This window comes from Pseudomonas sp. ZL2, from assembly GCF_054788455.1.
This window is the reverse complement of record NZ_JBGOGX010000057.1, coordinates 1-52621: the sequence shown is the minus strand read 5'-3', so window position 1 is coordinate 52621 and position 52621 is coordinate 1. Positions and strand designations below refer to the sequence as shown.

General features: G+C 60.4%; 65 protein-coding genes and 2 tRNA genes (1 of these 67 cut by a window edge). 31 read left to right on the top strand and 36 right to left on the bottom strand.

The genetic code is table 11. The features are described from left to right. The 5 genes from gorA to ABM562_RS26055 all read right to left on the bottom strand — a co-directional run. On the bottom strand, positions 1-996 hold the 5' portion of the coding sequence (gorA, locus tag ABM562_RS26075; RefSeq protein WP_460423833.1) for a glutathione-disulfide reductase. 360 nt of this gene lie to the left of the window's left edge; 996 of the gene's 1356 nt are visible here — the first part of the coding sequence; it begins with the start codon at positions 994-996; its stop codon lies off the left edge, out of view. Positions 997-1085: 89 nt separating this feature from the next. Continuing rightward, positions 1086-1925, bottom strand: a complete 840-nt coding sequence (gene galU, locus ABM562_RS26070) for a UTP--glucose-1-phosphate uridylyltransferase GalU (RefSeq protein ID WP_107023102.1) — start codon at positions 1923-1925, stop codon at positions 1086-1088. A 191-nt stretch (positions 1926-2116) separates the two neighbouring features. After that, positions 2117-3022: a c-type cytochrome gene (locus ABM562_RS26065; RefSeq protein WP_115086985.1), complete on the bottom strand. Its 906-nt coding sequence runs from the start codon at positions 3020-3022 to the stop codon at positions 2117-2119. Next, positions 3019-3669, bottom strand: a complete 651-nt coding sequence (locus ABM562_RS26060) for a c-type cytochrome (protein ID WP_115086986.1) — start codon at positions 3667-3669, stop codon at positions 3019-3021. The genes ABM562_RS26065 and ABM562_RS26060 overlap by 4 nt, the downstream gene beginning before the upstream one ends. 132 nt (positions 3670-3801) lie before the next feature. Beyond that, the gene (locus tag ABM562_RS26055) at positions 3802-4152 is read right to left on the bottom strand and encodes a hypothetical protein (protein WP_254284858.1); all 351 of its coding nucleotides are present in this window, start codon (positions 4150-4152) and stop codon (positions 3802-3804) included. A gap of 158 nt (positions 4153-4310) precedes the next feature. Here ABM562_RS26055 and ABM562_RS26050 point away from each other — a divergent pair, with 158 nt between their 5' ends. The 8 genes from ABM562_RS26050 to csrA all read left to right on the top strand — a co-directional run bounded on the left by ABM562_RS26050 (position 4311) and on the right by csrA (position 10037). Then, positions 4311-4613, top strand: coding sequence for a DUF1883 domain-containing protein (locus ABM562_RS26050; RefSeq protein ID WP_115086988.1), 303 nt, complete (start codon positions 4311-4313; stop codon positions 4611-4613). 4 nt (positions 4614-4617) lie between these two features. After that, complete coding sequence (locus tag ABM562_RS26045) at positions 4618-4788, top strand: hypothetical protein (protein WP_166675690.1); 171 nt, start codon at positions 4618-4620, stop codon at positions 4786-4788. Positions 4789-4816: 28 nt separating this feature from the next. Next, entirely contained in the window at positions 4817-5890 is a 1074-nt protein-coding gene (locus tag ABM562_RS26040) for an NAD(P)H-dependent flavin oxidoreductase (RefSeq protein ID WP_460423829.1), read from the top strand. 81 nt (positions 5891-5971) lie between these two features. Beyond that, positions 5972-6730, top strand: a complete 759-nt coding sequence (modA, locus tag ABM562_RS26035; RefSeq protein WP_233674585.1) for a molybdate ABC transporter substrate-binding protein — start codon at positions 5972-5974, stop codon at positions 6728-6730. Next, the gene (modB, locus tag ABM562_RS26030; RefSeq protein WP_115086991.1) at positions 6730-7410 is read left to right on the top strand and encodes a molybdate ABC transporter permease subunit; all 681 of its coding nucleotides are present in this window, start codon (positions 6730-6732) and stop codon (positions 7408-7410) included. The genes modA and modB overlap by 1 nt, the downstream gene beginning before the upstream one ends. A gap of 2 nt (positions 7411-7412) precedes the next feature. Next, positions 7413-8501 carry a molybdenum ABC transporter ATP-binding protein gene (gene modC / locus ABM562_RS26025; RefSeq protein ID WP_460423827.1) on the top strand — a complete coding sequence of 363 codons (1089 nt, stop codon included), beginning with the start codon at positions 7413-7415 and terminating at the stop codon, positions 8499-8501. 42 nt (positions 8502-8543) lie between these two features. Then, the gene (locus ABM562_RS26020; RefSeq protein WP_460423825.1) at positions 8544-9557 is read left to right on the top strand and encodes a DNA topoisomerase IB; all 1014 of its coding nucleotides are present in this window, start codon (positions 8544-8546) and stop codon (positions 9555-9557) included. Between the two features lie 282 nt (positions 9558-9839). Next, positions 9840-10037: a carbon storage regulator CsrA gene (csrA, locus tag ABM562_RS26015; protein ID WP_010223936.1), complete on the top strand. Its 198-nt coding sequence runs from the start codon at positions 9840-9842 to the stop codon at positions 10035-10037. 78 nt (positions 10038-10115) lie between these two features. On the opposite strand, the gene ABM562_RS26010 is transcribed toward csrA, so the two are convergent. From ABM562_RS26010 to ABM562_RS26000, 3 genes are read right to left on the bottom strand one after another with little or no spacing between them, the layout of a single operon-like run. Continuing rightward, on the bottom strand, positions 10116-10487 hold the full coding sequence (locus ABM562_RS26010) for a response regulator (RefSeq protein ID WP_115086994.1): 372 nt from the start codon (positions 10485-10487) through the stop codon (positions 10116-10118). Between the two features lie 19 nt (positions 10488-10506). Continuing rightward, positions 10507-11952 carry an ATPase domain-containing protein gene (locus tag ABM562_RS26005; RefSeq protein ID WP_233674602.1) on the bottom strand — a complete coding sequence of 482 codons (1446 nt, stop codon included), beginning with the start codon at positions 11950-11952 and terminating at the stop codon, positions 10507-10509. Between the two features lies 1 nt (position 11953). Beyond that, positions 11954-13120, bottom strand: a complete 1167-nt coding sequence (locus ABM562_RS26000; protein WP_115086995.1) for a two-component system sensor histidine kinase NtrB — start codon at positions 13118-13120, stop codon at positions 11954-11956. A gap of 230 nt (positions 13121-13350) precedes the next feature. Here ABM562_RS26000 and ABM562_RS25995 point away from each other — a divergent pair, with 230 nt between their 5' ends. The 3 genes from ABM562_RS25995 (at position 13351) to ABM562_RS25985 (ending at position 14358) form a co-directional block, all read left to right on the top strand. After that, positions 13351-13545 carry a hypothetical protein gene (locus tag ABM562_RS25995; RefSeq protein ID WP_134062821.1) on the top strand — a complete coding sequence of 65 codons (195 nt, stop codon included), beginning with the start codon at positions 13351-13353 and terminating at the stop codon, positions 13543-13545. A gap of 170 nt (positions 13546-13715) precedes the next feature. Beyond that, positions 13716-13800: transfer RNA gene (locus tag ABM562_RS25990), tRNA-Leu, on the top strand. A gap of 144 nt (positions 13801-13944) precedes the next feature. Continuing rightward, the gene (locus ABM562_RS25985) at positions 13945-14358 is read left to right on the top strand and encodes a DoxX family protein (protein WP_115086997.1); all 414 of its coding nucleotides are present in this window, start codon (positions 13945-13947) and stop codon (positions 14356-14358) included. 39 nt (positions 14359-14397) lie between these two features. On the opposite strand, the gene ABM562_RS25980 is transcribed toward ABM562_RS25985, so the two are convergent. Together ABM562_RS25980 and ABM562_RS25975 are read right to left on the bottom strand one after the other, a co-directional pair. Then, complete coding sequence (locus ABM562_RS25980; RefSeq protein ID WP_115086998.1) at positions 14398-14601, bottom strand: hypothetical protein; 204 nt, start codon at positions 14599-14601, stop codon at positions 14398-14400. A 70-nt stretch (positions 14602-14671) separates the two neighbouring features. Further along, positions 14672-15121: an anti-virulence regulator CigR family protein gene (locus ABM562_RS25975; RefSeq protein WP_346617496.1), complete on the bottom strand. Its 450-nt coding sequence runs from the start codon at positions 15119-15121 to the stop codon at positions 14672-14674. Between the two features lie 108 nt (positions 15122-15229). Here ABM562_RS25975 and ABM562_RS25970 point away from each other — a divergent pair, with 108 nt between their 5' ends. Both ABM562_RS25970 and ABM562_RS25965 read left to right on the top strand, forming a co-directional pair. Continuing rightward, positions 15230-15472 carry a hypothetical protein gene (locus ABM562_RS25970; RefSeq protein ID WP_115087000.1) on the top strand — a complete coding sequence of 81 codons (243 nt, stop codon included), beginning with the start codon at positions 15230-15232 and terminating at the stop codon, positions 15470-15472. Between the two features lie 74 nt (positions 15473-15546). Continuing rightward, the gene (locus ABM562_RS25965; RefSeq protein ID WP_115087001.1) at positions 15547-16212 is read left to right on the top strand and encodes an SOS response-associated peptidase family protein; all 666 of its coding nucleotides are present in this window, start codon (positions 15547-15549) and stop codon (positions 16210-16212) included. Here ABM562_RS25965 and ABM562_RS25960 read toward each other — a convergent pair. The 9 genes from ABM562_RS25960 to ABM562_RS25920 form a co-directional block, all read right to left on the bottom strand. After that, a complete protein-coding gene (locus ABM562_RS25960) occupies positions 16176-16508 on the bottom strand; it encodes a hypothetical protein (RefSeq protein ID WP_115087002.1) in 333 nt (110 codons plus the stop codon). The two genes, ABM562_RS25965 and ABM562_RS25960, sit on opposite strands and share 37 nt — an antisense overlap. A 126-nt stretch (positions 16509-16634) precedes the next feature. Beyond that, positions 16635-16922 (bottom strand): hypothetical protein, encoded by a 288-nt coding sequence (locus ABM562_RS25955; protein ID WP_460423821.1) that lies wholly within the window; start codon positions 16920-16922, stop codon positions 16635-16637. A 358-nt stretch (positions 16923-17280) separates the two neighbouring features. After that, positions 17281-18864 (bottom strand): sensor domain-containing diguanylate cyclase, encoded by a 1584-nt coding sequence (locus ABM562_RS25950; protein WP_346617497.1) that lies wholly within the window; start codon positions 18862-18864, stop codon positions 17281-17283. A 179-nt stretch (positions 18865-19043) separates the two neighbouring features. Beyond that, positions 19044-19256: a YceK/YidQ family lipoprotein gene (locus tag ABM562_RS25945; RefSeq protein WP_115087006.1), complete on the bottom strand. Its 213-nt coding sequence runs from the start codon at positions 19254-19256 to the stop codon at positions 19044-19046. Positions 19257-19339: 83 nt separating this feature from the next. Continuing rightward, a complete protein-coding gene (locus ABM562_RS25940; RefSeq protein WP_115087007.1) occupies positions 19340-19696 on the bottom strand; it encodes an I78 family peptidase inhibitor in 357 nt (118 codons plus the stop codon). Positions 19697-19759: 63 nt separating this feature from the next. After that, positions 19760-20203: a GNAT family N-acetyltransferase gene (locus tag ABM562_RS25935; protein ID WP_134062827.1), complete on the bottom strand. Its 444-nt coding sequence runs from the start codon at positions 20201-20203 to the stop codon at positions 19760-19762. A gap of 35 nt (positions 20204-20238) precedes the next feature. Beyond that, a complete protein-coding gene (locus ABM562_RS25930) occupies positions 20239-20433 on the bottom strand; it encodes a hypothetical protein (protein WP_115087131.1) in 195 nt (64 codons plus the stop codon). A gap of 158 nt (positions 20434-20591) precedes the next feature. Next, complete coding sequence (locus ABM562_RS25925; protein WP_233674588.1) at positions 20592-20996, bottom strand: hypothetical protein; 405 nt, start codon at positions 20994-20996, stop codon at positions 20592-20594. A 55-nt stretch (positions 20997-21051) separates the two neighbouring features. Further along, entirely contained in the window at positions 21052-21408 is a 357-nt protein-coding gene (locus ABM562_RS25920) for a hypothetical protein (protein WP_115087010.1), read from the bottom strand. A 246-nt stretch (positions 21409-21654) separates the two neighbouring features. Here ABM562_RS25920 and ABM562_RS25915 point away from each other — a divergent pair, with 246 nt between their 5' ends. Then, positions 21655-21987 carry a YceK/YidQ family lipoprotein gene (locus ABM562_RS25915; RefSeq protein ID WP_115087011.1) on the top strand — a complete coding sequence of 111 codons (333 nt, stop codon included), beginning with the start codon at positions 21655-21657 and terminating at the stop codon, positions 21985-21987. 221 nt (positions 21988-22208) lie between these two features. Here ABM562_RS25915 and ABM562_RS25910 read toward each other — a convergent pair whose 3' ends face one another. The 3 genes from ABM562_RS25910 to ABM562_RS25900 form a co-directional block, all read right to left on the bottom strand. Next, positions 22209-23288 carry a 3-oxoacyl-[acyl-carrier-protein] synthase III C-terminal domain-containing protein gene (locus ABM562_RS25910; protein ID WP_233674589.1) on the bottom strand — a complete coding sequence of 360 codons (1080 nt, stop codon included), beginning with the start codon at positions 23286-23288 and terminating at the stop codon, positions 22209-22211. Between the two features lie 634 nt (positions 23289-23922). Further along, the gene (locus ABM562_RS25905) at positions 23923-24588 is read right to left on the bottom strand and encodes a TIGR02466 family protein (RefSeq protein WP_460423817.1); all 666 of its coding nucleotides are present in this window, start codon (positions 24586-24588) and stop codon (positions 23923-23925) included. Positions 24589-24761: 173 nt separating this feature from the next. Next, positions 24762-25076, bottom strand: coding sequence for a DUF2388 domain-containing protein (locus ABM562_RS25900; protein WP_115087132.1), 315 nt, complete (start codon positions 25074-25076; stop codon positions 24762-24764). 578 nt (positions 25077-25654) lie between these two features. On the opposite strand from ABM562_RS25900, the gene ABM562_RS25895 reads away from it, so the two are divergent. After that, complete coding sequence (locus tag ABM562_RS25895) at positions 25655-26065, top strand: NUDIX hydrolase (RefSeq protein WP_258577959.1); 411 nt, start codon at positions 25655-25657, stop codon at positions 26063-26065. Between the two features lie 29 nt (positions 26066-26094). Here the strand turns inward: ABM562_RS25895 and ABM562_RS25890 are convergent, their stop codons facing one another. Continuing rightward, positions 26095-26883, bottom strand: coding sequence for an APH(3') family aminoglycoside O-phosphotransferase (locus ABM562_RS25890; protein WP_460423815.1), 789 nt, complete (start codon positions 26881-26883; stop codon positions 26095-26097). 140 nt (positions 26884-27023) lie between these two features. Next, positions 27024-27194, bottom strand: a complete 171-nt coding sequence (locus tag ABM562_RS25885; protein WP_258577961.1) for a hypothetical protein — start codon at positions 27192-27194, stop codon at positions 27024-27026. Between the two features lie 149 nt (positions 27195-27343). Between ABM562_RS25885 and ABM562_RS25880 the strand changes: the two genes are divergently transcribed. Then, positions 27344-27697 carry a hypothetical protein gene (locus tag ABM562_RS25880; RefSeq protein ID WP_134062835.1) on the top strand — a complete coding sequence of 118 codons (354 nt, stop codon included), beginning with the start codon at positions 27344-27346 and terminating at the stop codon, positions 27695-27697. A 250-nt stretch (positions 27698-27947) separates the two neighbouring features. Here ABM562_RS25880 and ABM562_RS25875 read toward each other — a convergent pair whose 3' ends face one another. Beyond that, the gene (locus ABM562_RS25875; protein ID WP_460421615.1) at positions 27948-28604 is read right to left on the bottom strand and encodes a Bax inhibitor-1 family protein; all 657 of its coding nucleotides are present in this window, start codon (positions 28602-28604) and stop codon (positions 27948-27950) included. A gap of 503 nt (positions 28605-29107) precedes the next feature. Here ABM562_RS25875 and ABM562_RS25870 point away from each other — a divergent pair. Beyond that, complete coding sequence (locus tag ABM562_RS25870) at positions 29108-29494, top strand: hypothetical protein (RefSeq protein ID WP_460423813.1); 387 nt, start codon at positions 29108-29110, stop codon at positions 29492-29494. Between the two features lie 15 nt (positions 29495-29509). Further along, on the top strand, positions 29510-30433 hold the full coding sequence (locus ABM562_RS25865; protein WP_460423811.1) for a DNA cytosine methyltransferase: 924 nt from the start codon (positions 29510-29512) through the stop codon (positions 30431-30433). A 21-nt stretch (positions 30434-30454) separates the two neighbouring features. Here ABM562_RS25865 and ABM562_RS25860 read toward each other — a convergent pair whose 3' ends face one another. Continuing rightward, positions 30455-30745 carry a hypothetical protein gene (locus tag ABM562_RS25860; RefSeq protein WP_346617502.1) on the bottom strand — a complete coding sequence of 97 codons (291 nt, stop codon included), beginning with the start codon at positions 30743-30745 and terminating at the stop codon, positions 30455-30457. Between the two features lie 52 nt (positions 30746-30797). On the opposite strand from ABM562_RS25860, the gene ABM562_RS25855 reads away from it, so the two are divergent. Further along, positions 30798-31364 carry a hypothetical protein gene (locus tag ABM562_RS25855; protein WP_346617503.1) on the top strand — a complete coding sequence of 189 codons (567 nt, stop codon included), beginning with the start codon at positions 30798-30800 and terminating at the stop codon, positions 31362-31364. A gap of 108 nt (positions 31365-31472) precedes the next feature. Here ABM562_RS25855 and ABM562_RS25850 read toward each other — a convergent pair whose 3' ends face one another. Beyond that, positions 31473-31859 (bottom strand): VOC family protein, encoded by a 387-nt coding sequence (locus ABM562_RS25850; protein ID WP_428985038.1) that lies wholly within the window; start codon positions 31857-31859, stop codon positions 31473-31475. 126 nt (positions 31860-31985) lie between these two features. Here ABM562_RS25850 and ABM562_RS25845 point away from each other — a divergent pair, with 126 nt between their 5' ends. Both ABM562_RS25845 and ABM562_RS25840 read left to right on the top strand, forming a co-directional pair. Further along, positions 31986-32567 carry a hypothetical protein gene (locus ABM562_RS25845; protein WP_460423809.1) on the top strand — a complete coding sequence of 194 codons (582 nt, stop codon included), beginning with the start codon at positions 31986-31988 and terminating at the stop codon, positions 32565-32567. Further along, positions 32546-32671: a hypothetical protein gene (locus ABM562_RS25840; RefSeq protein ID WP_460423808.1), complete on the top strand. Its 126-nt coding sequence runs from the start codon at positions 32546-32548 to the stop codon at positions 32669-32671. The genes ABM562_RS25845 and ABM562_RS25840 overlap by 22 nt, the downstream gene beginning before the upstream one ends. Before the next feature lie 125 nt (positions 32672-32796). On the opposite strand, the gene ABM562_RS25835 is transcribed toward ABM562_RS25840, so the two are convergent. After that, entirely contained in the window at positions 32797-32988 is a 192-nt protein-coding gene (locus ABM562_RS25835; RefSeq protein WP_134062076.1) for a hypothetical protein, read from the bottom strand. Between the two features lie 107 nt (positions 32989-33095). Between ABM562_RS25835 and ABM562_RS25830 the strand changes: the two genes are divergently transcribed. Next, on the top strand, positions 33096-33476 hold the full coding sequence (locus ABM562_RS25830) for a hypothetical protein (RefSeq protein WP_460423806.1): 381 nt from the start codon (positions 33096-33098) through the stop codon (positions 33474-33476). Next, positions 33455-33886 (top strand): site-specific integrase, encoded by a 432-nt coding sequence (locus ABM562_RS25825; protein ID WP_460423804.1) that lies wholly within the window; start codon positions 33455-33457, stop codon positions 33884-33886. Before ABM562_RS25830 ends, ABM562_RS25825 begins: the two co-directional genes overlap by 22 nt. A gap of 99 nt (positions 33887-33985) precedes the next feature. Here the strand turns inward: ABM562_RS25825 and ABM562_RS25820 are convergent. Then, a tRNA-Cys gene (locus tag ABM562_RS25820) sits at positions 33986-34059 on the bottom strand. A 310-nt stretch (positions 34060-34369) separates the two neighbouring features. On the opposite strand from ABM562_RS25820, the gene alkB reads away from it, so the two are divergent. From alkB to ABM562_RS25800, 4 genes are all read left to right on the top strand, one after another. Further along, the gene (alkB, locus tag ABM562_RS25815; protein ID WP_460423803.1) at positions 34370-35026 is read left to right on the top strand and encodes a DNA oxidative demethylase AlkB; all 657 of its coding nucleotides are present in this window, start codon (positions 34370-34372) and stop codon (positions 35024-35026) included. A gap of 89 nt (positions 35027-35115) precedes the next feature. Continuing rightward, complete coding sequence (locus tag ABM562_RS25810) at positions 35116-36072, top strand: alpha/beta hydrolase (protein ID WP_460423801.1); 957 nt, start codon at positions 35116-35118, stop codon at positions 36070-36072. A gap of 79 nt (positions 36073-36151) precedes the next feature. Then, positions 36152-37429 (top strand): bifunctional O-acetylhomoserine aminocarboxypropyltransferase/cysteine synthase, encoded by a 1278-nt coding sequence (locus ABM562_RS25805; RefSeq protein ID WP_115087016.1) that lies wholly within the window; start codon positions 36152-36154, stop codon positions 37427-37429. Further along, the gene (locus tag ABM562_RS25800) at positions 37426-38043 is read left to right on the top strand and encodes a class I SAM-dependent methyltransferase (protein ID WP_115087017.1); all 618 of its coding nucleotides are present in this window, start codon (positions 37426-37428) and stop codon (positions 38041-38043) included. Before ABM562_RS25805 ends, ABM562_RS25800 begins: the two co-directional genes overlap by 4 nt. Here ABM562_RS25800 and ABM562_RS25795 read toward each other — a convergent pair. After that, positions 38033-39883, bottom strand: a complete 1851-nt coding sequence (locus tag ABM562_RS25795) for a polyurethane esterase (RefSeq protein WP_460423799.1) — start codon at positions 39881-39883, stop codon at positions 38033-38035. The genes ABM562_RS25800 and ABM562_RS25795 overlap by 11 nt on opposite strands. Before the next feature lie 251 nt (positions 39884-40134). On the opposite strand from ABM562_RS25795, the gene ABM562_RS25790 reads away from it, so the two are divergent. Continuing rightward, positions 40135-42075: a DNA topoisomerase III gene (locus ABM562_RS25790; protein WP_460423798.1), complete on the top strand. Its 1941-nt coding sequence runs from the start codon at positions 40135-40137 to the stop codon at positions 42073-42075. Positions 42076-42183: 108 nt separating this feature from the next. On the opposite strand, the gene ABM562_RS25785 is transcribed toward ABM562_RS25790, so the two are convergent. After that, positions 42184-43008 carry a class I SAM-dependent methyltransferase gene (locus ABM562_RS25785; protein WP_115087020.1) on the bottom strand — a complete coding sequence of 275 codons (825 nt, stop codon included), beginning with the start codon at positions 43006-43008 and terminating at the stop codon, positions 42184-42186. 98 nt (positions 43009-43106) lie between these two features. Between ABM562_RS25785 and ABM562_RS25780 the strand changes: the two genes are divergently transcribed. Both ABM562_RS25780 and ABM562_RS25775 read left to right on the top strand, forming a co-directional pair. Further along, complete coding sequence (locus ABM562_RS25780) at positions 43107-43499, top strand: VOC family protein (protein WP_460423796.1); 393 nt, start codon at positions 43107-43109, stop codon at positions 43497-43499. Positions 43500-43514: 15 nt separating this feature from the next. Next, positions 43515-43892 (top strand): GFA family protein, encoded by a 378-nt coding sequence (locus ABM562_RS25775; protein WP_115087022.1) that lies wholly within the window; start codon positions 43515-43517, stop codon positions 43890-43892. Positions 43893-43904: 12 nt separating this feature from the next. Here ABM562_RS25775 and ABM562_RS25770 read toward each other — a convergent pair whose 3' ends face one another. The 5 genes from ABM562_RS25770 to ABM562_RS25750 all read right to left on the bottom strand — a co-directional run bounded on the left by ABM562_RS25770 (position 43905) and on the right by ABM562_RS25750 (position 50964). Further along, on the bottom strand, positions 43905-45998 hold the full coding sequence (locus ABM562_RS25770) for a TonB-dependent siderophore receptor (RefSeq protein ID WP_460423794.1): 2094 nt from the start codon (positions 45996-45998) through the stop codon (positions 43905-43907). Positions 45999-46104: 106 nt separating this feature from the next. Then, a complete protein-coding gene (locus ABM562_RS25765) occupies positions 46105-47052 on the bottom strand; it encodes a p-hydroxyphenylacetate 3-hydroxylase reductase component (protein WP_115087023.1) in 948 nt (315 codons plus the stop codon). 58 nt (positions 47053-47110) lie between these two features. Continuing rightward, a complete protein-coding gene (locus ABM562_RS25760) occupies positions 47111-48280 on the bottom strand; it encodes a p-hydroxyphenylacetate 3-hydroxylase oxygenase component (protein ID WP_115087024.1) in 1170 nt (389 codons plus the stop codon). A gap of 242 nt (positions 48281-48522) precedes the next feature. Continuing rightward, the gene (locus ABM562_RS25755) at positions 48523-49935 is read right to left on the bottom strand and encodes a DOPA decarboxylase (RefSeq protein ID WP_115087025.1); all 1413 of its coding nucleotides are present in this window, start codon (positions 49933-49935) and stop codon (positions 48523-48525) included. Positions 49936-50019: 84 nt separating this feature from the next. Next, positions 50020-50964 carry a LysR family transcriptional regulator gene (locus ABM562_RS25750; protein WP_115087026.1) on the bottom strand — a complete coding sequence of 315 codons (945 nt, stop codon included), beginning with the start codon at positions 50962-50964 and terminating at the stop codon, positions 50020-50022. A gap of 159 nt (positions 50965-51123) precedes the next feature. On the opposite strand from ABM562_RS25750, the gene ABM562_RS25745 reads away from it, so the two are divergent. Next, positions 51124-52611 carry an aldehyde dehydrogenase family protein gene (locus ABM562_RS25745; protein WP_115087027.1) on the top strand — a complete coding sequence of 496 codons (1488 nt, stop codon included), beginning with the start codon at positions 51124-51126 and terminating at the stop codon, positions 52609-52611. Positions 52612-52621 lie beyond the last annotated feature (10 nt).

Here is a 52621-nt window from a genome sequence, read left to right as displayed (position 1 = left end):
CGGGCGGTACTGCTCAGGCTTGAACAGGCGCCGGGCCACTGCCATGCCTTCGGCCAGGGCCACCGGGGTCAGCTGCACGCGTCCGATCACGTCGCCAATGGCCAGGATCGACGGCGCGGTGGTCTGGTACAGGTCATCGACACGGATAAATCCACGAGGGTCGAGCTCGACGCCAGTGTTTTCCAGGCCCAGGTTGTCGAGCATCGGCCGCCGGCCGGTGGCGTAGAACACGCAATCGGCAACCAGCTCGCGACCGTCCTTGAGCGTGGCCTTGAGGCTGCCGTCATCCTGGCGCTCGATGCGCTGGATGTCGCTGTTGAACTGCAGGTCCATGCCGCGTTTTTCCAGCTCCTCCTTGAGGTGATCGCGCACCCCGCCGTCGAAGCCGCGCAGGAACAGGTCGCCGCGGTACAGCAGCGAGGTCTTGGCGCCCAGGCCCTGGAAGATCCCGGCAAACTCCACGGCGATATAACCGCCGCCGACCACCAGCACGCGCTTGGGCAGATCCTTGAGGTAGAACGCCTCGTTGGAGCTGATCGCCAGCTCCTTGCCCTGAATGTCCGGGATCTGCGGCCAGCCGCCAGTGGCAATGAGGATGTGCTCGGCGCTGTAGCGCTGGCCATCGACTTCCACCTCATGGGCCCCCGTCAGTTTGGCGTGGCCTTCGAGCAGGGTCACACCGCTGTTGACCAGCAGGTTGCGGTAGATACCGTTGAGCCGCTCGATCTCGCGGTTCTTGTTGGCGATCAGCTGGCCCCAGTCGAACTGGGCATCTTCCAGCGACCAGCCAAAGCCTGCGGCCTGCTCGAAGTCGTCGGCAAAGTGCGCGCCGTAGACCAGCAGTTTTTTCGGCACGCAGCCAACGTTGACACAGGTACCGCCCAGGTAGCGGCTTTCGGCAACCGCCACTTTTGCACCGAAGCCTGCGGCAAAGCGCGCAGCGCGCACACCGCCAGACCCGGCACCAATCACGAACAGATCAAAATCGTAGGTCATCTCGATGCTCTCAAGCTGCAAGTCTCAAGCTACAAGCTACAAGAAAAAGCCACCCGAAGGTGGCTTTATCAAACCGCTAGCTACCAGGCTCAGTACGCTTTGCCGGTCTTGTAGAAGTTCTCGAAGCAGAAGTTGGTCGCTTCGATGTAACCTTCGGCGCCACCGCAGTCGAAACGCTTGCCTTTGAACTTGTAGGCAATGACACAGCCATCCTGGGCCTGTTTCATCAGGGCGTCGGTGATCTGGATTTCACCGCCCTTGCCCGGCTCGGTTTCTTCGATCAGTTTGAAAATGTCCGGGGTCATGATGTAGCGGCCGATGATCGCCAGGTTCGACGGGGCATCTTCAGGCTTTGGCTTCTCGACCATGTTGCGTACACGGTACAGGTCGTCGCCGATCAGGTCACCGGCGATCACACCGTATTTGCTGGTTTCCTGCGGGTCGACTTCCATGATGGCAACAATGGTGCAGCGGTACTGTTTGTACAGCTTGACCATCTGCTTGAGCACGCCGTCACCTTCGAGGTGGACGCACAGGTCGTCCGCCAGCACCACGGCGAACGGCTCGTCGCCGATCAGCGGGCGACCGGTAAGGATCGCGTGGCCCAGGCCTTTCATTTCGGTCTGACGGGTGTAGGAGAACGAGCACTCGTCGAGCAGACGACGGATGCCGACCAGGTATTTTTCCTTGTCGGTGCCCTTGATCTGATTTTCCAGCTCGTAGCTGATGTCGAAGTGGTCTTCCAGGGCGCGCTTGCCGCGACCGGTGACGATGGAAATCTCGTTCAATCCAGCTTCCAGCGCTTCTTCAACGCCGTACTGGATCAGTGGCTTGTTCACCACCGGCAGCATTTCCTTGGGCATGGCTTTGGTAGCAGGCAGGAAGCGAGTGCCGTAACCGGCTGCCGGGAACAAGCATTTCTTGATCATATACGTCCTTAACAAGGGCTTTGCGTACGAAATTCGGCGCAGTCTAATCAGGCGGCGGTCACCTTACAATGCCCCACCACCGGGCGGCCAATGCCATCATAGAGAAATCCTGGGGTGGATAGTTCCCCCGGATCATAAATATTGCGCCGGTGGCTGACCACCGGCACGTAAATCCGGGGGCATCGAGGTCCTTACAGGCCCTGCCCGACCAGTACCCCGTCTACCTTCTGGCCATAGAGGTTGACGCCATCATTGGCGTGGAACTTCAGCCGGGTTTTCTCGATCGAGCCGTCTACCAGACGCGGATCCTGCGGCCGCTCGTGGCGGTTGATGTAAGCGGCCACGTCCCAGGCCTGCTGGTCGCTCAGGCTGCCGGGCTTGCCCAGGGGCATATTGTGCTTGATGAAAGATGCGGCCGTATTGATCCGGTGCATGCCGGCGCCCCAGTTGTAGGAGTCCTTGCCCCACAACGGCGGCATCACGTAGTCCTTGGCCACTTTCTGCCCTTCGCCATTGGCGCCGTGGCAAATGGAGCACTGGGCCTGGTACACCTGCTCACCCCGTTTGAAGTCATAGCCTTCGGCCGATTGCGGTACGTCCGGGTAGCCGCGGCCAGCGCTCTCGACACCAATCGGCGCCTTGCTTGCCAGCCAGTAGGCATATACCGACAAGGCAGTCATCTGCGGGCTGTCAGCCGCCGGTGGCTTGCCGTTCATACTGAACTGAAAGCAGCCCTGGATACGCTCGGCGAAGGTGTTGACCTTGTCGTTTTTCTTGCGATAGGCCGGATACATGGGATACGCGCCCCACAGCGGCGCCGAGTTGCCCAGGCGACCCTGGTCGAGGTGACAGTTGCTGCAGTTAAGGCCGTTACCGACGTATTCGGGCATCAACCTGCGCGTGTCGACGAACAAGGCATGGCCATCGCGGACCATCTTGCCGTAGGCATTGTCGGGCAGTTCGCTTTCCGCTGGCGGGGTGAAGCCTGGCGCGGCAGCAGGCGCGGACTTGAGCTGCGACTGGTCTTCCATGGCAATGGGTGCAGCATGGACGTTGCCCAGGCTCAGGGCCAGGGCGGCGAGGATCATCGGCTTCATGGCTTGACCTCCGGGCTGACAGGGTTGGCGAAGTAATTGGCCACGGCCTTAATCTCGTCATCGGTCATGGCCTTGGCCACACCGACCATCAGCTGGTTGGGGTCGTTGCTGCGGCTGCCGTCGCGCCAGGCGTTGAGCTGGGCAACCAGATAGCTGGCAGGTTGATGCGCCAATGGCGGGAAATGTTCGCCGACACCTGCACCACCGGGGCCGTGGCACTGCACGCAACCGGGGATTTTGCGGTTCCAGTCGCCATACAACGCCAGCTTCTGTACCGGATCTGCGGCCATTTGCTGGCGATGGCTGGCGCTGGCCGGTTCACTGGGCATGGCGGCCAGGGTGGCGGTGACCGCCTGGATTTCTTCAGCACTCAAGGCCTTGGCCAGCGGCTCCATGATCGGATGCTTGCGGCTGCCGGACTGAAAGTCATGCAACTGCTTGCTCAGGTAGGCTGCCGGCAGGCCGGCCAAGCGTGGAAAGCCGGCTGCGGCGATGCCCTTGGCATCCGGGCCATGGCAACCCAGGCAGGCCATGGCGGCAGGGTTCTGGCCACCCTGGGCAAATACTTTCTGGCCGTCGGCGGCGTGGACGGCAGGCAGTGAAAACAGCAGCAGGCTGCTGATCAGGATTCGATCCAGTGGGATCATCACGGACTCCATTTTCTTGTTATAAGCTTAGGCTTAATAGATATAAGCCTATGGATAGTAGGCCTATACGCCGTGAGCTACAACGCAGAAAGATGGCGAGATGCCAGCTGAATCGGTTAGTTGCTGAAGAAATTACCCGGAGATGCAGCGCGTCGCCGCGGTCTTCACATCACCCAGGCGCAGCGGGAAATTATTCAACCGCTCATACAGCTTGATGCTGCTGCCGCTGCCACGCTTGTCGATATCCACCAGCGCGGCCGGGCCGGCACCCACCTTTTGCGGCACGACCAGGCGCAAACCGTCGTGGCGCTCTTCCACGGCCAGCTGCCCGCGCGTCTCACTCAACTGCTGCTGCACGCAGTCGGCATATTCCTGGGGTTTCTTGCCAGAAATCACATTGAGGGTTTCCGGGCTGCGCTCCAGCTCCGACACACTTACACAGCCCCCCAGCGTTACTGCCAACGCTGCTACGACCCACTTCATCAAGCACACCTCCACCACGGAAAAAGAATATGACCACGCGCAGACCATTTCGCTCCCTTGATTGGCAGTTTTATCCTGGGCCTGGCATGAAGGCCGACAGTGTAACCGACATCATGGTATCGTTTTGATTTGCTGACAGATCCAATGCGGAGTGCAACATGAAATTCGTACACCAGCGCGAGCACCTCAACGAAGATGACATCGTGGTCATCCATTGCTCCCAGCGCTGCAATATCCGCCTGATGAACGACGCCAACTTCCGCAGCTTCAAGAACGGCGGCCGCCACACCTATCATGGCGGCGCCTTCGTCGACTTCCCGGCCAAGATCACCGTGCCCAGCACCGGCTTCTGGAACATCACTATCGACACCGTGGGCCCGCGTGCATTATCGGCAGTCACCAAGCCAACCTTCACCCACACGGTGAAGATCATCCGTCGTTCGTCGTCGAAACTGAGATAAGCCCATGAGCCAGACCACCAAGTTCGTGATCAAGTACAAGATCGATGGCGAGCAACGTTTCGACTTCGCCCAGTTGACCAGCGATGCTCCCGAGCAAGTGCAGGCAGCGCTGCAACAGCTCCACGGCGAAGACGCCAAGAAGATCACTGATATCAAGGTGAGCAAAGCGCTGTAAAACCACCTCAGCACAAGGAACCCCAGGCATGAGCCAATGGCCGGACACCCGCCTCCTCGATCTGTTCGGCATCGAACTGCCGATCCTTCAGGCGCCCATGGCCGGCTCCACCGGTTCGGCCATGGCCATTGCCGTGAGCAACGCCGGCGGCCTGGGTTCACTGCCTTGTGCCACCCTGAGCCTGGAACAGATCCGCGCCGAGCTTCAAGCCTTTCGCGAGGCAAGCAACGGCCCGCTCAACGTCAACTTCTTCTGCCATCAGCCGCCCGAGCCAGACCCGGCCCGCGACGCAGCCTGGAAGCTGGCGCTCAAACCGTACTATGAAGAGCTGGGTGCCGATTTCGAGGCACCGACGCCGGTCTCCAATCGTGCGCCCTTCGACGACGCCACCTGCCAGTTGCTCGAGCAATTCAAGCCGGCGGTGGTCAGCTTCCACTTTGGCCTGCCCGAAGCCAGCCTGCTCAAGCGGGTCAAGGCCACTGGCGCCAAGGTGCTGTCCAGCGCCACTACGGTGGATGAAGCCCTGTGGCTGGAAGATCACGGCTGCGACGCAATCATTGCCATGGGCTATGAAGCCGGCGGCCATCGCGCGATGTTCCTCAGCAGCGACCTCAATACCCAGGTCGGTACGCTGGCGCTGGTGCCGCAGATTGTCGATGCGGTGAACGTGCCGGTGATTGCCGCCGGCGGCATTGGCGACCATCGCGGCATCGTTGCCGCCCTGGCCCTGGGCGCTTCGGCGGTGCAACTGGGCACCGCCTACCTGTTCTGCCCGGAAGCCAAGGTCTCGGCGGCCCATCGCCAGGCCCTGCACAGCGCCAAGGAAAGCGACACGGCCGTCACCAACCTGTTTACCGGGCGCCCGGCACGCGGTATCCGCACGCGAATCATGCGCGAACTGGGGCCCATGAGTGACCTTGCGCCCCGCTTCCCCCTGGCTGGTGGTGCGCTGATGCCGCTGCGGGCGATCAGCGAGCCGAAAGGCAACAGCGATTTCAGCAACCTCTGGTCGGGCCAGGCGCTACGCCTGGGGCAGGCCCTGCCGGCCGGTGAACTGACGCGCACACTGGCTGAAAACGCCCTCGCCCAGCTCAAACGCTGAAGCAGTACTTCCCGTTGGCCAGGCATTCGCTATATATTCACCTATATAACGAATACCCCTCAGCCTGTGGAGCTGTTTTTCATGAGTAAGTGCGCACCGCGTTTTGCCCTGGCCGCCCTGGCCACCTTCATGACCTTGAACAGCGCCTGGGCCGATGAGGTACAGGTGGCTGTTGCCGCCAACTTCACCGCACCGATCCAGGCGATTGCCAAGGACTTCGAGAAAGACACCGGCCACACGCTGGTTGCCGCCTATGGCGCTACCGGCCAGTTCTATGCGCAGATCAAGAACGGCGCGCCGTTCGAGGTGTTCCTCGCCGCCGATGACAGCACGCCGGAAAAACTCGAAAAAGAAGGCGACACGGTCAAGGGCTCGCGCTTCACCTACGCCATCGGCACCCTGGCGCTGTGGTCGGCCAAGGATGACTATGTCGATGGCAAGGGCGATGTGCTGAAGAAAAACCAGTTCAAGCACCTGTCGATTGCCAACCCGAAAGCCGCACCTTATGGCCTGGCGGCGACTCAGGTGCTGGACAAACTGCAACTGACCGAGGCCACCAAGGCCAAGATCGTCGAAGGCCAGAACATCACCCAGGCCTTCCAGTTCGTCTCCACCGGCAATGCCGAACTGGGCTTTGTCGCCCTGTCGCAGATCTACAAGGACGGCAAGGTCAGCAGCGGTTCGGCCTGGATCGTGCCGTCCAACCTGCATGAGCCAATCAAGCAGGACGCGGTGATCCTCAACAAAGGCAAGGACAGCGCCGCAGCCAAAGCCCTGGTTGAATACCTCAAAGGCCCGAAAGCCGCTGCCGTGATCAAGTCCTACGGTTACGAAATCTGATGCCACTGGATGCCAGCGACCTCGGCGCCATCTGGCTGACCTTCAAACTGGCCAGCCTGACCACGCTGATCCTGTTGCTCATCGGTACTCCCATCGCCTGGTGGCTGGCGCGCACACGCTCGTGGCTGCGCGGGCCGGTGGGCGCGGTGGTGGCCCTGCCCTTGGTGCTGCCACCGACGGTGATCGGCTTCTACCTGTTGCTGGCCCTGGGGCCCAACGGCTGGATCGGCCAGACCACCGAAGCGCTGGGGCTGGGCACCGTGGTGTTCAGCTTCAGCGGCCTGGTGATCGGTTCGGTGGTTTATTCGATGCCCTTCGTCGTGCAACCCTTGCAGAACGCCTTCAGCGCCATTGGTGAACGGCCGCTGGAGGTGGCTGCGACCTTGCGCGCCAGCCCCTGGGACTGTTTCGTTCATGTGGTGTTGCCCTTGGCGCGCCCTGGCTTCATCACCGCCAGCATCCTCGGCTTTGCCCACACCGTCGGCGAGTTCGGCGTGGTGCTGATGATCGGCGGCAATATTCCCGACAAGACCCGGGTGGTGTCGGTGCAGATCTTCGACCATGTCGAGGCCATGGAGTACCTGCAGGCCCACTGGCTGGCCGGGGCCATGCTGGTGTTCTCTTTCCTCGTGCTGCTGGCGCTGTATTCCAGCCGCCGCGGCAAATCGGCCTGGAGCTGAGCATGGCAGCGATGATTCACGCCCGCTTGAAACTGGCGCGCGACGACTTCAGCCTGGATGTCGACCTGCAACTGCCCGGGCGCGGCATCAGCGCCCTGTTCGGCCATTCCGGCTCGGGCAAGACCACGTGCCTGCGCTGCCTGGCCGGGCTTGAGCGCGCGACCGAGGCTTACATCGAGGTCAACGGCGAAATCTGGCAGGACTCGCGCCGCGAACATTTCGTCGCCCCGCATCAACGCTCGATCGGCTATGTCTTCCAGGAGGCCAGCTTGTTTGCGCACCTGTCGGTGCTCGCCAACCTGACCTTCGGCTACAAACGCATCCCCGCCCAGCTGCGCAAGGTCAGCCTTGAGCAGGCCTGCGAACTGCTCGGCATCGAGCACCTGCTGGAGCGCAAGCCTGCGACGCTTTCCGGCGGCGAAGCCCAGCGCGTGGGCATTGCCCGGGCGCTGCTGAGCAGCCCGCAACTGTTGTTGATGGACGAGCCGCTGGCGGCCCTCGATGGCCCGCGCAAGCGCGAGATCCTGCCGTACCTTGAGCGCCTGCACAGCGAACTGGAGATTCCGCTGATCTACGTCAGCCATGCCCAGGACGAAGTCGCGCGCCTGGCCGATCACCTGGTGCTACTGGAACAGGGCAAGGTCCAGGCCAGCGGCCCGATCGCCGCCACCCTCGCCCGCCTCGATCTGCCCCTGGCCCAGGGCGATGATGCCGGGGTGATCATCGAAGGCCAGGTCAGCGCCTACAACAGCGACTACCAGTTGCTCAGCCTGCAACTGCCGCACAGCGACTTGCAGGTGCGCGTTGCCCACGAACCGCTGGCCGTCGGCATGCCGTTGCGCCTGAAGGTCCAGGCGCGTGACGTCAGCCTGAGCCTGGGCGCCGATCAGCAATCGAGCATCCTCAATCGCCTGCCGGTGACGGTCAGCGGCCACCGCCCGGCCGACAACAGCGCCCATGTGCTGGTCAGCCTGGACGCGGCCGGCACCACCTTGCTGGCGCGCATCACCCGCTATTCCGCCGACCAGCTCAAGTTGCATGCCGGGCAGTCGCTATGGGCACAGATCAAGTCGGTGGCACTGTTGGGTTGACGTTGCGGTCCATAGTACAAGCCCCGTCACTGGACCCGCGCCATGCCCGACACCGCCCTGCCCGCCGCCTTGCAGTATGTCGATGACACCCAGCCCGGCCTGCGCCGCAAGACGCTGCGCGGCAGGTTCGTCTACCTCGATGCACAAGGCGACCGGGTCACCGACCCGGCCACCCTCGAGCGGATCAGGGCCCTGGTGATCCCGCCGGCCTACACCGATGTATGGATCTGTGCCGACCCGCGAGGCCACCTGCAGGCTACCGGCCGTGATGCCCGCGGACGCAAGCAGTACCGCTACCATGCCGACTGGCGCAGCTATCGCGACAGCCACAAGTACTCACGCATGCTGGCCTTCGCCAGCCTCTTGCCCAAGGTGCGCCGGCAACTGGACAGTCATCTGGCGCGGCCGGGGCTTGATCGACAAAAGGTCATGGCCCTGGTGGTCAGCCTGCTCGACAGCACCTTGATCCGCATCGGCAATCGCCAGTACGCCCGCGACAACAAGTCCTTCGGTCTGACCACCCTGCGCAACCGTCACGTCAAGGTCAACGGCAGCGCCATCCGCTTTCAGTTTCGCGGCAAGAGCGGCATCGAACATCGGGTGACCCTGAAGAACCGGCGTCTGGCCAACCTGGTCAAACGCTGCATGGACCTGCCCGGCCAGGACCTGTTCCAGTACCAGGATGAACAGGGCCAGCGCCACAGCATCGGCTCGGCCGACGTGAACGCCTACCTGCAGGAGCTGACCGGCAGCGATTTCACCGCCAAGGACTACCGTACCTGGGCCGGCAGCGCCCTGGCCCTGAGCCTGTTGCGCCAGCTTGAGTGGCAGCCGGAGCAGGAAGCCAAGCGGCAGATCGTCGAGACCGTCAAACAGGTCGCCAGCCGCCTGGGCAATACCCCGGCAGTATGCCGGCGCTGCTATATCCATCCGGCGCTGTTGGAGCATTTCACCCTGGGCGGGCTGGCCAAGCTACCACGGCCACGCACCCGCAAGGGGCTGGAGGCCGAGGAAGTGGCCCTGGCGTGGTTTCTGCAAAACCTCCCTGCCCCTTGAAAAGCCATTCAGCGAAACCCACCTTCACTATCATGCAGAGAAATTTCCCATATTCCTTCAACCCCCCTATGCTTGCGGGTATGAGCAGTACTCGCTGTTCGGGAGCGCTCATCCAGCCAATCGGCACCTGCGACTAAAGACTCACTACAGAATCTGTGTTCGGGGGAATTAATATCCGCCGAAAGCGTCTTTAATGAAGGGAAAGAGGGATGCACCCCCTGTGTGATCCCGGCTTCTGCGGGCTACGCCTGCAAGGCAACTTACGTTACCAAGGAGAAATACATGCTGATACTCACCCGCAAGGTTGGCGAAAGCATCGTCATCAACGATGACATCAAAGTCACCATTCTGGGCGTCAAAGGGATGCAAGTGAGGATCGGCATCGATGCACCGAAAGATGTACAGGTGCACCGCGAGGAGATTTTCAAACGCATTCAGGCCGGTAGCCCGGCACCGGAAAAAGGAGGCGACGAGCACTAAGTAGCCCCCAGCTCACTCAAGCCGCACGGATGCGCTTGATCCTGACCCTGACAACCCTCCAGGTTGCAGCCGCAGGTCTCAAGGCGCCTCAGGCGCGCCAACCAGTTCCTTCACTTTGGCAATCAGTTGATCGATGTCGAAGGGTTTGTCGAACACGGCAGCGAACAGCCTGGGATTATCCCGCCCCTTGTGAGCCTGTGCCCCGCTCATCAATATGATCGGCAAGGCCTGTAGCAGCGGCTCTGCACGAATACTGACGGCCAGTGCCTCGCCATCCATCACCGGCATCATGTAATCGGTGATCACCAACTCCACTCGTTTGCCTTTCAGCAAGTCCAGGGCCTTTTGCCCATTACCGGCCAGTTCCACGTCGAAACCTTCGTCCTCCAGGGCCCAGCCCAGGATATTGGCGATCAGGTACTCGTCGTCGACGACCAGAATGGTACTCATGGTGTTGCCGGCCCCATTCTCATGATCCAGGCACCTGCGAGGGCGTCCCGGACATCACCCCCGTGGCCTGGGAAAAGGCCTTTTGCAGATCGATACCGTGGTCGCTGATGATCAGTTCCAGCAGCGCCGGATCGTAATAGCTGTCGCGCACCTTGAGGATCGACAGCAATCGCTTGAGCTCGGACTCCATCTCGACAAAGCGCATCAACAGCAGGTTGTCGACGATGCTCGAGAGGTCGGGCGCCGGTGCGTTGATTTCCGAACCGAAGATATCGCGCATTTCCCAGGTGGCCAGGACACTGACGTCACGGGCGCGCAGCTCGCCGGTCAGGGCGCGAAAGAATTCGTTCAGCCGCATCGGATTGCTTGCCAGGCGGGTGAAAGCACCGAGGCTGTCGATCAGCACACGCTTGATGTTGTGCTGCTCGACCAAGCGCAGCAAGCGCATGCCGACATCATCAAGCACGCCTTCGGTAGTCGGTTGCCAGGCAATACGCAAGGCCCCGGCGCGCTCCATGGCGGCAAAGTCGTAGCCCAGGGCGCCGGCCTTCAGGCGCAGGCGATGCGGCGTTTCATAAAAGCCGAAATGCAGACCGGGTTCTGCGACTGTCGCCGCGCCCAGAAAGCTCACGCCCAGGGAGGTTTTACCGATGCCCGACGGGCCCATTGCCAGGGTCACCGAGGCAGCGGGCAGCCCGCCTCCGAGCATGCTGTCAAACACCGGCACGCCGCTGGGGACGCGGGTCAGCTCGCCCGTGCCAGGCCCGGTCGGGTGGCTGTACAGCGACTCCAGGCGCGGGTACACCTGGATGCCGTCCTCGGTGATTTCACACTCGTGGATACCCGACAGGGCGCCGCTGCCGCGGGTCTTGCGCAACTGGATGCGGCGCACCGAGCGGCTGCCGAACAGCTCGTCACCCAGTTCGATGACACCATCGACCATGGTGTGTTCCGGGCTGCCATCGTCCAGCCGCGAGCTGGTCAGAAACAGCACGGTGCAACCGGCAAACGCCGCATGGCCATGCAGCTCGGCGATGAATTTCTTGGTGTCCAGCGGGGTTTCCGCCCGCGAGCGGGCATTGAGCAGGCCATCGACGATCAGCAGGCTGGCCTGATGGCGGCTGATTTCCCCGCGCAGCAGTTTCACCACTTCGTCCAGCCCCTCCTGCTCCATGGTGTCGAAAGCACTGACGAACTGCAGTTGCGCGCCGATTTTCGCCGGATCGAAAAAGCTCAAGGTCGACAGGTACTGGAACAGACGCTCGTGGGACTCGCTCAACAGCGTCGCCACCAGCACCCGTCCGCCATGCGCCACATGGTTGAACGCCAACTGATTGGCCAGGATGGTCTTGCCTGAACCGGGCCGTCCTTGAACGATATAGGAAGCACCGACTACCAGCCCGCCCTTGAGCAGTTCGTCGAGCCCGGGGATACCAGTGGCGAGGCGTTTGAGTGGTTCCACGATGCTATGCACCTCCGTGTTCAGGGACGGGGTCAATGGAGGCTGTGTACACCGGCAGGTAGACACTCATGCAGGTACCCTTGCCCGGCTCGCTGCTGACGCTGACCGCGCCATTGCTCTGCTTGGCAAAACCATAGACCTGGCTCAGGCCCAGCCCGGTACCCTTGCCAAAGCTCTTGGTAGTGAAAAAAGGCTCGAAGATGCGCGGCAGCACCTTGCTGTCGATGCCGCGGCCGGTGTCGCTGATGCTGATGCAGACAAAGCGCCCCACCAGGCCCTCGGGGCGGCCTGTAAGCGTGCAGTTTTGCGCCTGCATGCTGATCAGCCCCTCGCCATCGATGGCGTCGCGGGCATTGAAGATCAGGTTGAGCAATACCATCTGCAACTGCCCGGCATCGACTTCGACATCCCACAGGTTGTCGGCCAGCAGCACCTGCAGTTCCACCGACGCGGGCAGGGTCTGGCCGAGCAGCACGCGCGTCGACTCGATCAGTTCCGGTACTTTGACGCGACCGAACTTCAAGGCCTTGTGCCGGGCGAAACTGAGCAGTTGCTGGGTCATCTGGCTACCGCGCTCGCCCGCATCGAGGATGTGTTCGAGCAGGCGCTGGGTACGTTGCGGGTCTCGGCTGTTAAGGGCCAGGCGAGCCGAGCCGATGATGATGGTCAGCAGGTTGTTGAAGTCATGCGCCATGCCCCCGGTCAATTGCCCGAGGGCTTCAAGCTTTTGCGACTGGAACAGCTGGGCGCGCATTTCATCGAGTTGCAGTGCGGCCTCGCGGCGGTCGGTAATGTCGCGGGTTATCTTCGCCAACCCCACGACTTCGCCATCGGGTGCCCTGATCACGTCCAGCGCCACCAGTGCCCAGAACAGCGTGCCGTCCTTGCGCATGCGCCAGCCTTCATCCTGGGCACCGCCAGTACTCAAGGCACGCTCAAGCAGCCAGTCCGGCTTGCCGTCGGCACAATCCTGAGGGGTGAAGAACATCGAGAAATGCTTGCCGATCACTTCATCGGCACGGTAGCCCTTGATGCGCTGTGCGCCGGCATTCCAGGACACCACGTGACCTTCGAGGTCGAGCATGTAGATAGCGTAATCAACCACCGTTTGTACCAGTTGCTCGAAGCGACTGGCATGCATCACATGAAGTTCGGAGTCGGATGAGACCATGGCTGCCCCACGAAGCCGTAGATGGCTTGTCTGGATATGACAGCATACGCTGCAAGCGATTCCCTGCGCTGGTCTAAAACTTAGTCGGATTCTTCAGGCACTGCCAGTCGACGGCGTGGTGAAAGCAACAGTGGCCCAATGACAGCAAGGAATCAATTGCTCTATAGTCGCCCGGCACTTCAGACCTGCCACCTACCTCGAGGGAACGACGCGTGGCCGCAGACCTACGAATGAAAGCTATCCATGATGACCTGCAGCACACCGCCGCCGACCTTGAGCGGGTGTCGCTCGACCTGCGCGGGCACGTGCTGTACCTGCAGCACTCGGTACACCAGGCTGACGCCGCCGCAGTGCTGGGTAGAATCGCGGGCCTGCAATCGTCGGTGGATGACTTGCGCGGCGTCGCCGATACGATCAGCTACTGATCACGAACACTGCGTGGCGCTGGCGGCGACTGCGACATACTGAATGACGGCCATTGCCGATTTCGGCACGGAGGCGCCGTCCAGAGCCCTGCACGCGGTTGACTCGAATATAACGATGGGTTATAAAGCTCGCTTGATTGAGGGAGCAAATGCATTTTCCTCAACCCAGTGCGAGTGTGGTGGAATTGGTATACACAGCAGACTTAAAATCTGCCGGCGTGAGCCTTGCGGGTTCGAGTCCCGCCACTCGCACCATCTTCTGAGAAGGCGCCTTAGCGGCGCCTTTTTGCTGTCTGGCGTTCGCCCAAACAACCCTTATGCCCTTTTTATGCTGGGCTGGCCGCAAATCCTTCCGGCAACTGCTAAGGTAAAATTGCCCAACAACAAAGGAAGGCCGCCATGCGCTATACCCTGTTCGACAACCAGCGCGACGTCATCATCCTGCTGGCGCGGATACTGCTGATGATCCTGTTCGTGATGTCTGGCTGGAGCAAGCTCACCGGCTTCGACGGCACGGTTGACTATCTGGCATCCCTGGGAGCTCCGGTGCCAACAGTCGCAGCTGCGGTGGCGGTGGTGATGGAGTTTTTTGTCGCCATCATTCTCATCCTCGGCTTCTACACTCGCCCGCTGGCCTTCCTGTTTGCCCTGTTCGTGATCGGTACCGCCGTTATCGGCCACCCATTCTGGAATATGGTCGACCCGGCCAAGGCGGCCAACACCGTGCAGTTCTTCAAGAACATGAGCATCGTCGGCGGCCTGCTGCTGCTGTCGGTTACCGGTGCCGGGCGCTTCTCGGTGGATGGGCGTTAACCCGCAACCGCCTCCAGGCGCCAGCGCCGCTGCTGGCGCCTAGAGGTCGTCGAGGGTGTCTACGCCTTCATCCCAGAATGCATCGTCATCACCTGCACAATCGCTGGCATTCGGCTCGTCGTCATCCTGCGGATCGAACAACGGGTTGACCTCTTCCTGCGCTTCGTAATCATCCTCGGCGAAGTCATGGTCGAGCAGGTGATCATGCTCAGGTTCGTGAATGTCCAGATCGTCGTCGTTCATTGCAGGGCCTGCCTTGCCGGTGTGGGGGGCGCCTGTATAAGCGCACTCTGCCCCGCCGTCAACTACGGTTTCAATCGAGCACGTGAGTCAGCACTTCGTAGATGATGCCGGTGGCGATCGCTACCAGAATCAGGTCGGTCCCGGCCTGGCGCCATTCGTAGCCATCGTAGTGCGGCAGCCTGCCGATCAGGCGGTCATCGAGCTTTTTCGCGATGCCGGGTGGCAGGGGTTTGCCGCGCGCCAGGTTCTTGCGTACACCCGGGGGCAGGTCGGCGCCACGACTCCAGTAATCGGGATAGCCCAGCAGCACATTGATGACACGGGTGCGATCGATGGCCGGGCCATGACTCCATTGGTCAGCGCTCTTGCCACCTTTCTGGCTGGCACCCTGACCACCCTGCTTGCCCTGGCCATGCCCCGGATTACCTTTGCCATTGCCCGGATCGGCAACAGCGCCAAGTGAACCGAGTGCCAGGCTCAACGAGGTGGCGACGACAACCAGCAAGCGCGATCTGAACATGATGATGTGCTCAAGAATGGGACATCCCACATCAGCTTAGACGTTGTGCAGGCACAAGGTTCCGTGACAGGGTAATGGCACCAGGGACGGGCAAGCCAAGGAGCGACAATGAAGTACCTGCTGATTTTCATCGCCAGCTATGGCGCGACATTCTTCGTGGTCGGCTCGATCATCGAGGCCCGCTTGCATGACCTGGCCGAGCACCTGCGCTATCGCGAGCGGGCGCCGACCAAGGCGCAATACCTGCGCGAAGTTCGCGCCAGCGTGCAACGTTCGAAGTTCGAAGCCTGCGCCTGGCTGGGCACATTGTTGGCTCTGGTGGTATCGCTCTTGGTCTGGGTGCTGAGCTGACCGTCGCAGGAGCGGGCTTGCCCCCCCGATAGCGTCTATCCTCCACCGGTAGGCACCTCGCGGAGCTTCGCAGCATGTGCGGCAGGTTATCCCAATACCATGGCATCCACGATTTCGTCGAGGCCCTGAGCATGCCCGGCGCCCTGGTCAACAGCGTCGGTGATCAGCCGCTTGGCCACTACAACGTGGCGCCGACCACCCGCGTGGCGCTGCTGCATATCGAGGCTGACATCCTCCACGCCGACCTGCTGCCCTGGGGCTGGCGCCCGCACTGGGCCAGGGACCGCGCCGCCCCCATCAACGCGCGGGTGGAAAAGGTCGCCCATGGCGCCTTCTTCCGCGCCATCTGGCCACACCGGGCCATCGTGCCGATCGACAACTGGTTCGAATGGGTCGATGAAGGCGGCCCGAAAAAGCAACCCTACCTGATCCGCCGCGGCGATGGCCGCCCTGCCCTGTGCGCCGCGATCGGCCAGTGCAGCGGCGAGCATGCGGGGTTCGTCATCCTCACGGCTGACAGTGAAGGCGGTCTGCTCGACGTGCATGACCGCCGTCCAATTGTGCTGGCGCCGGCTTTTGCCCGGCAATGGCTGGACCCGGCCACCGCCGGCGAACACGCCGAGCAGATGGCCTTGAATCTGGGTGAGCCGGCAGCGCAGTTCGAGTGGTACCCGGTCAGCGCTGCGATCGGCAATGTGCGTAATCAGGGCGCCGAATTGATCGCCCGCATCCCGGGGTAGTGGCTGATGGCAGGTAGCTCATTGAGTTCGATGACGTCGGCGGCAATTGCGCGACAACGTTTTACGCCCCAGATAATCGCCCGGGTCAGGGTGACTTCATCGAGATGGTCGTGATACTCCTCCACGATGGGTAGACCGGCACTGGTGTAAACCCCGAGAAACAACTGGGTGCAACCGCTGCGCGACAGCCGCGCCTTGACATCAAGTGTGATTCCCGACTCCAGCGATTCTTCATGCTCCTGGCTGTGCAGTTGGCAGTCTGCCCAAGCCCAATAGTGTGCGCCTCTGTACCTCATTATTATTTTCCTTGTGAGTCGGCAGCACACGAAAGATATATAAAAAAAGTATGAAACAGAAGAACTCAATTAGGTGTTGGACAGTGTGCAATAGAGCCAGTCGCTATAAAGCAGGCAGGCACAACTTCACATCAGCGACAGATACCATCCAATAAAGGCGATCAGCCCTATCGCCTGCAAAATCAATAGCGTACCGGCACCTGCCGGCTTCCCGGCGAGCACCCAATAAGTGCCGACCAGCGGCAGACACAAACCATTGGTTACACCCAGGGTAAATATTGCCAGCGCGCGTCCAAAGCTGGGAAAAGGACCTCCAGGGGCTAACAGAAAAAACACGAAAATACCGCCACCTATTGCCGCGACAATGATCGCGGCCAATGCAAACAAGCGTTGCGCCAGAGAAGGGTCGTCCATGATCAGTCCTTTGCATTTACGAGGCGGGCATCTTACCCATGCGTTGGCGTTTTATCACGCACGGCCCCATCAACGCGCTCCAGGCAGCCGACTGCCTAGTCGTTGGGCAACGGCATATCCTTGTCGTCGGGATACTGTTCCTCATTGTCGCCCTCTTGCCAATCGCCTGGGCGCTCCTGCGGAATAACCTGAGGCCGGGTCAAGGGATCGTATTCTTCGTCAGGCTCAGATTCGGGCTGTGGGGGTATTTGCATCGAGACATTAGGCATAAGCACCTCGGTTGCAAGGCACAGGAGGTCTGGGCCGTATTCATTCGAGCGGTACGCTGTGGGCAGCGTGCCGTTCGAGCGACGAATGGCTAGAGCTTGGAGCTCGCCCGCCCTTCGCCCAGGCCGTCAACCAGGCACCAACCGTTGCGGCCCTTGTCCTTGGCCAGGTACAGCGCCGAGTCGGCCGCGCCCATCAGCATGTCTGCGCCAACCGCCTCCTTGCCCGGGTAGCCGAGGGCAATGCCGGCACTGGCGGTCACCCTGCCCGAGGGGCTTTTCACATGCTCGATGTGCAACTGGCGGATCGCCTCGAGAATGTCCTCGACAATCCTGCTGGCCCCCGCCGCATCGGTGTTGGGCAGCAGCAGGGTGAACTCTTCGCCACCGTAGCGCACGGCCAGGTCGCCGGGACGCTTGAGGCTGCCCTGAATGGCAGTGCCCACGGCGCGCAGGCAGTCATCCCCGGCGGGATGTCCATAGTTGTCGTTGTACCGCTTGAAGTAGTCCAGATCCATCATCACCAGCGCCAACGGATACCCCTGACGCCTGGCCCGACGAATTTCCTCAGCCAGGGCAGTGTCCAGCCGCCGGCGGTTACCCAGGCCCGTCAGGCTGTCGCTCAACGCCAGGTCACGGACCGTCTGGTGTGCACGCCGCAGCGCGGTCTCCATCACGATTCGCTCGCGCAGTTGCCTGAGCACCAGGGCGCCGAAACCGCTCAAGCCCACCAGCAACAACAGCAAGACCATGGCGGTCTTGATCAGATCATCACGCCAGGGGCCAATGATCGAGGCCCGGGAGAGCCCGGCTTCGACCACCAATGGATAGGCGTCCAGGGCCTTGTAGGCGTACAACCGCTGGGTACCGTCGACCACTGCGGTGGTTTCGACCACGCCCTCGGATGAGTGCGGCAGGTACTCCTGGAAGATCTCGCTGCCGGCCAGGCTGCCGCCAATCACCCGCTCGACAAAAGGCCGGCGGAGCAGGATGGTGCCGTCCCGTTTGGCCAGCACCAGCGCGCCACGGTCATCGATCTTGAACGCACCGTAGAACTCGACGAAATAATCGACCTTGACGGTGCCCAGCAGCACCCCGAAAAAAGACCCGTCGGGGTTATCGAGGCGCCTGGAAACGGGAATGATCAACTCGCCGGTAGAGCGGCTTTTCACCACGGCGCCGATGTATACGCCACGGTCCACATGGGTGCGGTGATACTCGAAATAATCGCGGTCGGCGTTATTGGCATTGGTCGGCGTTTCGCTCTTGTCGGTGACGATCCAGTGACCGTCCGAGCCATACACAAACAACCCGTGCAACTGTGGCATCAACGCCGCCTGCTGCTTGAGCAGCCTGTGCAGCCGCGGAATATTCATCCGCGCAAAGCCGTCACCTTCAAGCCGCTCGCCAAGCATCGCGGTCACCACATCGACCTGGCGGATAGCATCTTCGGCATGCTGGGCGGTGGCGCTGGCAAGGTTGGTCACCGAGTCATGGGCGCTGGCAAAGGCGTGCCGGTAGTCGCGCCAGATCCGCCAGCCTTCAATGCCGACGAACAGCAGCACGACCACCAGCATGAAACTCAGGATCAGGCGGAACAGTGGCGCCGAACGCCCTTCGCGTGGCGAGAACGATTCTGCGGTTTCGTCCCCGTTCAGGTCATCGGATGGGTGCATACAGGTCCCTGTTCCATAAAACTCCCACCACTGTGATAAACCACCTCCAGACTGTCCAACAGCGCCTGGCGTTTAACATAGACCACCGGGACGTGCTCACCTAGGGCAAGCATGCAAAAAAGCCCCACAGCGCCATGAGCCTGAGGCCTTCACTTGACTGGGAGGGGAAATGTTACCTTTCAGAGCCAGCAAAAAGGCAGGGAAGCGGTATCCGCCACAAGCGTGAAAGGCAGGTCGACAAGCACGAATGGCCCGATGAATTGCGCGAGCTGGTACTCGGTTTCCAGCCCGCCATAGCAATCGTATGAACGGTCGCGATTGCCGACGGCGGCCAGCCAGGCGCAGCCGTTCAGCTGTGAAAGGGCGACCATCAAGATGAGTTTACGTACCACGCAATGTCCTTATCGCTATTGAGCTGTCGATACATAGACGCTGCTATAACCGGTGAGTCACCTAAGCCCTGCACCGGCACGCGCTAACCGCAGAAGGCTGCAAAAATCCGGCGCTGTCCATTCACCTCAAGATTCAACCGATCCGGTACGTAACTCAGGTCGCGACCGGGCGCCGACAACACACGCACCGAACTGACACCCGATAACATCTTGGCAATCAGCAGTACTTCCTTGCCCACCTCCTGGCCGAACAAGATCTGGACGGGCTCTGACGAGCACTCCTGCACATCGCTGGTGTAGGCACTGGAATCATCGGTAATGGCGTCTGTGAGTTCGACGATCACCACGCTGAACACCAGCCAGCCGACCAGCGCCAGGGCGAGCCCGAGAATGAGGGTGGGGAGCGCGTCGAGCACACTTCGTGCTGCACTGTTGTCCATAAAAAGAGAGCCTTGAAAGTCAGCTCAGACCGAATAGACAAACTCAAGTTCCCTGGCCGCAGGTCAACCGCGAATGCGTTTGAAGTAGACCAGCTCCGGGTCCTGCTCATCGAGGTTTTCGATGACGCCACTGGGCACAAAACCGGCTTTCAGAATAAGCCTGCGCGACGGCAGGTTGGACTGGTTGGTCGAGATGAACAGCTTTGCTGTCTTGCACGCCGCTTCGGCTGCGGCAAGAAGCTGAAAAGCTACACCCTGGCGCCGATGAGCAGGGGCAACCACCACCAGGGCAACGAAACCGTAATCAAAAAAATGGTAGGTCAGCACCACATAGCCGATCACAGCCCCTGAACAAAGCGCAACCAGGCACTGGTGCTTGCCGATGGACTCTTCAAGAAAATGCCCACGCCCAGGGTTAGTACTGGCGTAGGTATCGAATGCGAGCATTGCGCTCAGGTCGTCGGGCGTGGCCTGACGGACAAGGGTCAGCTCTTGTGTTGCGCTCATTCGGCCTCCTGCCTGGATGTGAACCAAACCTGATTCTACCGCTGGCCCAGCAATGCCGCATTCGCTTGACGGACCATAGCCACCCACTCCCCCGGGCTGACCAGACCGGACTGCTCGAGCTGCTGCGCTGCCACCAGAGCCTGGTCGTAATCAGCCTCCTGCAAAGTACCTTCATCCAGGAAGCGGGCCCTCCACTCCAGAATCGCCGCCATCCCTTTCTTCGTCTCCATTCCCGCCCCCACGTGCACTGAAAACAGGTGCGCGACCGGGTCGCCACCTGAGCGGCGGCGAGATTACAGGAGAACGATAGTTTTGAGAATGCTTCGTAATACCGTTTGTCGTTGAAAGCCCTGCAACCCTTCGCTACCAGCACAACGACAAACAGCCACTAGCCCCGCGCGCCCCTGCGTTGTTCGAGGACAACGGCCAGCACCGCCAGCACAATGGCCAGCGTGTAGGCAAACAGGCCGAGATTGATCCCCAGGATCATCTTCTCTGAACCGTCGCTGAGCACCATCGATCCACCGTAACCATCGCGCAACCAGTACGCGATCAAGAAGCCACCGGTGACGAACAGGGTGAGCAGGCTCGCAAGTTTGAGATGGTCTTTGATCCACACCAGCCAGACGCTATAAACGCCAATTGCGGTGTTGGTAAACAGTTGCCAGGTTTCATGTAGCCGCGCGTGAGGCTCCCACGCCGGGTTGAAAACGTGAGTCTGGTTGACCTCAAGAAGAGGAACCACAACGGCGTAAAAGACGATGCCGATCGTTACCAGCAACTTCGCAAGCATTACAAACCTCCTTGTCTGTATTGACCGAGCAGATCGCCAGCGCTCCGGCAGATGCCTACCGGGCAAAGTTTTGCGGACACGCCTGAGCCTGTCCCGCCACTCGAACCATCTTTTCACGGTAGCGCATGCCAGCCAAGAGAAGGGATTGCTGCCCTCCCATGTCAATCAACAGCGCGGCACAACCGAAAGCACAGGACTCGCGGGTCGTGAAGCATGTGTCCTGACCGGTAAAGCGGTACAGGTTAGAAGGCCAGCCCGTGCAATCGTACAACCCAAGGCCAGGACACGAGTAGGGCTCGATGTCGCCAGCAGCAAGAATTTTTGCGCCCCTCGTATCCTGCACGGACTCCCCCGCCAAAGCGGAATCAAACACAATTGCTGACGTCAACAGGAGAATGAACGCTTTGAGCATGAATTGAACTTAAAAAGAAGTGGGATGTGCCGTCAAAATACAGGTTCCATATACCAATTTAAACAGTATTTCGTCGCCAGTAAGGCGTCAGGAAAAACCTCGGCGCCGCGGGGAGGCGGGACGACGCCACGGGGGCATAACCAACAGGCAATCATGCCGAATGTGAACGTTGAAATGGGCGTGCATGGCCCCTGGCGTCTTGAATTTCGGTAATAATCACCGCCAACTTCAGCACGGACGCGCCACATGAAATTCTTCAGCACTCTACTGATCTCGATCTCGTTAACCGGTTGCGGGACGATCAACACGGTCTTCAGGGATGACATGATCTCCAGCAACAAGCTTGCCCGTTGGCACTCCAATTGCGATTCCATTCCACGAATCTACAGCGGTGCGGCATTGAATTACTGCACACTGGACGCAGCGCCCCGCCGTTCTGTCGGCTTTGATGGGTACCCTGCCGCGCCGTTGATACTTTTCGACCTGGCCCTGTCTGGCGTAGCAGATACCGTAGTGTTGCCCTACTCCATCTACCTGCAGAACGAGCACGGAGATATTCAAAAGGCACGTTTCGAGTAGCGGCGGTTACTGCCGCAGGTTGGCGAACAAGTGTTGTACGTAATCAGCTTGCCCAAGCGGTACGCAATCGAACCGGCGTAGACGGGTTTCGCCTGGATGCTCAACTTGCCGCACGGATGCGGCAAGTTGATAGGTGCTTGCTGAGGAAGCTCAACAGCGGATTTCGGAACGACGACTTTCAGCTAGAAAATCGCCCCCGCAATGCCCTTTGCAATAGCACCCTACAAGGTAAATGACAGCGCAGAAAACACCATTCCGCCACTTCCTGCCCAGCCCATGCAGAACTGCCCTTTCTCGGCCTCCCCTCGGCTAACCGCATCAAAAATACCAAAGGGGATCGACGCAGTAATAATATTACCTGTTTTATGTCCAACGTGATGCAGCTTGCTATCAATACCAATCAGCTGGCCAATGTGCTCCCACATTTTTGGCGAGCCGGTATGAATGAATACTTTATGGACATCCGCAGCCGAGACGTTTTGCAGATTGAACACTTTTATCGCTTCATTTCGACCATCTTCATGCAAGGCTGCTGCGTAGGAGTTGAACAGATACTGCCCACCGGTTGGTGCGATACGCGCAATATCCTCCTCATTGCAAAACAGCTTCCAGTCCGGCAGAGAAATAGTCGACAAGTCGCTCAGGTCAGGCCTGTTGATGTACGAAAATTTAAAATTCCCCGGGGCTTCATTACTGAGGATGGTGACGGTGGCCGCTTCACCGATGGTAAAACTGGGGAACTTGTAAGCCAGTTCTGCCGGTGACTGCAAAGAAAAGTTCTTTGGCATGACCGGCCCGCCATCCGACATGCCAAATTCCATGTTAACGATGGCTGCGTAGCGGATCTCCCCCGCTTCCATTTTGCTATTGATCACATCCATGGCCGTCACCCAACCGTTGCAGGCGTCGACAACATCAAAATTTCTGCAGTTCAGGCCCAGCGCCTTGGCAATGAAGGTACTGTTGGCAGGCTCGATGAACCCTCGCGTTACGTTCGGATAAATCAATAAATCCAGGTCTGCCTTGTTGATATCAGCTTGCGCGAGCGCCGAATTGAATGCTGCTTCCATCAGCTCCATCGGCTTCTCGTTGGCCGCCAGCCAATGCCGTGTTTCGCTGCCACTTTTCTCAAGCAGCTTGCCGATGGTCTTCAATGTTTTTGGCAAGTCATCCTGAAACGTATTTCTTGAGTGCTCCTCGACCAGGTTGATAACGTCCTGATTGGTGACGACGCGTGACGGAAGCAACCCAGACAGCCCAACTATCTTCATATAACGTCCTTGTTTGAAGTATTCATCCATTGCAATGGCTGCGCATGAGTAGAGGCTTACTCATCCCTGTAAGCAACCACTGGCCGCCTCTATTTCTAGCACAAAAAAACAGTAAATCAAGGCCGCTAACAAAATTTTCAACCTGCCATTCTGGCCAAGTAAACCACCCACTAAACACTCAATTATGCGCCTTAACAAAGGCTCAATAATGACGCAAATCAAGAGTTAGCCAATTGGCGGCTGGCGTAATGCCATACAACCAGGTACGCAGCGCGCTATGAACTTGCTTCAGATACGCAGCTGTTTACCAACCACTTTGCTCCCCCGGCAGCCGATGAGATGCATTGCTCTATATCCAATGCGACCGATGGCGAATTCCTTGCTGTACCATCAGCCTTATAACGTCAGACTGATGTGGGTCATTCGCCTGGAAGACGATGTTTTTATAAACATCATGGTTGAAACTTCCACACTTGGTGGCTTTATTGATACTTTGATTGATTAGGCTGCAACGCTTAGGCGCAGGCGCTCGACTTCCTGGGCAGACTGACCTGAATCCTGGGCAGCGTGGTATCGGCGCTGCGCATCGATGGCCGCTTCAACCCAACGCAGCTATTTCTGGATCGCTATGTCATTCACCGTTGCTCAATTGACCAGAAAGTCTTTAAAGTCCAAAATTAAAGGCTATGGATATGCGTGGCCTGGTGCCTTCAAAGCGTTGTACAGAATGCATAAGCCACGATGGAAACATAATGAATTTTCCACTTTCTGCAACACACGCACTACTAAACCCTGCAGTAAGACAGTCTTCAACTCTCATCCGTAGTGCCGGATTGTATGTCGAGGCGATCATGCCGCGCGGGTCCATAAACTCTATATCACCGCCAACAGTCGGATCTTCCTCTCGGCCGCCGGTGTCGACCCAGTAAACGCCAGACCAAAATGCACCAGGATGCCCATGAAGAGCATTACTGTCGCCAGCCTCAGTAACATTCACCCATGCATTAATCGTCCATTCGAAGCGGGGTTCAATAAATCCGAACTTCTCACTATGGACCGCTGTCAATTGAACGGCAAACGCTCTAGCAAATCGCACTAACGCATCACAGGCTTCCCCACCCCATTCAGTGAAGTCGCTCGCCGACTGCCAACCGCCTTCATTGCTATGCTTAACACCGTTTCGGTTTTCCGTCATACGGCGGCTGATTAGGTTTTTCAGCTCGACATTGAGTCTTTCTGCGTCAGGGTAGTGAATACTGGCCAAAGGGGTCGCAAACAAACGCCGAATATTTATAAGTTCAGGGTTGAGTAAGTCAATGCTGGGCTGCATACATTTTTCCAAATTGCGTCAGTTACACTGCTGGACGTCGATGCCCCTGAGCTTGGTTAGATCGTTAATTGGCGTCATCGTCCCTGGATGTAGAGCGGTGTTAGTAAGGTGCTCGAAAATTGCTATTTGGCACCCTTCAACCACGAACAACAATCACCCCCGGCCAGATCAGGTCAGAGCGTTAAGATGGTGCACGCAAGTTGCTGGTCCGATATGCGGGGGACATCAAGCACCTCGCGAATCCTGACAAATGCTGCTTCAAGGCGAACTCCTCGAATGTCTCCATCGCTGGCGACGAAGGCGGCGGCGTCCTCCTTGGCGGCCAGAACGATTTTGTCGTCCTTGAACGAACTGCTGGTACCTTTGCTGGCACTCATACTCAGGCTTACGCTGAGGTCCGTGGTCATCACGAAGCTGGTGGCCTGCGCATGGGCGCCTACCAGGCAACCGACCAGGCAGAGCAGACGAAGCAGGGGGGTGGTTTTCATGAAGAGCTCGAAGTACGGCGAATGGGAGCGCACCTTAGCAAGAGCGACCACTTGATAACTTTATGAACATTGCTAAGTGCAGACGTTAATCTGCGGGGCTTTCAATAATGGAGGCCGAGGTCGGAATCGAACCGGCGTAGACGGATTTGCAATCCGATGGAAAGACACCCACCCGCTGCGGTCTTGGACCGATTTTTAGTTCCAAAACTTTCAGTTTTCAACGCCCGTGAAAGCCGCATTCTACAAGGGTGCCCACGTTCAGTTTTGGAACTGATTTTTTCCCCTCCTCCGGCGTCCTGCCGACCGAACACAATCCCCTCTTCCCCTGTAACCCGTCACCCTGAGCTGGTCAGAATTACCTTGCCTCGATTACTGCACATCCAAACAGCATTGATAGACCGAACCGTGATCATCGAAGAGGGCAGCTTCGCACTGGGTAAGCGCTCAGCCAAGTCACCTAGCATGGCTCAGGCAGGCAGCCAACCATTGGGTCAACAGTTGAGTGAGATGTAGACACGCTGCTAAACGCCGTGCTCAGATACCCCGCGAATGAAAAACGGATTAAATAGGGAGGATATATGATGTTTGAACTGCCTCGACTAGGCTGCGGCGCTGCGATAGTCCGCGATGGCCGCATTCTATTAATCCAGCGCCTGAAGGAGCCGGAAGCAGGTTGCTGGGGCTTACCTGGGGGGAAAGTAGATTTTCTCGAGGAGGTTGAACACGCTGTCGTGAGAGAGATCGATGAGGAGTTGGGTATCCAGCTTCGCGATATGACTCTCCTTTGCGTGGTCAACCAAATTGACTCAGAGAAAAAAACTCACTGGGTAGCGCCCGTTTATAAAGTTTCGCGGTTTGATGGCGATCCGTATTTGGTCGAGCCCGAGAAACATTCAGCTATCGGCTGGTTTTCTCTAGAGATGCTGCCCACGCTGTTAACTGTCGCCACTCGGGCAGCGTTGCCGCTGTTACGCAAGCAACTAACCTAATTGGCGCTTCAAGGGTTTTCGTTCAAAACCTAGAATAGCTCATCCAACTGCTCGAAAAATACACGCTTCGCAGACTGGTCGGGCTCGCCAAGCCCCCAAAGAAGGTTGTTTGCTGCATTGTCCGAAACATCTTCGCGCAGGTTTCGATGAGCAAACGCAATGTCCAGCCAGCGATCCGCGATACCGCCACGCCCCAGATCGATAAAATGTAACTGGTCATGGGCGTCGACGAAAACATTGGTGTCACATAGGTCGCCATGACTGAACACCCTCTCCTCGACCGGTCGCGTGGCGTGCAGGTGGGCCAGCAATTTCCTGGGTGTGCCAAGATTCGGCCATTGCTCCAGGTCGACATCATCAGCACACAGCTCGCGGGAGATGAGATATCCCAGTTCATTCAGGCGCACCGAAGCACTTGAGTCAAACGGGCAATTTGTGATCGGCACAGCCTGCAGTTGGCGCAGTGCTTCGCGCAACAGCGCCAACATTGCGTCCTGATCATCGCAGCGTGCTTGTATCGGTTCTCCAGGCACACAACGCGTGATCATGAACTCCCCGGCATCGCTTTCGGAAACGACTGCAACCTCGGGAACGTTCAGCCGGCCATCTAGCCATTGCAGCACACGAGCTTCACGCAAGACGCTGTAGGTCGTGGGCGTATAGATCGCTGGGCAGATTTTAAGGAAAAAACGTTCATTGCCTCGGGTGAAGCCGTAAACGCTGGCGGGAGACTCGCCCACCTCGTCGGCTACAAGTTGATTACCGCCAATAAATTGGGCAATGGCGCTGGGTAATTCGAAAGGAATCTGCAATGACATATGCTCGTAACGGTGGATACAAGATTATACGCAGACCGGTTTACAGCTAACCGGAGGACGTTGCATGAAATATTGTTACAGAGCCTACCGTTGAGTCGTGTTCAATGCAGCAAGCGTGCAGGCCCACCAAGCGACCGCAGCTAGTACTCAGTAACAGCCTGGTACAGCGACTCAGCCTCCTGCCGCAAGCGTTCAACTTCCTTTGCTGGCTGGCCGGCGTCCTGGGCTGCTTGGTAGCGCCGCTGCGCATCGATGGCCTGCTGAATCAGCGCCTCGCCGGCCTCGATAACTCCAGCCAGAGTCTTCTTCATTGCCCTACCTTCCACTCGCATGCAGATCGGGTGTCATACAGTTTCGCTGCACCTTGAAATCCGGCATCCAACCATAATCGAATTTCTTTACTAAGCTTGGGGTATTTTAGCTCACAGCCTGTGAGCGGCATGACTACAAGGAGTCTGTCATGGGTCGTGAAATACCTGAAAAATACATCAAGCAGCAGAAATTTTTTAAACGAAAAGAACTGGTCTGGTCGATTACTCATTACGCGCTCGGGGTATCAGCAGGGGTACTAGCTTTCCTTGCAGCCAGCACTACAAAGCTCGGCACACCCACAGCCAGCACTCTAGCGATGCTGTCTGGAATAGTAGCGGCAGTGTTAACTTTTCTATCGCCAGCATCAAGGCGAAAAGCATATACGGAAGCTAGGGATTTAATGAGAATCGCTCGAATGCGGCATGAGGAGGATGGTAGTCGTACGATGGCGCAACTCATTGACGCGATGGAAACGGCATCTCAAGTTGTACGACGACGATAAGGAAGAGCGCGACTTAAAGCCGGGATCTATCCCTATTTTGTTATTTCTCGCACATAGGCTTGGCACGCCCGCAAGGCAATCAGCCCTTCGTCCCTTCCCCAGTGACAGCGACAATTCGTCGAGCAGCCTCTGGGTCAAGTTCGCCTCGCGGGGCTCCATGAACCACGGCGCCGGCAGAGGCTGGCACCCCACAGCCACTACCCTGGGCTGGGGCGGCGAAGATTTCCGTCAGCCTAATGCTTGGCGTTCGTTACTTCTTGGACATGATCCGCAGGATGCGTAGGAACAGGTTGATGATGTCCAGGTACAGCGCAGCGGCACTGTCGATCGCGTTGTCAACGGTGCGCTCGATCTGGTTGGCGCGTCCCCAGTCCACGCCGATGTAGCCGCAGAAGACCGCAGCGACGATGTAGTCCATTACCGCCAGATGAATGCCGAACAATAATGCCTGGCCCAGCTCGACGACGATCGACACCACCAGGGCGATAAACAGTGACGACTCGATCCGTTTAAAGAATGCGGGGAACACGGTCCCCAGTATCATCATCCCCGCAGTAAGGAGGATAGTGGTCTGCATAGCCTGAACGATGTGGTCATGCGAGTACCTGGGCAGAACCACTACAAGCAGCAGGCCGATCGGCACCACGATCAGGTTGTAGCCGAGGAAGCTGTACTCCGGCTCCTGCGAGCGGAAGATGATGGCGACGCCGGACATCGCCAGGACGAAGTAGCCAACGTAAAACAGTATCGGGGGAATGGCTAGAATGACCTCGGCCGGAACCGTGGTGACCAGATACCAGTTCACCGCAAAACCCCAAAGCAGCACGGCACCGAGTATGAGGTTGTAGATGTTGGCCGAAATCTGGTGGTTGGTACCGACCCGACTGAAGGTATCGTTTTCAATCATGTGTTGGGCTTTCCTTTGCTTAGTGTCCGTGCCACGGCAAGGCCGATGAAGGCTGGCACCATATAGTTCGATGGTTGACCATGATGGCACATAGCTGCATCGCAATTAAAGAGACTAGACGGCATCCGCAAGAGCACGAGAAAGGCCTGGGACAAAACAAGATCAGTGAGACTGATCAGCTCTGAAGACTGATTCTCTTGGTTGTTCTGAATCGCCCCGGATTCTCTAGACACCTTGCAAGTGTGTTTGGACTGCTCAACTGGCCCGCCATTCATAAATGGTGTTAGCCAATCCGGAACGACATGTTGCTTGGAAAGCCTACTTCCTCCGCAGAAAATGCAGGCGCCCTGCTTTTGTTTCCCTGCCATGCCACCCTCACTTAAGAATCTGGATTCAGCTCATTTAGAACAGGTGCGCTTAATGCACCGCCGGCTTCTGAGTGAATACCCCACTTCAACGAATCACGCCACCCCGGCGAGGCTGGTGGCTGCCCGGAGACCACCATGAGCACATTCGCAGTCTTCGGCATGACCGCCGACGTAGCGCTGGCCGAGGCCAGGAAGACCACCAAGACGACCAGGCCGAGCGGGAAAGCTGGCTGCCCCCCCCTGGAGCTGACCTTGGCGGAGTGGAATCTGGCCGTCGAGCAGCAGGCGGCCAAGATCATGGCCGGCGAAAAGGTGAAGCAGTTGAGCCAGATGTTCGACGCACCGCAGTACGCCCAGCAGTTCATGGAGCTTGCGAGGAAGACCGGCAAGTGCCGAGACCTGCGTATCAGGGCCAAGGCGGTGATCACCGACGCCAAGGGCGAGCCCGTGATCAACCAGAAAACCAAGATGCCGAAGGTCGGGTGGACTGACTTCATCCCCGACATCGCGAAAGTCGCCTAAGTAAAGGATTCACCCATGACAAAAGCAATCGACCTATTCGCCGGCTTCGGCGGATGGAGCACCGGCGCGCGCGCCGCAGGCGTCCAGGTTCTATGGGCGGCAAACCACTGGCCTGAGGCCGTGAAATGGCACAGCGCCAACCACCCAGACACGCAGCACGTCTGCCAAGACTTGCACCAGGCGCGGTGGGAGCAGGCGCCCGCTCATGACATCCTGCTCGCCTCGCCCTGCTGCCAGGGTCACGCCAAGGCCCGGGGCAAGAAGTCGGGCAACCCTGAGCACGATGCTTCACGCTCGACGGCCTGGGCCCCGGCGTCGGCGCTGGAGGTGCACCGGCCGCCGGCCGCAGTGATCGAGAACGTACCAGAGTTCACCGACTGGGTGCTCTACCCGGCCTGGTTGCAGGCAGTCCAGGCGCTGGGGTATCAGGCGGCGCCGCACATTGTTGACTGTGCCGACCTCGGCGTGCCGCAGCACCGGGTACGTCTCTTCATGGTGCTGACGCGCAGCAAGGCGCCGCTGATGCTGCAATTGCCGCAGGAACGACATGTGCCGGCGAGCAGTTTCCTCGACTTCGACGCCGGGCGCTGGTCACCCATTGAAAAACCGGGACGCGCCCAGGCTACGCTGAATCGCGTACGCAACGGCCGCGAACGCTTCGGTGAGCGGTTCATCATGCCCTACTACGGCAAAGGCTCCGGCACCACCGGGCGTGACATCAACCGGCCGATCGGCACCATAACCACCCTTGACCGCTGGGCCCTGGTCGATGGCGAGCGCATGCGTATGCTCAGTGCCAACGAGGCCCTGGCCGCGCAGTCTTTCCCCGCTGGCACCCTGCGCCCGGACAATCACAGGCTGACCATGCACATGGCGGGCAACGCGGTACCTCCACTGGCGGGACAGCGGGTGATTGAAGCGCTGCTGAAGTCCGCATGATTAACGCCGACACGCGCGCCTTCAAAATCGAGGAAGGTCAGAAATCCGCCTACCCGGTATGCACTGATCCTCGGCCAAGGATCCTTTGCCATCAGGAACTATTGAGCCAGCAGGGGCTCCTTCCGAGCGAAAAAACAGGTGGAAGCTATCTCCACCCTCTATCAACTCCAGCACTTCCGAAATAGAAAAATCACGAACCTTGCTGGATATTTCAGGCAAGGCAGCCGGCGAGCCGTGCGTTTCCTGCCCCTGAAGCGCTACCAGCTGTATGTCTTCGTTATATCTAGCAGCAGTCACCAAGTAAGTAGCCATAGCCATTACCTCCCCATGAATCGTGAATTATAGCTGCCCACGAGGAATCCCCATGCCCACAGAAAACCGATCCAGCAACACCGAACAGATGGTCAGCGTGCCGCGTGAGTGGTTGGCGCTTGCCGTGGGAGCAGCGGACGGCTATGACATTGAGGCTGCAATGATTGCCGGTGGCAAGCTTCGCACCCTTCTCGCCCAGCCAGCCGCCCAGCACCAGGGCGAGCCGGTGGCCATAGTCGACGAGAGTGACGACGGCCTGTTCATCGACTTCATCTACGGGAAAGACGGAAGCCCGCTCCGGTGCGGTGACAAGCTCTACCGCCACCCACCAACCTCCGACGGTTTCAGCGCTGGTGACATGGCCGACCAGGGTGCCAAGGCGTTTGGGGATGGGCAGCGGGCTGCTGAAACGCTGACCTTCGAGTTTTTGCACCCTGACACCCAAGAGCGCCACCTCCTCACCGTGACACATGAGGAGGTGGCTGATCGAATGGATGACGTGCTGTTTGAAAAGCTGGTTGGCGAGCAATGCCGGTGCGAGACGGTTGGCGAAACCAACGTGCTGGATTGCTGCTGCGACGAAATAGCTGAGCAGTTCGAGCTGGTGAAGCCATCCTGACCAAGGAGTACATTTGTACTCCACCCCATTTTAACCCCTCTCCCTTCAAAGTCAGCCGCTAAAGCAGCAGGCGCCAAGATTGGGATGGGGGCGTAACACCAGGCTCCACTACGCTTCGGTAGAGGCTCGATTAATTACAGCCTCAACTCGATAGCCGTCGGGATCGATCAAGAACGCTGCGTAATAATGGGCGCCATAATCTGAGCGCAAACCCGGGGCTCCGTTATCAGTACCTCCAGCGATTAGCGCCCTTAGATGGAACGAGTCGACGGCACCTCTTGATTGAGCAGAGAACGCCAAATGGAAACCAGGACCTGGAGCTACCGCATCCGGGCGAAGCTTTAAGCAAAACTTATCTTTCCCGTCCTCTACGCCATACCCAATAGCAGTCTCATCCTCGAAGACCCTACGAAACCCAAGCGCCTCCAATGCTGCATCGTAAAACCGCCCGGATTTGTCTAGATCTTTCACGCCAATTGAAAGGTGGTGGAGCATTGGTGGGAACCTCTTGCAAGCAATAAGGCTGTATATAAACACAGCAAATCGCAGCGCGCATTACTCGCGCGCCGATACTTAACCCCCCCCTTTAAAGTCAGCCGCCATAGCGGCAAGGACGAAGTCATGCCTGAAGCAAAGGAATGCCCGATCTTGTTCAACAGGCCGATGGTCCGCGCCGTGCTGGATGGTCGGAAGACAGTTACCCGGCGCGCCCTCAATGCCCAGTCACTCAAGGAAATCGGCTACGGCGTCCAGCTGGGCGAATGCCACGAGCTGCCGGCCGATGGCCAGGTCCACCCGAACAGCGCTAGCTATTACGCCGAACTTTGCCCTTTTGGCCTACCCGGTGATCGTCTGTGGGTGCGCGAGACCTTCGCACTGCTCGGCAACGAGGATGGCGTCTGTATTGACTGGAATGACCAGGTGCAGAAAGGCGACGAGCGCCAGGCCGCACGAATCTACAGAGCAGCTGCAGTGTCGGGGATTATGGTCTGTGGCAGATTCCTGATCAGGCCGACTGGAAGCCGGAGACCAAAAGCCTGCAGTACGAGGGCGCGTGGCGTCCGAGCATTCACATGCCCCGCTGGGCCAGCCGCATTCTGCTGGAGATCACCGAGGTTCGAATCGAACCGCTGCAGCACATCACCATCGGCCAGATCTGCAAAGAGGGCCTTGCCCGCTCGATGTATGAATTCATCCCGGTGACCACGGCTTTCGATGCCTTCGCCGAGCTGTGGAACTCTACCGGCGGCGACTGGGATGCCAACCCCTGGGTCTGGGTCGTCGAGTTCAAGAGGATCGAGCCATGATGCTCATACCCATCGCCGCCCCGCTCTACATGGTCTGGTTGATCTGGAAGGGACAGAGGCCATGACAGAGGTCAGCCTTCACCATGGCGACTGCCTGGAGGTGATGAGGTCGATACCAAGCCGGATCAAGAGCCATCCTTTTTGCGAGCAAAGACTTCGTCCAGCAGCTTCTGAACCTCCTTACACTCTTTCAAACTGTTTTTTCGGACAGTGTCTATGTGCTTAGACTTAACACGCTCAAGAGGCCCTGGCTGTCGTACTTCGTTTGCAGGGTTTTCTTCAGGAAAGTCTTCAAAATAATCAGACCAGTCACCCATCTTGTGCTCCTCCAAGTGTGAGCTTAATTAAAGCTCACATTCGGCACCGTCGAGGCCCTCCACCCCACAACAACTCAAGCCTGCCGATAGGCGGGCGAGGATGAGTCATGCCTGAAATAACCTGTCACCAGGGCCACACCATGCGAGTCAGCACGGACCAGTGGGTTGAGACATTGACCCTGGACCAGATGCGCTACGCCCGCGACAAGACGGCCGAGAAGATCAAGGCGGCCGAGGCCCAGCCCAAGCGCTGCGTGTGGCGCGTGTGCCGTGGCGGTCTCGCCGAGGGCAACTACCGCGAGGAGGACTTCGAGAAGGCAGCAGACCACCTACTGCGCATCTTCAAAGGGCACTTCGCCGAAGAGGCAAAGGCTTTTGTCGATCGCCACTACGGCACCCTGCGCTTCGAGCGTGAAATCCCACACATCGCAGTCGAGCTGGTCAGCCAGTTCGAATATGACACCGAGTGGTTCCCGGCCAAGGCCTGATCTACCTGCTGGTCAGCCAAGGCAAGACCGGCAAGCGATTGAGGATCGTCCTGGAAGCGGATGATTTGAAGAACAGCCTGGGGCTGCTGCTAGAGCGCATCATGCGGCGCACCAGCGAGCACTTGTCCCCGTTCTTCATCGTGAACGAGCACGGAAAGCGGATGAGCTGGCCAATGTTGCGCAACCGGTGGGCGGACGCACGCGAGGCCGCGAGGGTGAAAGCAGAGTTGGAGAAGAAACCTGACCTTGCCAATCGAATAGCCCAGTTCCAGTTCAGGGACATCCGACCGAAGGCAGCATCCGAGATCAACGATCTGAGCGATGCGAGCGTGCTGCTCGGCCACTCGAAAGAGGGAATCACCGAGCGCGTTTACCGTCGCGTCGGGGCCATCGCAAAGCCCTCCAAGTAAGGAAGTTTTGGGACCGCTGTCTATTTGTTTTGGGACTTACGCACTTTCCGACCCACAAAGAAAAACCCCGCAGACGTTAATCTGCGGGGCTTTCAATAATGGAGGCCGAGGTCGGAATCGAACCGGCGTAGACGGATTTGCAATCCGGAGCATAACCACTTTGCTACTCGGCCTCAAATGCCCGAGACCCTGATACTGCGGCCTCAAACATATACAACTCTTTAAGGAAACAACTCGCTAAAACCGCTATCTCCTTGAAAACGCTAGGCTTTTTTCGTGCCTCGTTTTCGATGGACGCAATTATGTACTCATTCCCCAGCTCTGGCAACCCCTTGAATTCAAAAAGTTTTATTTTTTTATTCGAGAGACGCTACGGGCCCCGAAGTGCGGGCTTTGGCCGCAACAAACAGGGTGACAGCCCCCATTGCCAAAGCGCGTTACTATACAGGCTCTACACCCTGCCCGCTGCCTGAATTGCCGATCATGATGCAAACCGAACTGGATCTGTTCAACCCCGCCAGCCCCGCCGAACCACAATGGATCGGTAAACAGGCGGTGGTGCTGCCCGGTTTTGCCCTGGCCTGGGTAGACGTGCTGCTGCCTGAGCTGCGCCAGATCATCGCCCACGCGCCGTTCCGGCATATGCTCACCCCCGGCGGCCTGAACATGGCCGTGGGTTTGACCAACTGTGGGGCGCTGGGGTGGATCAGTGACCGTCGCGGCTATCGGTACAGCCCGGTCGATCCGCTCAGTCAGCAGCCCTGGCCCGTGCTGCCACCTGCATTCATCGAACTGGCGGCCCTCGCCGCTTCGGCCGCAGGCTTTGGCGATTTCCGGCCGGACGCTTGCCTGATCAACTGCTATAAACCCGGCAATCGCCTGAGCCTGCATCAGGACCGTGATGAGCGCGATTACAGCCAGCCGATCGTCTCTGTGTCGCTGGGTTTGCCAGCGGTGTTCCAGTTCGGCGGGCATGCCCGCAACGAATCGACACGGCGCATCGGCCTGCGTCATGGCGATGTGATGGTGTGGGGTGGTGAAGACCGTCTGCGCTTTCATGGGGTACTGCCACTCAAACCGGGCAGTCATCCGCTGCTAAACGGCCGGCGGATCAACCTGACCTTGCGTAAGGCAGGCTGAGGTCTATGTTTTACAAAACCTCACAACCCCACGCGCAGCACCTATCGATAATGGAATGATTATCCGCACTGACAGGAGTCTTGCTCGCCATGCAATGGATCAAAGCCCTGGCCCTGATCGTCGCCCTGCCGTGCTGCGTAGCCATGGCCGGTGAGGAAGCGACCCTGCAGATCCCTGGCCCTCAAGGCCCACTGAGCGCAACCTGGTTCAAGGCCCAGAGTGCCGCGCCGGTGGTGGTCATCATCCCGGGTTCCGGTGCCACCGACCGTAATGGCAACCACAAGGGCGCAGGTTTGCGCCCTTTCACCTATAAATTACTGGCCGAAAGCCTCGCTGCCCAAGGCATCAGCAGCCTGCGCATCGACAAGCGTGGCGTGCGTGACAGTGCCGGAGCGGTTGCCGATGCCGATCAGGTGACCATCGACGACTATGCCAGCGATGTCCGCGCCTGGGTCGCAGCCTTGCGCGAGCGTCAGCCGCAGGCGCCGGTGTGGCTGCTGGGGCATAGCCAGGGCGGCCTGATTGCCATGCTCGCAGCCCGGGACAACCCCGATGTCAGTGGCCTGGTGCTGGCGGCCAGTGCCGGGCGGCCAATCGCGACGATCCTGGTCGAGCAACTCCAGGCCCACCCTGAAAACGCGCCACTGGTCGAGCCTGGAATAGCCCTCATCCGCCGCCTCGAGGCGGGCGAGACGGTGTCGAACTCACAGATCCCCGATGAGCTCAAACCGCTGCTGCGCCAGGAGGTGCAAGGCCTGATCCGCAGTGAAATGGCCCACGACCCGGCGCAACTGATCGCGCCCCTGAAGCAGCCCGTGCTGATCATCCAGGCAGGTCGGGATTTGCAGATCACGGCGGCCGATGCCAAGGCCTTGCAGCAGGGCCAGCCGAAGGCGCGGCTGGTCTTGCTGGAGCGCGCCAACCATGTATTCAAGGATGTGCCCGAGGGTGACCGGCTGGCCAATCTCATGGCTTACAGCGATCCGCGTTTGCCATTGTCGGAAGGTTTGGCCGAAGCCGTGGGCGAATTTGTACTGGGACACTGAGCCCGTTCCACGGGCCTTGACCGTCACTCCCTACCCGCTCCATGCTCTAGCCCCTCCCCCGACTTTCAAGGAAGATTGCATGAAGCTGGAAACCCTGGCCATCCACGCGGGCTTCAGCCCCGACCCGACCACCAAGGCCGTCGCGGTACCGATCTACCAGACCACCTCGTTTGCTTTCGACGACACCCAGCACGGCGCCGATCTGTTCGACCTGAAAGTCGCCGGCAACATCTATAGCCGGATCATGAACCCTACCAACGACGTACTCGAGCAGCGCATGGCGGCGCTCGAAGGCGGTGTCGGTGCCTTGGCCGTGGCCTCGGGCATGGCGGCGATCACCTACGCGATCCAGACCGTGGCCGAAGCCGGCGACAATATCGTCTCGGTGGCCAAGCTCTACGGCGGTACCTACAACCTGCTGGCCCATACCTTGCCGCGCTTCGGCATCCAGACCCGCTTCGCCGCCCATGACGACATCGCCGCCCTCGAAGCGCTGATCGACAGCCGCACCAAGGCAGTGTTCTGCGAGTCGATCGGCAACCCGGCCGGCAATATCGTCGACCTGCAGGCCCTTGCCGATGCCGCGCACCGCCATGGCGTGCCGTTGATCGTCGACAACACCGTCGCCACGCCGATCCTCTGCCGCCCGTTCGAGCACGGCGCCGATATCGTCGTGCACTCGCTGACCAAGTACATCGGCGGCCACGGCACCAGCATCGGCGGCATCGTCATTGACTCGGGCAAGTTCCCCTGGGCCGAAAACAAAGAGCGCTTCGCCCTGCTCAACACCCCGGACCCGTCCTACCACGGCGTGACCTACACCGAAGCCTTTGGCCCTGCCGCCTTTATCGGCCGCTGCCGGGTGGTGCCGCTACGCAATACAGGGGCTGCGCTATCGCCATTCAACGCCTTCCTTATTCTGCAAGGCCTGGAGACGCTGGCCCTGCGCATGGAGCGTCACACCGAGAATGCGCTGAAGGTCGCCCGCTACCTGCAAGACCATGAGCAGGTCGCCTGGGTGAAGTACGCAGGCCTGCCCGATCATCCCGAACACGAACTGGCCCGACGCTACACCGAAGGCAAACCGGCCTCGATCCTGTCGTTCGGGATCAAGGGCGGCCAGCAAGCTGGCGCGCGTTTCATCGATGCGCTACAGCTGGTGGTGCGTCTGGTCAATATCGGCGATGCCAAATCACTGGCCTGCCACCCCGCTTCCACCACTCACCGCCAGCTCAACGACGAAGAGCTTGAACGGGCCGGTGTACCACGGGACATGGTGCGCCTGTCGATCGGCATCGAGCACAGCGATGACATCATTGCCGACCTGAGCCAGGCACTGGAGGCCAGCCGCGGGTGAAGCAGTCAGACTACTACGCAGCTTCACGCGAGGCTGCGGTGTACCCGCACCTGCGTCAGGCGGTTGACCTGGTCGCCGCAAATGCAGGCAACATTGCCGTGGATGTCGGCTGCGGCGCGGGCCGAAACACGCGTTTTTTGCTGCAACGCGGTTTTGTCGTGCATGCCTATGACAATAATCCCGAGGCCCTGGAACATACCCGCGCCTTGGGCAACCAGCCGCAACTGTTCACTGCCTGCAGCAGTTTCGAGTCCTTCGACTACCCGCAGGCGGCGTTGATCACCGCCAGCTCCAGTCTGTTTTTTTGCCAAGCGCAACACTTCGATGAAGCCTGGCGGCGGATCGTTCAGGCGTTACGCACAGGCGGGATATTTTGCGGACACTTCATGGGGCCGATGGACTCCTGGGTACAGCTGGAACGTCGCGACTTGAGCGTGCATGACCGTGCACAGACCGAACAATTGTTCGACGGCTTCGAGCTGCTCGATCTTTATGAATACAACCAACCCGGCAAGACCCTGCTGGGCCGCAGCAAACACTGGCACACCTACTCGGTGCTGGCCCGCAAGACCGCTCAGGGCTTGCCGGCCAGCACCGGTTCACTCAGGCGATGACGACCTGCGCCGCGCCAAGGCTGTCTGCCGATACCCCCACCAGGGTCACGCTGTCAGTACCAAAATGCAGCACGGTATCGTTGCCCACCTGGTTCAGGTGCTGACGAAAATCTGCTTGCGCGGTGCCGCCATCAACCCCCATGAACACCAGACGGTCATCAGCGCCAAAGCCCTGAACCTGATCCTGGCCGAAATGTCCGCTGAACAGGAAGGTGTCCCGGCCGCCGCCTGACACCAGTACATCATTACCGGCGCCGCCGACGAACACATCGTTGCTACGGCCACCCTGCAGGTGGTCATTGCCATCGAGGCCAAACAGCCAGTCGCCCTGGGCGCTCGCGGTCAGGCCGTCATTGCCCGCCGTGCCGCTCTGGCTGGCGGCGTAGGCATGCAGCTTGCCGCTGCTCAGCAGCCCCGCCGGGTCGATCTGGTGGCTGACCTCCTTGCTGAAGAACACCAGGCTGGACTCCTTGCTGACCAGGGTCTCGACCTGGTTGACCAGGCTGATGCCGCCCGCTGCGTCGCGCAGGTACAGCGTGCCATTGCCATCGCGGGCGATGTCGACGTTGCCCAGCGCCTGGCCGAGTTTCAAGGTGTCGTGCCCGGCGCCGCCGTCGATCAGGTTGTAGCCGCCTTCGTCACGGAAGGTGTCATTGCCGCCGCGCCCTTCGAGGTAGTCGTTGCCACGCCCGCCTTGAATCAGGTCGCCGGCTTCGGAACCGATGATAAAGGTGCTGCCCTTGTGGGTTTCGGCGTTGCGGTTCAGATCCTCGACCCAGGTCGAGCCACGGGTGACGTCGGACAGGTTGCTGACGATGATGGTCGAGTCCTTCGCCGTCCATTCATAGAATGTCGAGTTCAGCACCCGGCCCAGGCCATCGCCGTAAGCGGTGGGCAAATGCGACAGCCAGGTGACGATGTTGGCAATCGAGTACGGCAGCAGGTTCCAGGCATCCGAGGCGTAGTGGTCGTTGAAGTTGACGATGTTGTCGGTGCTCGAGGGCTTGGCGGCATCATGTACGCCGAAGGTTGCCCAGTCGGCTTTCGAGCCGTTGAGGGCGCGGAACACCGGGTCGTTCTCGTAGCCGATGTTCAGCACCTTGCTGCTGTCGCTGGCCTGGGTAGGTGAAGCAAAAGCAACATAACGGGCATCTTTATAAAAACCGCCCCACTTTTCGTTGCTGAGCTCGGCCAGGCTGTTGACGCCGAGGCCGCCAAGGCTGTGGCCGCTGACGGTGATGTCGGTGCCGCTCAGGCCGTTGGCCTTGGCGAATCTGGCGACATCCTCGAACAGCCTGCCGAAGGCATTGGCGGCGTAGTTCTTGGCATAGTCAGCCGGGCCAATGGCGGCCATAAGGTCGTTGATGGCGTCGCTGATGGTGTCGCCAATCAGGTTTTCCCGCGGGCCGCTGGTGCCGCGAAAGGCGATGCCCAGGCCGCTCAACTGGCCAGCAGCGTCATACTTGCCGAGGATCTCGACCTGGGCACTGGTGTAGCCGGCGGTTTCGCCATGGATGGTGCCACGAAAATCCGTGCTGCCCTGATAGCCCAGTTGCTGGGCGCTGATCGGCGTCCAGCCTGCGGCCTTGACTGCGGCCAGGGCCTGGGCTTCGGAGTCGGGGTTCCAGGGGAGACCGGGGATCGCGCCCTGGCTGTCGGTGCCGCCAATCAACGCCTTGATCAAGGTGGCGGGCAAGCCGAGGCCGAAACCGTACTGCTGGTAGCCAACGGCGAAGCCGTTGTCGATGCCGTGGTAGGCATACAGGCTCAGCGCCATGGCGTCGCTGTACAGGGCTTTGGAAGCGGTGCTGTCGAGGTTGCGATAATCGAAAACAGGCATGGCATACATCCTTGTGCAGGTGGCAGAAAACCCTGGCGACAGCGTCCGTTGACACACCCGTGGGCAAGGTCAAACGCTGCCACAACGGTAAATTGCCCGTCCATGGCAACGTCGAGGGCAAGCTGGCCAAATGCGAGGAGTTTTCGTTGTCATCGATGGCAACATCGAGCTGTATATCCATACAGATAAAACTTGCCATGCCTGTCAATCCTGCGCATCCTATGGCCTTTTCCAGCCATAGATCGAACGGCATGCGCCTGTTTCTCTGCGAAAAGCCCTCCCAGGCCAAAGACATCGCCAAAGTCCTCGGTGCCAACCGCCGCGGCGACGGCTGCTGGGTCGGCACCGACGTTACCGTTACCTGGTGCATCGGCCATTTGCTCGAGACCGCCCCACCCGACAGCTACGACGCTCGGTACAAGCGCTGGGTGCTGGCCGACCTGCCGATCATTCCCGAGAAGTGGAAGATGCTGGTCAAACCCAAGACCGCCAGCCAGTTCAAGGCAGTCAAACGCCTGCTCAGCGAAGCCCGCGAGCTGGTGATCGCCACCGACGCCGACCGTGAAGGCGAGATGATCGCCCGCGAGTTGGTCGAGCATTGCCGCTATCGCGGGCCGATCAGCCGGTTGTGGCTGTCGGCGCTGGACGACGCCTCCATCCGCAAGGCGCTGGCAGCGCTCAAGCCCGGTACCGAAACCTTCAGCCTTTACCATTCGGCCCTGGGTCGCTCGCGGGCCGACTGGCTGATCGGTATGAACATGAGCCGCCTGTTCACCCTGCTCGGCCGCCAGTCCGGCTACCAGGGCGTACTGCCGGTGGGCCGGGTGCAAACACCGACGTTGCGCCTGGTGGTTGACCGCGACCGCAGCATCGCCGATTTCGTGCCGGTGGCTTACTGGGCCATCGACGTGCAGTTGCAAAGCGCTGGCGAACAGTTCACTGCACAGTGGCGGGCACCCGAGGATGCCTGCGACGATCAGGGCCGCTGCCTGAACCAGGCCCTGGCCCAGCAGGCCGCCGCAGCCATCGGTGCCGCCAGCAGTGCCCGGGCGATGAAAGTGGCTACCGAACGGGTTCGCGAAGCAGCGCCGCTGCCCTTCGACCTCGGCACCCTGCAGGAGCTGTGCTCGAAGAAGTTCGGCCTCGGCGCCCAGGAGACCCTGGACATCGCCCAGGCCCTGTACGAAACCCACAAGCTGATCACCTACCCGCGCAGCGACTGCGGCTACCTGCCGTTGAGCCAGCACAGCGAGGCCCCGGCCATTCTCGCCGCCTTGCAGCGCGCGGATACCAGCCTTGCGCCCTTGCAGCCGCACCTGCAGGCCCAGCGCCGTTCAAGGGCCTGGAACGACGCCAAGGTCAGCGCCCACCATGGCATTATCCCCACGGCCGCCGCCAGCGACCCGTCGCGCTTGCCGGCCAAGCACAAGGCGGTCTATACCCTGATCCGCGCCCGCTACCTGGCGCAGTTCCTGCCCAACCACGAATATGACCGCACCCAGGCCGAGTTCGATTGCGCAGGTTTTGCCTTGCGTGCAGTGGGCAAGCAAATTGTCGAACCGGGCTGGCGCCGCGCCCTGCCTGAAGCCCTGACCCCGGCCAAAGGCCGTGAAGCGCCGGTAGCCCAGGTGCTGCCGCTGCTGCACGAAGGCCAGGATTGCACGGTGGCCGGGGTCAACCTCAAGGACCTCTGGACCCAGCCGCCCAAGCCATTCACCGAAGGCGACCTGATCAAGGCGATGAAGAACGTCGCCAAGCTGGTGGACGACCCGCGCCTCAAGCAAAAGCTCAAGGACACCACCGGTATTGGTACTGAGGCTACTCGTGCGGGGATCATCCAGGGCCTGCTCGATCGCGGTTACCTGGTCAAGCACGGCAAGGCCCTGAGTGCCACCCCGGCGGCCTTCAGCCTGATCGATGCCGTGCCAAGGGCGATTGCCGACCCGGGCACCACGGCGATCTGGGAGCAGGCGCTGGACATGGTGCAAAGCGGCGAGATGAGCCTGGAAGAGTTTGTCGCCAAGCAGTCGGCGTGGATGAGCAAGCAGGTCGAGCGTTGTGCCGGCCTGCGCCTGACCATCAGCGGCCCGGCGACTCCGGCGGGGCGTAGTGGTACGCCGTGGAAGAAAAAGCGCAAGAGCGGTACTGCGGCGGGTAAACGAACCCGTAAACCGAAGGCGGCAGCGCAATGAGGCTGCCGGCCTCATCGCTGGCAAGGCCAGCTCCCACAAGATCGGCGTCTACCAAGCCATTGTGGGAGCCGGTCTTGCCGGCGATGAGGCCCTCAAGGTCCACAGCCGTTAGCCCTGCTTGACCGCCTGCAGGGTATAACTCAACGGCAAGCGCCAGCGATCCTTGTCCAGCGACCACTCACCTGCTGCGTCTGTACTCATCTGCCCCGGCAACGCCTCCCAGGGAATGCTGTCATGCTCCACCAACGCGGTGATCTGCAGCCCATGCTTGAGCAAGGCGCTGATGATCTCGCCCAGGCCATGGTTCCACTCATGGGTGACAGTCTGCTCCAGCAATCTGTCGGTCTCGACATAAGTCTCGCCGCTGTCCCACACCGTTGGCGCCTCGCGCTCGAAGTACGGGTACTCGATGACCAGTTTGTCCTGATAGTCCTCGTTCACCGCCAGCAGCATCGGATGACCTTCGCGCAGGAACAGCCGTCCACCCGGCTTGAGCAAGGCCGCCACGGTACGCGCCCAGCGCTCGATGCTCGGCAGCCAGATCAGCGCGCCGATACCGGTGTATACCAGGTCGAAAGAATTGGGTGCCAGCACCCGGTCAGCGGCATACACATCCGCCTCGACGTAATCAATCCTTGCCCCACAGCGTTCAGCCAAAGCCCGCGCCTGGGCCAGAGACTGCGAAGAGAAATCCAGCCCGCTGACTTCGGCGCCCAGGCGCGATAGCGACAAGGTGTCGGTACCGATATGACACTGCAGGTGCACAGCGCGCAGGCCCTGGATATCACCCAGGCGCGGCAGGTCGAAACGCACCACTTCGGAAAGGTGTGCGGGGTCTGCGACGAATTTTTCCACTTCATAGTCGGTGGATGCGGCGTGCAGTGGCGCACGCTCATCCCAGTTGCGGCGATTGAGTTCAATCGGATCAGTCATCATGGCTCTCCATTGCAGACGCAACCATAGCGATGTACCCAAGCATCCGGCAAGTACGGTATAAACCGCCCACGCCCTCTTCAATCAAGGAAGCATTGATGAAACTCGGATACACCATCGTCTACGTCCCGGATGTCGCTACCTCGCTGACGTTCTTCGAACAGGCCTTCGGCCTGAGCCGGCGTTTTCTGCACGAGTCGGGCGACTATGGCGAGCTGGACACCGGCGCCACCACCCTCGCTTTCGCCGCCCTGGCACTGGGTAACAGCCACTTCCCGGGCGGCGTGCTGGCGGCCAGCGAATCGCCAAAACCACTGGGCATGGAAATCGCCCTGGTCACCGACGACGTCGCAGCCGCCCATGCCCGCGCCGTGGCGGCGGGCGCCGTCGAGCTGAAAACACCTGAAGCCAAGCCATGGGGGCAAACACTGTCGTATGTGCGCTGCCCCGATGGCACCCTGGTGGAGCTGTGCACCCCCGTAGGCAACTAGCCCGGAGACGAGACAATGGACGTTGCAACCTACAGCGGTGGCTGCCTGTGCGGGGCGATCCGCTTTGAAGCCACGGGCCCGGCACTAAACCCCCATTGCTGCTCGTGCAAGTGGTGCCAGCGCCATACGGGCGCGCTGACGGCCACCTGGGTTGAGTTTGCCCGCGAGCAAATACGCTGGACCGGCCCCGGCGCAGCGCCGGCAACTTTTCGCTCCTCGGACTATTCCAGCCGGGCCTTCTGCCCCAGCTGCGGCAGTTCGCTGGGCGCCATCGATGATCAGCCAACGGTGGCCCTGCTGCTGGGCAGCTTCGACAGCAACCAGCACCAGGCCCTGGCACCGATAACTCACTCGTTCAACGACCAGCTGCCGCGCTGGTGGTGCGTGCAATAAAGCACCGTCGGCTTACAGCGCCAGGCTCAGGCTGACCATGACGTTGCGCGGCTCACCCGGCAGGTTCCACGCCGCGTTGTAGCCGCGTTCGTAGTACTTGCGGTCGAACAGGTTATTCAGGTTCAGGCCGATGGTTGCCTGCTCACTGACCTTGTAGTGGGCCAGCAGGTCGACAGTGCTGTAGCTTGGCAGACGGAAGCTACTGCCGGCCTGGCCTGAACGCTCGCCCACGTAGTTGGCCGCCGCGCCGAAATCCGAGCCGAGCAATGGACCGCTCTGGAACTCATACACCGCCATCAGGCTGCCGCTGTGCTGCGGGATGCCCAGCAGGTCGCTGCCTTTGGGCAAGGCGGCATCGCCCTTGGTCACTTCGGCATCGATATAGGCATAGGCGCCGATCACGCGCACGGCGTCGCTGAGCTGGCCGCTGAACTGCAGGTCGACACCCTGACTGCGCGCCTTGCCGGCGGCGATGCTGTCACCGAAGGCATCGGTGGTGATGACGTTTTCCTTGTCGATCTGGAACAGCGCGATGGTCGCCCCCAGGCGGCTGTCGAACAGATCCAGCTTGAGCCCGGTTTCATAACCCAGGCCTTTTTCCGGTTTGTAGATCTGGCCCCGGGTACCGATGCTGTTGGGCTTGAACGAGGTCGAGGCATTGGCGAACACGCCAACTTCTGGCGTCAGTTGGTACAGCAGGCCGACACGCGGCGTGGCAACGTCTTTTTCCTGGCTGTTGCTCAGTTGTGTAGTGCGGTTTTGCGCGGTCTGCTCGATGTGCTCCAGGCGCACGCCCACCAGGCCGCGCAAACGGTCGGTAAAGGCAATCTGGTCCTGCAGGTTGAGGGCATAGCTTTCAGTGCGCTCGAAGAAGTCATTGGGGTTGATCAGCGGCGGTTTTGCCTGACCGTACGCCGGGTTGTAGATGTCCAGGCCATAGCCGAGCGAGGTGGCGCTTTGCGGGTACTTCTGGCTGTTGCGGTAGTTCTCGTATTCCAGGCCGATCAGGCTCTGGTGCTCCCAGCCGGCAAACTGGAACTGGCCATGCAGCTCAGCCTGGGTAATGTTGTCGTTCCACTCGAAATCGCGCTCCCGGTAGAACCGGCTGATGGTGGTACCGACCACCCGCGATGGTTCCGAGCTGTTGCCCTTGAGCCGGCCCTGGGTGTAGTGATTGGCCAGGCGCAGCTTCCAGCTGTCGTTGAGGTGGTGTTCCAGGGTCAGGTCGAGGGTCTGGTTGTCGTTGCGAATTCGCACGTCGTTGGGCTCGCCCAGAAAGGTCGAACGGCTGACCGAGCCCAGCTCATTGTTGACCGCCGGGATACCACGGTCGAACACCGACTCGGTGCGCGAGAACTCGGTGTCGATCGACAGCAGGGTCTCGAGGCTCAACTGCCAGCTCAGCGACGGGCTGACGATGCGCCGCTCACTGCCGACGTAATCGCGGAAGCTGCCGTTATCCTCCACCGCCATGTTCACCCGCGACAGCACCCGGCCGTCTTCGCTCAGCGGCGTATTCACGTCCAGGCTGCTGCGGTAGCGGTCCCAACTGCCGGCGCTGGCCTTGAACTGGGTAAAGGCTTCGGCTTGCGGGCGCTTGGTGACGATGTTCACCAGCCCACCCGGATCGCCGCGCCCATACAAACTGGCCGCCGGGCCCTTGAGCACTTCGATGCGTTCGATGTTGGAGGTATCCGGGGCGCTGTAGCTACCGCGATTGACGGCAAAGCCGTTCTTGTACAACTCGCCGGTGGTAAAGCCGCGCACGCTGTAGTTGAGGAAGGTCAGGCCACCAAAGTTGTTCTGCCGGCTGACACCGCCGGCAAAGTCCAGGGCGCGGTCGATGCGCGTGCTGTTCAGATCCTCGAGCACTTGGCTGGGCACCACGGCAATGCTTTGCGGGGTGTCGCGGATGTCAGTGTCCGTTTTGGTCGCGGTGCTCGAGCGGCTTGCGCGATAGCCCTGCACCGGCCCGGTCGCAGTTTCTTCGTAATGGCGCTCGTTGACGTTGAGGGCATCGAGTACTACGGCGTCGGCGGCAACGGCTGGCAGGGCGAGCAGCGAGGCGGACAGGCCCAGGGATAACCTTCCTACGGGGTAGTTCATGGGGGCTCCTTAAAATATATGTAATAACATAACAATTTAAGGAGAAATATAAAAGCATCGCGACGCAAGCGCTCCTGCAGGAGCGGGCTTGCCCCGCGATCAAACTTCAACAGCTGCGAATCACCGCCTGCAGCACGGTCTTGAAGGTCGCAATCTGCTCCTCGCTGAACGTCCCGAACACCTTGTCCTGCTGCTCGCGGGCGATACTCCACAGGCCCTCGGTCTGGTCGATGCCGGCGATGGTCAGGCGCACATGCCCGGCCGCTTCGCTGTCGCACACCAGGCCCTTGCGCTTGAGGTTGGCCACCGCCTCGTCGATTTCCCGCGCCGGCATGGCCACTTCGCGCTGCAGCTCGGCCAGGTTCAGCCCGGCGTCGTTCTCCAGCACCATGAGCATCCGCGCCTCGCTGGTGCGCAGGCCACTGGACAGCTGCCGCGGCTGGTAACTGGCCTGGTAGGCGCGCAGGGCCTGGGTCATCAGGTAGTAGAGGTTGTGGCTCAGGCGCCCCTGGAAATGGCTGCTCGGCGGCTGGCCTTCTTCACGGCGGGTCATGCGGGTGTGCGGCAGCACCATGGAATAGGCACCCTGGTGATAGAGCAACGGTGAACGGCCGCAATCATCGAAGGCCAGCACCTTGCCGAGCATGATCCAGTGATCGCCGCCATCGAGGATCTGGTGGGTTTCACACTGGAAGCACGCCGAGCAATCCGCCAGGATCGGCGCCCCGCCCTCGCCGGCCTGATAGCGGATGCCGGCAAAGCGATCGTCCTTGGGCTTGGCGAAGTTATTGGACAGATCGATCTGGTCGGCGGCGAGAACGTTCACCGCAAAATGGCTGGCTGCCTCGAACACCGCCAGGCTGCTGGAGCGCTTATCGAGGCTCCAGAGAATCAGCGGCGGGTCGAGGGACACCGAGTTGAAGCTGTTGGCAGTGACCCCGACCAGATTGCCCTGCGGGTCGGCGGCGGTGACCACGGTAACGCCAGTGGCGAAATTGCCCAGGGCGCGGCGAAAGGCGCGGCTGTCGAAGGCCGTTGCGGTTGCAGTAGACATGCAAGACTCCCCGGCTGCCTAGAGCGGCAGCCGTCATTGTTGTTATTGGCGGTGTACTTCAGACCATGCTCGGATCGGGCTCCAGGCCCATCAGTTCGCGGCCGAGGATCTGTGCGCAAACGTCGTAGTCGGTGTAGGCATGGGCGCCGGTCATGTGTGCATCGCGCCACAGCCGCTGCATCTCGTTGCTGTCGAACCAGGCGGTGCCGCCAGCGGCTTCGAACAACCGGTCGACCGCCTGGATGCACATCTTCACCGCATAGCCCTGGTTGGTGCGCCAGAACGCCAGGGTCTCGCGCGTCGGATATTGGTGACGCTCGCTGTGCTCGGCGTGTTCCTGCCAGGTTTTTTCCAGAAATGCGCGGGCGGCGGCAACCTGGTGGGTGGATTCGGCCAGGCGCATCAGTGCGGGGGTGGCGGCACCGACATTGACCCCGGTGTAGGCGCGCACACGGTTCTTGGTCTTTTCGCGGAAGGCTTCAAGCATGCGCTCGGCAATGCCGAGGCTGACGGTCGAAAAGCCACTGGCGAAATACGGACGGTACGGCGAGTAGAACACCTTGCTGTCCGGGTACAGGCCAAAGCCTGCCGACTTGCCTTCCATCATGTCCTTGGCTTTCTGGATGCGGTGCTCGGGGACGAACACCTTGTCGATCACCAGGGTCTTGGTGCCGCTGCCTTTCATGCCGGCGGCGAACCAGTCGTCACGAATCTCGTAATCGCTGCGCGGCAGCACGGCGAAGCAGTAATCCTGGCTGCCTTCGGCGTTGACCCGACGGCAGCCGACAATGGCCCACTCGGCATGGTCGCTGCCGCTGCTCCAGCCCATCTCGCCGCTGAACAGCACACCGCCCTCGACCTCCTCGACCTTGCCGAACGGGGCGATACTGCTGCTGGCGGTGGCGTCGGGGTTGTCGCCCCAGATTTCGTCCTGGAGCTTGGCCGGGAACATCGCCAGCTGATGGCTGTGGGTACACAGCAGGCTCATGGCCCAGGCGGTACTGGCGCACGCGCCGGCGAGCAAGGCGATGCAGTCGGCAAATTGCGGCAGGGAAATTTCCAGGCCGCCATAGGGTTTAGGCAGGAAGGCGCGGTGCAGGCCGATGCTTTTGAGCAGGGCAATGTTTTCGGCCGGAACCTTGCGGTCTTGCTCGGCACGGGCGGCATTGGTGGCGATGGTGGGCAGAATCGAACGGAGGTCTTCGAGCAGCGGATTTGGCTTTTTCATGAGGGGCCCTGCTTATTATTGGATGTCCGCCGAGGCCTGCGAAGTGGCAGGTGGCAGCGGATGCAGGGGCCAGTATGGGAGGCTTGGCTCAGGGGGAAAATGCAACTTCCACAGGCAAGATTGTACTTTTCATAGCGTTTTTTGTGGGTTCAAGGGCCTCATCGCTGGCAAGCCAGCTCCCACAGGGTCAGCATGCACCGGCCCCTGTGGGAGCTGGCTTGCCAGCGATTGGGCCCTGAAGGTTACCCTTGAACCACCTGCTGCAAATTCCGCCAAAGCTCAGCCACATGCTCACGCTCGGTCGGCAACGCCCCCACCGACACCCGTACCATCCAGCGGCCATTCAAGGTCGCCGGGGTGACATAGGCCACCCCTGACGCATTGAGCCGATCAGCCCAACGGCGGGTATGCGCATCCAGCGCCTCACCTTCCAGGCCATCACCCCGATGGCGAATGCACAGGGTCTGCAACTGCACCGGCGCCAGCAATTCCCAGCCCTGGGCATTACGCACCTGCTCGGCCAGCCATTGGGCATTGTCCAGGTCGCGGCGCAAGCGCTGCTGCAGATTCTCGATGCCTTCGCTGCGCAGCATGAACCACAGTTTCAAGGCACGGAAGCGCCGCCCCAACGGAATGCCCCAGTCGCGCAGGTTCTTGACCTTGCTGTCGACCGCCGACTGCAAGTAGCTGGGGTTGGTGCTCATGACCCGGATCAGGTGCTGCGGATCACGGACGAAATACAGCGAGCAATCAAAGGCCACGCCCAGCCACTTGTGCGCGTTGACCACGATGGAATCGGCCTGTTCGATGCCATCCCACATCCAGCGGCATTCCGGAAGGATCATCGCGGAACCGGCCATGGCCGAATCAACGTGCAGCCACAGGCCAAACTGGCGCGCGATCTCACCGATCGGCTGCAGTGGATCGAGGGCGGTGGTCGTCGTGGTACCGGTGGTTGCCACCACCGCGCAGGGCTGCAGGCCGTTGGCCAGGTCCTCTTCGATGGCCGCGGCCAGTGCCTGCGGGCGCATGGCGAAGTGTTCATCGGTTTCGATATAGCGGATGTTGTCCTTGCCAAAGCCTGCCAGCAGCGCGGCCTTGTCCACCGAGCTGTGGGCCTGGGCGCTGGTGTAGATCATCAACGGCTTGCCCTGCCCTTGCAGGCCGCCCTTGGCCAGGGCGTAATCGCTACTGCGCTCGCGGGCGCTGATCAGCGCCACCAGGGTACTGGTGGAGGCGGTGTCCTGGATCACCCCGCTCCACTGATCCGACAGGCCGACCATCTGCCGCAGCCAGTCGACGGTGGTTTCTTCCAGTTCGCTCAACGCCGGGCTGGATTGCCACGACAGGCCGAGTACGCCAAGGCCGGTGCTGAGGAAATCGCCGAGCACCGACGACAAGGTGCCGTTGGAGGGGAAGTAACCGAAAAAATCCGGATGCTGCCAGTGGGACAGGCCGGGCATGACCAGTTGGTCGACGTCCTTGAGGATCTGCTCGAACGGCTCACCCTGAGCCGGCGCCGAGGTTGGCAATGCCGCCTTGAGGTAACCGGGCTCAACCTGGGCCATGACCGGCAATTCGCCGACACCCTGGCGGTAGTCGGCGATCAGGTCGATCAGTTGGTGGCCATGTTTGCGAAATTCTTCCGGGCTCATGCAGCGGCTCCTGTTGTTGTCGGTAAGTGGGCCTGAGTCTAGGCCCTGGCCAACCGACAAAAAACGCCGCCCGGCGCATAGCTGCTATGGCGAATGCGCATGGCCGCCGTGCACGCCGAACTGTGACCGCTGCCACTGCTCGAACACCAGGTTGCGCAACCAGCGGTGCTCGGCCGAGGCGTGCAGGCGTTGATGCCAGACCACCCAGTAGCGCTGGGTGTGCTCGACAAAAGCCAGCGGCCGCCAGGTCAACGGGTGCAAGCGGCTGAGCTGGCGGGCGATGTGCTCGGGCACGGTGACCAGCGCCTGGCTGCTGCCGACCACCTGCACCGCCGCCGAGTAGAACGGCACCTGCAGACTGATGCGCCGGCTCAGGCCCTGCTCGCGCAGGTGGCGGTCGATAAAGCTGTCCTTGTCGCCACCGCCGGAAATGCGCACATGGTTCCAGGCCCGGTAATCGTCCTGGGTCAGTTCGGTTTTGCTCGCCAATGGGTGCTCGCGGTGCATCAGGCACACGGCGCGGTCTTCACCGAGCATACGCCCGTGGAGGTTGGCCGGGGCGTCGTCGAACAGCGTAGTGGCCAGGTCGACTTCGCCACTGGCGAGCAGTTCATACTGCCCCGGCTGCCAGGTGCGGTACTCGATAGACACCCCCGGCGCTTCGAGCTCCAGGGTGCTGACCAACAATGGCAGCATGTGCTCGGCGATATAGTCCGAGGCCGCCAGGCAAAAGCGCCGCTCGCAGCGTTGGGGGTCGAAGGCCTGCGGTTGGCGCAAGGCCTCAAGCTCGGCCAGCACCTGGCCCAGCGGCACGAGCAGGCTTTCGCCGCGTTCGCTCAACACATAGCCGCGGCCCTGACGCACCAGCAGCGGGTCGTCGAACGCCTCGCGCATATGTGCCAGCTGACGGCTGAGCACCGACTGGCTGCTGCCCAGGCGCTCGGCGGCATGGCTGAGGTTTTTCAGTTGCAGCATGCTTTGCAGCGCACGCAGGTGGGCGATGCTCAGGGAAGCGAAAATCGGGTTCAAGGGGCGCTCCTGCACAGGCGGATGCCGCAGCCTACGGGCAAAACCTGCAGATTACAAAGCACCTGGCAGGCCGGTGCATGGCCGGCGGCAGGCTCAGTCAAGCCGGCGCGGGTAGGCTGCGCTAGGGTCGAGGCTTTGCTTTTCCTTGAGGTTCGTCCCATGAGCAACATCAGCCTTTTGCCCCAGGTGCGCGGGTTTCTTCAACGTGAGCACAGCAGCTTTATCGACGGTCGCCAGCAGCCTGCAGACAATCCCCACTACCTTGAGGTGATCGACCCGGCCAGCGACCAGGTCATCAGCCGTGTGGCCGAAGCCTGCGTGCACACTGTCGACGATGCCGTCGCATCTTCCCGTCGCGGCTTTGCCCAGTGGTCACAGGCCGCCCCTGCCGTGCGTGCCAGCGTGCTGCTGAAACTCGCCGATCTCATCGAACAACACCGGGAAGAGCTGGCGCAGCTGGAGACTTGCCAGTCGGGCAAGCTGATCAATATCTCGCGCAATTTCGAGGTCGATCAGGCCGCGCACTTCCTGCGTTACTACGCCGGCTGGGCGACCAAGCTCAGCGGCCAGACCCTCACCCCGTCGCTGCCCTCGTTCAACGGCGAGCGCTACACCGCCTTCACCCTGCGCGAGCCGGTCGGCGTGGTAGTCGGCATCGTGCCCTGGAACTTCTCGACCATGATCGCCCTGTGGAAGCTCGGCTCGGCACTGGTCACCGGTTGCAGCATCATCATCAAGCCCAGCGAATTCACCCCGCTGACCATCCTGCGCATTGCCGAACTGGCCATTGACGCCGGCCTGCCCGCAGGGGCGTTGAATGTGGTGACCGGTGGCGGCATGGCCGGCAAGGCGCTGATCGAACACCCAGGCACCGACAAGGTCTCGTTCACAGGCTCCGTGCCCACCGGCCTTGCCGTCGGCCAGAGCGCCATGGCCGCCAACCTGACCCGCACCACCCTGGAACTGGGCGGCAAGAACGCGGCCGGGTTCCTCCGCGATGTAGCCTTGAGCAAAGCAGTAGACGGCATCATCGAAGCGGGCTTTTTGCATTCCGGGCAGATCTGCGCGGCAGCCGAGCGCTTCTATGTGCATCGCTCGCAGATCGAGGCGGTGACCGGGGCCTTGAGCGAGCGCCTGGCAAAGTTGAAGATCGGCTCGCCGCTGGATGAAACCAGCGAATTCGGCCCGGTGAGCAACAAGCAGCACCAGGCCAGACTCGGCGCGTTGTTTGCCAAGGCACGCAGCGAGAACAGCCAGATCATTCATGGCGGCCGCTTGCTCGAAGGCCCGGGGTGCTACGTGGAGCCGACGGTGATCCTGGCCAATTCAGTGAACGACAGCCTGCTCAATGAAGAGACCTTCGGCCCGGTGGCGACTTTCCTGCCCTACGACGATGAAGAGCAACTGATCGCGCTGATGAACGACAGCCCCTATGGCCTGAGCGCCAGCCTGTGGACCAACGACCTGAGCAAGGCCTTGCGCCTGGTACCGCAGGTGCAGGCCGGCACGGTGTGGGTGAACATGCATACCCTGCTGGACCCGGCGGTGCCGTTTGGCGGAGTGAAGGCGTCGGGGATTGGACGGGAGTTTGGTGGCGCGTTTATCGAGGACTATACCGAGCTCAAGTCGGTGATGATTCGTTACTGACTGACAGCAT

What these genes read in the sequence shown, in the direction of transcription:
- ABM562_RS25865 (WP_460423811.1), top strand. Translation starts at nt 29,510, where the DNA reads ATGACAAAAGCAATCGACCTATTCGCCGGCTTCGGCGGATGGAGCACC.
- ABM562_RS25995 (WP_134062821.1), top strand. Translation starts at nt 13,351, where the DNA reads ATGAAAGCTATCCATGATGACCTGCAGCACACCGCCGCCGACCTTGAG.
- ABM562_RS25845 (WP_460423809.1), top strand. Translation starts at nt 31,986, where the DNA reads ATGCCTGAAGCAAAGGAATGCCCGATCTTGTTCAACAGGCCGATGGTC.
- ABM562_RS25855 (WP_346617503.1), top strand. Translation starts at nt 30,798, where the DNA reads ATGCCCACAGAAAACCGATCCAGCAACACCGAACAGATGGTCAGCGTG.
- galU (WP_107023102.1), bottom strand. Translation starts at nt 1,925, where the DNA reads ATGATCAAGAAATGCTTGTTCCCGGCAGCCGGTTACGGCACTCGCTTC.
- ABM562_RS25850 (WP_428985038.1), bottom strand. Translation starts at nt 31,859, where the DNA reads ATGCTCCACCACCTTTCAATTGGCGTGAAAGATCTAGACAAATCCGGG.
- modB (WP_115086991.1), top strand. Translation starts at nt 6,730, where the DNA reads ATGCCACTGGATGCCAGCGACCTCGGCGCCATCTGGCTGACCTTCAAA.
- ABM562_RS26000 (WP_115086995.1), bottom strand. Translation starts at nt 13,120, where the DNA reads ATGGTCTCATCCGACTCCGAACTTCATGTGATGCATGCCAGTCGCTTC.
- ABM562_RS25960 (WP_115087002.1), bottom strand. Translation starts at nt 16,508, where the DNA reads ATGAGGTACAGAGGCGCACACTATTGGGCTTGGGCAGACTGCCAACTG.
- alkB (WP_460423803.1), top strand. Translation starts at nt 34,370, where the DNA reads ATGATGCAAACCGAACTGGATCTGTTCAACCCCGCCAGCCCCGCCGAA.
- ABM562_RS25920 (WP_115087010.1), bottom strand. Translation starts at nt 21,408, where the DNA reads ATGCTCAAAGCGTTCATTCTCCTGTTGACGTCAGCAATTGTGTTTGAT.
- ABM562_RS25880 (WP_134062835.1), top strand. Translation starts at nt 27,344, where the DNA reads ATGGGTCGTGAAATACCTGAAAAATACATCAAGCAGCAGAAATTTTTT.
- ABM562_RS26065 (WP_115086985.1), bottom strand. Translation starts at nt 3,022, where the DNA reads ATGAAGCCGATGATCCTCGCCGCCCTGGCCCTGAGCCTGGGCAACGTC.
- modC (WP_460423827.1), top strand. Translation starts at nt 7,413, where the DNA reads ATGGCAGCGATGATTCACGCCCGCTTGAAACTGGCGCGCGACGACTTC.
- ABM562_RS25985 (WP_115086997.1), top strand. Translation starts at nt 13,945, where the DNA reads ATGCGCTATACCCTGTTCGACAACCAGCGCGACGTCATCATCCTGCTG.
- ABM562_RS26020 (WP_460423825.1), top strand. Translation starts at nt 8,544, where the DNA reads ATGCCCGACACCGCCCTGCCCGCCGCCTTGCAGTATGTCGATGACACC.
- ABM562_RS25975 (WP_346617496.1), bottom strand. Translation starts at nt 15,121, where the DNA reads ATGTTCAGATCGCGCTTGCTGGTTGTCGTCGCCACCTCGTTGAGCCTG.
- ABM562_RS25885 (WP_258577961.1), bottom strand. Translation starts at nt 27,194, where the DNA reads ATGAAGAAGACTCTGGCTGGAGTTATCGAGGCCGGCGAGGCGCTGATT.
- ABM562_RS25950 (WP_346617497.1), bottom strand. Translation starts at nt 18,864, where the DNA reads ATGCACCCATCCGATGACCTGAACGGGGACGAAACCGCAGAATCGTTC.
- ABM562_RS25805 (WP_115087016.1), top strand. Translation starts at nt 36,152, where the DNA reads ATGAAGCTGGAAACCCTGGCCATCCACGCGGGCTTCAGCCCCGACCCG.
- ABM562_RS25745 (WP_115087027.1), top strand. Translation starts at nt 51,124, where the DNA reads ATGAGCAACATCAGCCTTTTGCCCCAGGTGCGCGGGTTTCTTCAACGT.
- ABM562_RS25935 (WP_134062827.1), bottom strand. Translation starts at nt 20,203, where the DNA reads ATGAGCGCAACACAAGAGCTGACCCTTGTCCGTCAGGCCACGCCCGAC.
- ABM562_RS25970 (WP_115087000.1), top strand. Translation starts at nt 15,230, where the DNA reads ATGAAGTACCTGCTGATTTTCATCGCCAGCTATGGCGCGACATTCTTC.
- ABM562_RS25755 (WP_115087025.1), bottom strand. Translation starts at nt 49,935, where the DNA reads ATGAGCCCGGAAGAATTTCGCAAACATGGCCACCAACTGATCGACCTG.
- ABM562_RS26040 (WP_460423829.1), top strand. Translation starts at nt 4,817, where the DNA reads ATGAGCCAATGGCCGGACACCCGCCTCCTCGATCTGTTCGGCATCGAA.
- ABM562_RS25965 (WP_115087001.1), top strand. Translation starts at nt 15,547, where the DNA reads ATGTGCGGCAGGTTATCCCAATACCATGGCATCCACGATTTCGTCGAG.
- ABM562_RS25910 (WP_233674589.1), bottom strand. Translation starts at nt 23,288, where the DNA reads ATGGATGAATACTTCAAACAAGGACGTTATATGAAGATAGTTGGGCTG.
- ABM562_RS25760 (WP_115087024.1), bottom strand. Translation starts at nt 48,280, where the DNA reads ATGAAAAAGCCAAATCCGCTGCTCGAAGACCTCCGTTCGATTCTGCCC.
- ABM562_RS25835 (WP_134062076.1), bottom strand. Translation starts at nt 32,988, where the DNA reads ATGGGTGACTGGTCTGATTATTTTGAAGACTTTCCTGAAGAAAACCCT.
- ABM562_RS25795 (WP_460423799.1), bottom strand. Translation starts at nt 39,883, where the DNA reads ATGCCTGTTTTCGATTATCGCAACCTCGACAGCACCGCTTCCAAAGCC.
- ABM562_RS25890 (WP_460423815.1), bottom strand. Translation starts at nt 26,883, where the DNA reads ATGTCATTGCAGATTCCTTTCGAATTACCCAGCGCCATTGCCCAATTT.
- ABM562_RS25980 (WP_115086998.1), bottom strand. Translation starts at nt 14,601, where the DNA reads ATGAACGACGACGATCTGGACATTCACGAACCTGAGCATGATCACCTG.
- ABM562_RS25830 (WP_460423806.1), top strand. Translation starts at nt 33,096, where the DNA reads ATGCCTGAAATAACCTGTCACCAGGGCCACACCATGCGAGTCAGCACG.
- ABM562_RS25905 (WP_460423817.1), bottom strand. Translation starts at nt 24,588, where the DNA reads ATGCAGCCCAGCATTGACTTACTCAACCCTGAACTTATAAATATTCGG.
- ABM562_RS26045 (WP_166675690.1), top strand. Translation starts at nt 4,618, where the DNA reads ATGAGCCAGACCACCAAGTTCGTGATCAAGTACAAGATCGATGGCGAG.
- ABM562_RS26010 (WP_115086994.1), bottom strand. Translation starts at nt 10,487, where the DNA reads ATGAGTACCATTCTGGTCGTCGACGACGAGTACCTGATCGCCAATATC.
- ABM562_RS26060 (WP_115086986.1), bottom strand. Translation starts at nt 3,669, where the DNA reads ATGATCCCACTGGATCGAATCCTGATCAGCAGCCTGCTGCTGTTTTCA.
- ABM562_RS25780 (WP_460423796.1), top strand. Translation starts at nt 43,107, where the DNA reads ATGAAACTCGGATACACCATCGTCTACGTCCCGGATGTCGCTACCTCG.
- ABM562_RS25785 (WP_115087020.1), bottom strand. Translation starts at nt 43,008, where the DNA reads ATGACTGATCCGATTGAACTCAATCGCCGCAACTGGGATGAGCGTGCG.
- ABM562_RS26055 (WP_254284858.1), bottom strand. Translation starts at nt 4,152, where the DNA reads ATGAAGTGGGTCGTAGCAGCGTTGGCAGTAACGCTGGGGGGCTGTGTA.
- ABM562_RS25895 (WP_258577959.1), top strand. Translation starts at nt 25,655, where the DNA reads ATGATGTTTGAACTGCCTCGACTAGGCTGCGGCGCTGCGATAGTCCGC.
- ABM562_RS25915 (WP_115087011.1), top strand. Translation starts at nt 21,655, where the DNA reads ATGAAATTCTTCAGCACTCTACTGATCTCGATCTCGTTAACCGGTTGC.
- ABM562_RS25925 (WP_233674588.1), bottom strand. Translation starts at nt 20,996, where the DNA reads ATGCTTGCGAAGTTGCTGGTAACGATCGGCATCGTCTTTTACGCCGTT.
- ABM562_RS25810 (WP_460423801.1), top strand. Translation starts at nt 35,116, where the DNA reads ATGCAATGGATCAAAGCCCTGGCCCTGATCGTCGCCCTGCCGTGCTGC.
- modA (WP_233674585.1), top strand. Translation starts at nt 5,972, where the DNA reads ATGAGTAAGTGCGCACCGCGTTTTGCCCTGGCCGCCCTGGCCACCTTC.
- ABM562_RS25840 (WP_460423808.1), top strand. Translation starts at nt 32,546, where the DNA reads ATGTATGAATTCATCCCGGTGACCACGGCTTTCGATGCCTTCGCCGAG.
- ABM562_RS25870 (WP_460423813.1), top strand. Translation starts at nt 29,108, where the DNA reads ATGAGCACATTCGCAGTCTTCGGCATGACCGCCGACGTAGCGCTGGCC.
- ABM562_RS25765 (WP_115087023.1), bottom strand. Translation starts at nt 47,052, where the DNA reads ATGTCTACTGCAACCGCAACGGCCTTCGACAGCCGCGCCTTTCGCCGC.
- ABM562_RS25930 (WP_115087131.1), bottom strand. Translation starts at nt 20,433, where the DNA reads ATGGAGACGAAGAAAGGGATGGCGGCGATTCTGGAGTGGAGGGCCCGC.
- ABM562_RS25940 (WP_115087007.1), bottom strand. Translation starts at nt 19,696, where the DNA reads ATGGACAACAGTGCAGCACGAAGTGTGCTCGACGCGCTCCCCACCCTC.
- ABM562_RS26050 (WP_115086988.1), top strand. Translation starts at nt 4,311, where the DNA reads ATGAAATTCGTACACCAGCGCGAGCACCTCAACGAAGATGACATCGTG.
- ABM562_RS25775 (WP_115087022.1), top strand. Translation starts at nt 43,515, where the DNA reads ATGGACGTTGCAACCTACAGCGGTGGCTGCCTGTGCGGGGCGATCCGC.
- csrA (WP_010223936.1), top strand. Translation starts at nt 9,840, where the DNA reads ATGCTGATACTCACCCGCAAGGTTGGCGAAAGCATCGTCATCAACGAT.
- ABM562_RS25790 (WP_460423798.1), top strand. Translation starts at nt 40,135, where the DNA reads ATGCGCCTGTTTCTCTGCGAAAAGCCCTCCCAGGCCAAAGACATCGCC.
- ABM562_RS25770 (WP_460423794.1), bottom strand. Translation starts at nt 45,998, where the DNA reads ATGAACTACCCCGTAGGAAGGTTATCCCTGGGCCTGTCCGCCTCGCTG.
- ABM562_RS25875 (WP_460421615.1), bottom strand. Translation starts at nt 28,604, where the DNA reads ATGATTGAAAACGATACCTTCAGTCGGGTCGGTACCAACCACCAGATT.
- ABM562_RS25900 (WP_115087132.1), bottom strand. Translation starts at nt 25,076, where the DNA reads ATGAAAACCACCCCCCTGCTTCGTCTGCTCTGCCTGGTCGGTTGCCTG.
- ABM562_RS25955 (WP_460423821.1), bottom strand. Translation starts at nt 16,922, where the DNA reads ATGGACGACCCTTCTCTGGCGCAACGCTTGTTTGCATTGGCCGCGATC.
- ABM562_RS25860 (WP_346617502.1), bottom strand. Translation starts at nt 30,745, where the DNA reads ATGGCTACTTACTTGGTGACTGCTGCTAGATATAACGAAGACATACAG.